This window comes from Paenibacillus sp. Y859, assembly GCF_056786405.1.
Window position 1 is genome coordinate 288,357 of sequence record NZ_JBXCIZ010000004.1, and the last position, 49,098, is coordinate 337,454.

General features: G+C 41.1%; 41 protein-coding genes (1 of these 41 cut by a window edge). 28 read left to right on the forward strand and 13 right to left on the reverse strand.

Annotated features, from left to right (window positions below; genetic code table 11):
* Positions 1–606 carry the 5' portion of a lipoate--protein ligase family protein gene (locus tag AC1TO8_RS12360; RefSeq protein ID WP_482055913.1) on the reverse strand. It extends 237 nt beyond the left edge of the window, so only the first 606 of its 843 coding nucleotides appear in the window; the start codon lies at positions 604–606; the stop codon falls past the left edge of the window.
* Positions 607–783: 177 nt separating this feature from the next.
* Between AC1TO8_RS12360 and AC1TO8_RS12365 the strand changes: the two genes are divergently transcribed.
* On the forward strand, positions 784–1,398 hold the full coding sequence (locus AC1TO8_RS12365) for a TVP38/TMEM64 family protein (RefSeq protein WP_482055914.1): 615 nt from the start codon (positions 784–786) through the stop codon (positions 1,396–1,398).
* Positions 1,399–1,467: 69 nt separating this feature from the next.
* Positions 1,468–2,469 carry a glycosyltransferase gene (locus AC1TO8_RS12370; RefSeq protein ID WP_482055915.1) on the forward strand — a complete coding sequence of 334 codons (1,002 nt, stop codon included), beginning with the start codon at positions 1,468–1,470 and terminating at the stop codon, positions 2,467–2,469.
* 44 nt (positions 2,470–2,513) lie between these two features.
* Here AC1TO8_RS12370 and AC1TO8_RS12375 read toward each other — a convergent pair whose 3' ends face one another.
* Complete coding sequence (locus AC1TO8_RS12375; protein ID WP_482055916.1) at positions 2,514–4,832, reverse strand: helix-turn-helix domain-containing protein; 2,319 nt, start codon at positions 4,830–4,832, stop codon at positions 2,514–2,516.
* Positions 4,833–4,995: 163 nt separating this feature from the next.
* Here AC1TO8_RS12375 and AC1TO8_RS12380 point away from each other — a divergent pair, with 163 nt between their 5' ends.
* From AC1TO8_RS12380 to AC1TO8_RS12410, 7 genes are all read left to right on the forward strand, one after another.
* The gene (locus AC1TO8_RS12380) at positions 4,996–6,525 is read left to right on the forward strand and encodes an extracellular solute-binding protein (RefSeq protein ID WP_482055917.1); all 1,530 of its coding nucleotides are present in this window, start codon (positions 4,996–4,998) and stop codon (positions 6,523–6,525) included.
* 365 nt (positions 6,526–6,890) lie between these two features.
* A complete protein-coding gene (locus tag AC1TO8_RS12385) occupies positions 6,891–8,447 on the forward strand; it encodes an extracellular solute-binding protein (RefSeq protein WP_482055918.1) in 1,557 nt (518 codons plus the stop codon).
* Between the two features lie 149 nt (positions 8,448–8,596).
* Positions 8,597–9,565, forward strand: a complete 969-nt coding sequence (locus tag AC1TO8_RS12390; RefSeq protein WP_482055919.1) for an ABC transporter permease — start codon at positions 8,597–8,599, stop codon at positions 9,563–9,565.
* 21 nt (positions 9,566–9,586) lie between these two features.
* Positions 9,587–10,462, forward strand: a complete 876-nt coding sequence (locus tag AC1TO8_RS12395) for a carbohydrate ABC transporter permease (protein WP_482055920.1) — start codon at positions 9,587–9,589, stop codon at positions 10,460–10,462.
* 47 nt (positions 10,463–10,509) lie between these two features.
* Positions 10,510–11,616: a glycoside hydrolase family 88/105 protein gene (locus tag AC1TO8_RS12400; protein ID WP_482055921.1), complete on the forward strand. Its 1,107-nt coding sequence runs from the start codon at positions 10,510–10,512 to the stop codon at positions 11,614–11,616.
* Between the two features lie 335 nt (positions 11,617–11,951).
* Positions 11,952–12,092: a hypothetical protein gene (locus tag AC1TO8_RS12405; protein ID WP_482055922.1), complete on the forward strand. Its 141-nt coding sequence runs from the start codon at positions 11,952–11,954 to the stop codon at positions 12,090–12,092.
* Positions 12,093–12,157: 65 nt separating this feature from the next.
* Positions 12,158–13,105: a 1,4-dihydroxy-2-naphthoate polyprenyltransferase gene (locus AC1TO8_RS12410; RefSeq protein WP_482055923.1), complete on the forward strand. Its 948-nt coding sequence runs from the start codon at positions 12,158–12,160 to the stop codon at positions 13,103–13,105.
* Between the two features lie 154 nt (positions 13,106–13,259).
* Here AC1TO8_RS12410 and ald read toward each other — a convergent pair whose 3' ends face one another.
* Positions 13,260–14,387, reverse strand: coding sequence for an alanine dehydrogenase (ald, locus tag AC1TO8_RS12415; protein WP_482055924.1), 1,128 nt, complete (start codon positions 14,385–14,387; stop codon positions 13,260–13,262).
* A 200-nt stretch (positions 14,388–14,587) separates the two neighbouring features.
* On the opposite strand from ald, the gene AC1TO8_RS12420 reads away from it, so the two are divergent.
* On the forward strand, positions 14,588–16,003 hold the full coding sequence (locus AC1TO8_RS12420) for a DNA-binding protein (RefSeq protein ID WP_482055925.1): 1,416 nt from the start codon (positions 14,588–14,590) through the stop codon (positions 16,001–16,003).
* Positions 16,004–16,285: 282 nt separating this feature from the next.
* Positions 16,286–16,528, forward strand: a complete 243-nt coding sequence (locus AC1TO8_RS12425; RefSeq protein WP_482055926.1) for a Spo0E family sporulation regulatory protein-aspartic acid phosphatase — start codon at positions 16,286–16,288, stop codon at positions 16,526–16,528.
* A gap of 70 nt (positions 16,529–16,598) precedes the next feature.
* Here AC1TO8_RS12425 and AC1TO8_RS12430 read toward each other — a convergent pair whose 3' ends face one another.
* Positions 16,599–16,730, reverse strand: coding sequence for a DUF4023 domain-containing protein (locus AC1TO8_RS12430; protein ID WP_482055927.1), 132 nt, complete (start codon positions 16,728–16,730; stop codon positions 16,599–16,601).
* A gap of 94 nt (positions 16,731–16,824) precedes the next feature.
* On the reverse strand, positions 16,825–17,718 hold the full coding sequence (locus AC1TO8_RS12435; protein WP_482055928.1) for a C40 family peptidase: 894 nt from the start codon (positions 17,716–17,718) through the stop codon (positions 16,825–16,827).
* Positions 17,719–17,936: 218 nt separating this feature from the next.
* Here AC1TO8_RS12435 and AC1TO8_RS12440 point away from each other — a divergent pair, with 218 nt between their 5' ends.
* The 9 genes from AC1TO8_RS12440 to AC1TO8_RS12480 all read left to right on the forward strand — a co-directional run bounded on the left by AC1TO8_RS12440 (position 17,937) and on the right by AC1TO8_RS12480 (position 27,815).
* Entirely contained in the window at positions 17,937–18,887 is a 951-nt protein-coding gene (locus tag AC1TO8_RS12440) for an ABC transporter permease (RefSeq protein WP_482055929.1), read from the forward strand.
* Positions 18,887–19,831: an iron chelate uptake ABC transporter family permease subunit gene (locus tag AC1TO8_RS12445; protein WP_482055930.1), complete on the forward strand. Its 945-nt coding sequence runs from the start codon at positions 18,887–18,889 to the stop codon at positions 19,829–19,831. The genes AC1TO8_RS12440 and AC1TO8_RS12445 overlap by 1 nt, the downstream gene beginning before the upstream one ends.
* On the forward strand, positions 19,828–20,586 hold the full coding sequence (locus AC1TO8_RS12450) for an iron ABC transporter ATP-binding protein (RefSeq protein ID WP_482055931.1): 759 nt from the start codon (positions 19,828–19,830) through the stop codon (positions 20,584–20,586). The genes AC1TO8_RS12445 and AC1TO8_RS12450 overlap by 4 nt, the downstream gene beginning before the upstream one ends.
* Positions 20,587–20,703: 117 nt before the next feature.
* The gene (locus tag AC1TO8_RS12455) at positions 20,704–21,708 is read left to right on the forward strand and encodes a siderophore ABC transporter substrate-binding protein (protein ID WP_482055932.1); all 1,005 of its coding nucleotides are present in this window, start codon (positions 20,704–20,706) and stop codon (positions 21,706–21,708) included.
* A gap of 323 nt (positions 21,709–22,031) precedes the next feature.
* Entirely contained in the window at positions 22,032–22,772 is a 741-nt protein-coding gene (locus AC1TO8_RS12460) for a YheC/YheD family protein (RefSeq protein ID WP_482055933.1), read from the forward strand.
* A gap of 180 nt (positions 22,773–22,952) precedes the next feature.
* Positions 22,953–24,581 (forward strand): glycoside hydrolase family 9 protein, encoded by a 1,629-nt coding sequence (locus AC1TO8_RS12465; RefSeq protein ID WP_482055934.1) that lies wholly within the window; start codon positions 22,953–22,955, stop codon positions 24,579–24,581.
* A gap of 242 nt (positions 24,582–24,823) precedes the next feature.
* Positions 24,824–25,567 (forward strand): ABC transporter ATP-binding protein, encoded by a 744-nt coding sequence (locus tag AC1TO8_RS12470; protein ID WP_482055967.1) that lies wholly within the window; start codon positions 24,824–24,826, stop codon positions 25,565–25,567.
* A gap of 3 nt (positions 25,568–25,570) precedes the next feature.
* Positions 25,571–27,232 carry a hypothetical protein gene (locus AC1TO8_RS12475; RefSeq protein WP_482055935.1) on the forward strand — a complete coding sequence of 554 codons (1,662 nt, stop codon included), beginning with the start codon at positions 25,571–25,573 and terminating at the stop codon, positions 27,230–27,232.
* A gap of 100 nt (positions 27,233–27,332) precedes the next feature.
* On the forward strand, positions 27,333–27,815 hold the full coding sequence (locus tag AC1TO8_RS12480) for a hypothetical protein (RefSeq protein ID WP_482055936.1): 483 nt from the start codon (positions 27,333–27,335) through the stop codon (positions 27,813–27,815).
* A gap of 75 nt (positions 27,816–27,890) precedes the next feature.
* On the opposite strand, the gene AC1TO8_RS12485 is transcribed toward AC1TO8_RS12480, so the two are convergent.
* Positions 27,891–29,588: a methyl-accepting chemotaxis protein gene (locus tag AC1TO8_RS12485; RefSeq protein ID WP_482055937.1), complete on the reverse strand. Its 1,698-nt coding sequence runs from the start codon at positions 29,586–29,588 to the stop codon at positions 27,891–27,893.
* A gap of 203 nt (positions 29,589–29,791) precedes the next feature.
* Between AC1TO8_RS12485 and AC1TO8_RS12490 the strand changes: the two genes are divergently transcribed.
* Genes AC1TO8_RS12490 through AC1TO8_RS12505 form a run of 4 tightly spaced genes read left to right on the forward strand, consistent with a single transcriptional unit; the run spans position 29,792 to position 35,811 of the window.
* Positions 29,792–31,192 carry a cytochrome ubiquinol oxidase subunit I gene (locus AC1TO8_RS12490; protein ID WP_482055938.1) on the forward strand — a complete coding sequence of 467 codons (1,401 nt, stop codon included), beginning with the start codon at positions 29,792–29,794 and terminating at the stop codon, positions 31,190–31,192.
* Positions 31,179–32,195, forward strand: a complete 1,017-nt coding sequence (cydB, locus tag AC1TO8_RS12495) for a cytochrome d ubiquinol oxidase subunit II (protein WP_482055968.1) — start codon at positions 31,179–31,181, stop codon at positions 32,193–32,195. The genes AC1TO8_RS12490 and cydB overlap by 14 nt, the downstream gene beginning before the upstream one ends.
* Positions 32,195–33,925: a thiol reductant ABC exporter subunit CydD gene (gene cydD, locus AC1TO8_RS12500; RefSeq protein ID WP_482055939.1), complete on the forward strand. Its 1,731-nt coding sequence runs from the start codon at positions 32,195–32,197 to the stop codon at positions 33,923–33,925. Before cydB ends, cydD begins: the two co-directional genes overlap by 1 nt.
* Positions 33,922–35,811, forward strand: coding sequence for an amino acid ABC transporter ATP-binding/permease protein (locus AC1TO8_RS12505; protein ID WP_482055940.1), 1,890 nt, complete (start codon positions 33,922–33,924; stop codon positions 35,809–35,811). Before cydD ends, AC1TO8_RS12505 begins: the two co-directional genes overlap by 4 nt.
* A gap of 109 nt (positions 35,812–35,920) precedes the next feature.
* On the opposite strand, the gene AC1TO8_RS12510 is transcribed toward AC1TO8_RS12505, so the two are convergent.
* Positions 35,921–36,079 (reverse strand): hypothetical protein, encoded by a 159-nt coding sequence (locus tag AC1TO8_RS12510; protein WP_482055941.1) that lies wholly within the window; start codon positions 36,077–36,079, stop codon positions 35,921–35,923.
* Between the two features lie 177 nt (positions 36,080–36,256).
* Entirely contained in the window at positions 36,257–37,648 is a 1,392-nt protein-coding gene (gene fumC, locus AC1TO8_RS12515; protein ID WP_482055942.1) for a class II fumarate hydratase, read from the reverse strand.
* A gap of 536 nt (positions 37,649–38,184) precedes the next feature.
* On the opposite strand from fumC, the gene AC1TO8_RS12520 reads away from it, so the two are divergent.
* Both AC1TO8_RS12520 and AC1TO8_RS12525 read left to right on the forward strand, forming a co-directional pair.
* Positions 38,185–39,117, forward strand: coding sequence for an alpha/beta hydrolase (locus tag AC1TO8_RS12520; RefSeq protein ID WP_482055943.1), 933 nt, complete (start codon positions 38,185–38,187; stop codon positions 39,115–39,117).
* A gap of 147 nt (positions 39,118–39,264) precedes the next feature.
* On the forward strand, positions 39,265–39,846 hold the full coding sequence (locus AC1TO8_RS12525) for a hypothetical protein (protein WP_482055944.1): 582 nt from the start codon (positions 39,265–39,267) through the stop codon (positions 39,844–39,846).
* Positions 39,847–39,908: 62 nt separating this feature from the next.
* On the opposite strand, the gene AC1TO8_RS12530 is transcribed toward AC1TO8_RS12525, so the two are convergent.
* Genes AC1TO8_RS12530 through AC1TO8_RS12540 form a run of 3 tightly spaced genes read right to left on the reverse strand, consistent with a single transcriptional unit; the run spans position 39,909 to position 44,021 of the window.
* Positions 39,909–41,762 (reverse strand): ABC transporter ATP-binding protein, encoded by a 1,854-nt coding sequence (locus tag AC1TO8_RS12530; RefSeq protein WP_482055945.1) that lies wholly within the window; start codon positions 41,760–41,762, stop codon positions 39,909–39,911.
* Complete coding sequence (locus AC1TO8_RS12535) at positions 41,755–43,491, reverse strand: ABC transporter ATP-binding protein (RefSeq protein ID WP_482055946.1); 1,737 nt, start codon at positions 43,489–43,491, stop codon at positions 41,755–41,757. Before AC1TO8_RS12535 ends, AC1TO8_RS12530 begins: the two co-directional genes overlap by 8 nt.
* Before the next feature lie 11 nt (positions 43,492–43,502).
* Positions 43,503–44,021 (reverse strand): hypothetical protein, encoded by a 519-nt coding sequence (locus tag AC1TO8_RS12540; protein ID WP_482055947.1) that lies wholly within the window; start codon positions 44,019–44,021, stop codon positions 43,503–43,505.
* A 218-nt stretch (positions 44,022–44,239) separates the two neighbouring features.
* Between AC1TO8_RS12540 and AC1TO8_RS12545 the strand changes: the two genes are divergently transcribed.
* Positions 44,240–45,298, forward strand: coding sequence for a LacI family DNA-binding transcriptional regulator (locus AC1TO8_RS12545; protein WP_482055948.1), 1,059 nt, complete (start codon positions 44,240–44,242; stop codon positions 45,296–45,298).
* Positions 45,299–45,596: 298 nt separating this feature from the next.
* On the opposite strand, the gene pdxR is transcribed toward AC1TO8_RS12545, so the two are convergent.
* A complete protein-coding gene (gene pdxR, locus AC1TO8_RS12550; RefSeq protein ID WP_482055949.1) occupies positions 45,597–47,027 on the reverse strand; it encodes a MocR-like pyridoxine biosynthesis transcription factor PdxR in 1,431 nt (476 codons plus the stop codon).
* Positions 47,028–47,144: 117 nt separating this feature from the next.
* On the opposite strand from pdxR, the gene AC1TO8_RS12555 reads away from it, so the two are divergent.
* A complete protein-coding gene (locus AC1TO8_RS12555; protein ID WP_482055950.1) occupies positions 47,145–48,122 on the forward strand; it encodes an Atu1372/SO_1960 family protein in 978 nt (325 codons plus the stop codon).
* 239 nt (positions 48,123–48,361) lie between these two features.
* Here AC1TO8_RS12555 and AC1TO8_RS12560 read toward each other — a convergent pair whose 3' ends face one another.
* Positions 48,362–48,829 (reverse strand): GNAT family N-acetyltransferase, encoded by a 468-nt coding sequence (locus tag AC1TO8_RS12560; protein ID WP_482055951.1) that lies wholly within the window; start codon positions 48,827–48,829, stop codon positions 48,362–48,364.
* Positions 48,830–49,098 lie beyond the last annotated feature (269 nt).

Consider the following 49,098-nt stretch of genomic DNA (forward strand, 5'->3'; position numbering starts at 1 on the left):
TGATTCCCCCGCGGCTCGATCATAGAATCCTCTTACGAGCTTGACTCGTTCCTGACCTGAGCCCTCAGCAATAACAAATGCCTGAATGATATAAGCATGAGCTTGCCTCCGTTGAGCAATACCGCAGAATTTGCGTCCACCAATACTTAGATCGTAATTACCTGGGCAATAGGCACCTTGTATTTCTCCCTTATCTACACGCAGACCTGTATTTGATAAGGCATCTTGGATAAGGTTATACATGAATTCAAAACCAAGATTGAAGTTGTTATGTCCATGATCTTGAGGCAATATCAGAGAAATGTTAACGACGCCAAGATCGAGCGGTACAGCGGCACCACCGGAATTTCTAATGGCAACCTGATAATTCTGAGAAGATATCCATTGGCGTCCATTCTCGGCATCGTCTAGACGACTGTCCCTCATCCCGATAATAAAAGACCTTGGCTGGCGCCATAGATGACAGATCGCAGGACCACCTTTCCCTGTATGTCTGCAGAGAAGTTCATCTAATGCAAATGGATAAAGTGGATCGCTCTCTGTTAATTCATTCATTCGGTCTAGTATGATCAGACGATCTAGAATGGGATAATTGATTTCACTCACAGTGATGATCTCCTTTTTAAGCTATAATGAAGTTGTTTGATTCTATCAGATGATCTTTATTTTATCATGAAGAAAGGCATCTGCCTTCAATTATATAGATAACAGAAGGATATGGTATGATGCGAAGATGGTATTGTCAGGGAATATGAGCTATAGATGCGAGATAGGTAGGTGTACATGTTGATAGCTGCAATAGATATTATGTCTATGTTGACAGAGGAGAATATAAAGGAGTCACTGGAGAGGTTCCGTGAATTTGGTCCAATACCGGGCATTCTTTTGACGTTTATGAAATCATTTATACCTCCATTACCTACATTGATCATCGTGGGTGTAAATGCTGCAATGTATGGCTTGTGGCTTGGATTTCTATATTCATGGATAGGGTTAGTGAGTGGTTGCTTGGTGACTTTCCTAGTCGTACGAAGGGTCTCGACACTTCCTTATTTCCAAAAGTGGTCACAGAAACCTAAAGTGGCTAAGAGTATGATCTGGATTCAGCGTAATGCCTTTAGTTATGTATTCTTATTAGGGATATTCCCAGTGGGGCCATTTGTAGTTGTTAATATAGTAGCAGGTATAGCGCGTATGCGCATATGGTCTTATCTGATAGCCGTTACTTTGGGTAAAGGTATTATGGTATTCTATGTTTCCTATATTGGACATGACTTGCAGAGTTTTGTTGAGCATCCTATTCAACTGGTGTATGTTCTGTTATTTATCGCTGCATCGCTAGTCATTATTAGGAAGATCGAAGGTTATTTCACAAGAACTTCAGTAGAGCTAAAGTGAGCAATAACGATATGTACCGTCTGTAATATTGGTCATACGAATACTAATGAGAGATAGGATGAACTATAGATGACAAAAGTCGGATTGGTCATGAGAAAGATACAATTTGCAGAGTCTCAAGGTCCTCGTGTGTTTGCAGATCGCTTGCAGCAAATTGGCAAGGAATTGGGTGTGGATATTGTATTTATATCCCCCGAGCGTCATGTTAGTGCTCACGACTGGATTCCGGGATATGAGCATGAGAAGGGTGATTTGGTCAATTATGATATTGTGCTCGATCAGATCCATGCACAACAAATTGATCATGTGATTTATACCGTCTCGGGATTTACATATTTGAAGATGTTCATTAAGAACAGCGTACTGTTTCCACATAGTTTCCCAGACCCGGCACTGACAGGTTATGAGATGATGAAGCCTTTTTATCAAATGGTAGATAAAGCTATCGTTCAGACCGAATTCTTGAAGCAAGAATTTGCCCGTCATTATGGGGTAACAGATGTGGATGTGATCCCGATTGGATTCAGCGAGAGCTTAGCTGAGCAGCACTTTGACCCATCACAAATCATCGATAATCGTATCTTATGGATTGGTAGGGATGAAGAGAATAGACGACCTGATCTAGTTCTGGAATATGCACGACAGAACCCAGACAAGGAGGTTATTATGGTGTTCGGTGGTGAACGTTATAAGGAAAGTATGAAGAAATATAACATTCCTTCTAACGTGAAGTTACAGTTCGCATTATCGCAAGCGGAAATATTTACCCTGATGAATTCATCGAAAGTATACTGGAGCTGCTCCAAGTTCGACACCTTTGCTATGCCTCTTACCGAAGCTTTGGCAATGGGGAAGATTATTGTTAAGCCTGAACACCCTTGCTATGGCCATATCAGCTCGACGCATGCCTTCTCCGGTAACGATAAGAACTGGTTCGAGCTAGTTAATATGGCTGCGGCTTCACCACAGAAGTTCTCGTTCGACAATCGAGCTTATGGCTTTGAGAAATTCTCCAGCCGAGTGATGAAAGAGGGATATCGGAACTTCTTCGATACATGGCTAAGTCAATAAGTTAATAAGCTAATAAATCATTAAGGGATTAGGGGATGGATCCCTTAATCCCTTTGCTTCTTATTGTCCCGGTATTGACCGGGAGTCATGTCTTCTTGCTTGCGGAAGGAACGGATGAAGTTCTGAGAATTGTTGTATCTTAACTTTGCGGCAATATCCTTAATAGGCATATCCGTCGTTGCCAACCATTTCTTCGCCATATTGAACCGATACATGGTGAGATATTCGCTGAATGAATAGTTGGTTTCTTTACGGAATACGCTGCTCAAGTAATTAGCATTATAATGTAGCCTTGAAGCACACTCTTCTAACGTTAGATCCGTATCATAATGATGCTGAACCAGATCGATAATTTTCTCAGATATGTTATGGTATTGTTCATCTTGTCGATCCATGAAGATTTTAATGATGGGATGAATAACCATGGTCCAGAACCAATCCTCAATCTCAGCTACGATATGAAGGTCAATCAATTCCTCAAATAATGAGCCATTGGCATGATAAATCTGATTTAGACTAATGCCTGATTCTTGCATCACAATCAGTAGATTGTTCAACAGGCGTGTTAGTGGAACTTGATATTCTTGTGGTGAAAGCTCCAAAGAGAAGATGTTTTTAAAAATAAGATGGAGAAGTTCCTTCGCTTTATCTGTCTCCGCCAGTTTGATCGCATCAATTAAGTCGTTCTCAGTATGTACAGGGTAAGTTAAATTCAAATAGTGGTTACCAGAGTTAACGTTCTCATATTGAATGATGATTCCTTTACCGAGTTTAATTCGATGCTTCAATGCTTCTAATCCTTCTTTGTAGGCAATGGCTATTCTATGGAATGAATGGAAGGGAAGACTTAATCCAATGCTCACCCTTAGATCTAGATAGCTATTGACCTCTTGTTGAAGACGTTCAGTCAATGCATAGAGAAAGTGATGGAAGGCCTCTGGATCATCCATAGTGCTCCCAATCAATGTGACGACCGTGTGATCCATAATGACAGGTGCGAGCCGCTGTGAGGTGGGAATCACTTCCTCGATCATGTTATGTGCGGCGAAGAGCAATAAATTTAGATCTCGTTTCTCATAACGGGAATCTTCACCGTAATCGATGGAAAGCGTCACAACAGCCATAGTCTTCCAATCTAGAAGCTGAGTATGGTAACCGAATTGCTCCAGCTCCTCTAATAACTCTCGTTGTTTAATATTTCCCTGGAATGCTCTGATTAAGAAAAAAGTACGGACATGCTGAATATGCTGTTGAACCTCTTTCTCTAATTGAGATTTAGACTGGAATAAGTGGTGGATCTGTTCACCAATCACTTGGAATTCATTCGTGTGTTTTGCTCGAACATCCGTTACACGTTGTCCCATTTGGTTAAGTAATCGTTCGATCGGCGAATACATGCGCCGAGAACCGAGCCAAGCCAGTAGAATAGAAAGAACTAACATGAGAGCACATATATATAAAGTTAGTGTACCAATCGTATTCGATTGTCTCGTCATACTCTCGATGGAAGTAACTGATAAATAAACCCATCCATTAAGTTCTGAATGAAGATATGAGATAGAATGGGCTTTATTATGAATTTTTGCAGTCAATTGCCCAGAAGGTTTCGTCTCGTCCGTCAATAAGGTGAGATTCTCGATTCCACTTTTGCTTAAGGATTGCCCAATCAAGGAACGGTCGGGATGAAGTAGGATGATATTATGCTCATTCGCAATAATAATGCTATCTGATTGACTTGTATCCGAAGTGATGAAATCTTGTAAATCGCAGGCAGGGATATTCGCGATCGCAAGCCCATATTTCTCAAGATCGGCTGTCGGCAATTTTTTAATAAGACTGATGCTATAGTTGCAATCTGTTACACGGGTATTCTCTTCGCTATAGAACCAGATCGATGGATTGATTATCCATGATGTGCTATTGGGGCTACCCATCAATCCAGTCAAGTTATCAACATATTTATACTCATTGAATCGGTATAGACCTGAATTTTTGATCATCCAATTTTGGCGTTTATTGATCAAGATGACATCCTCTAATTTCGTATCAAAGGATTGCATGTTGCGCATCTCATTCCTTAAATCATTATATAATGTGAAATCGTTTACATTTAGTTGTTTAGTTAGAGCATTTTTCAACATAGATGAGTTAACGACTTGATTCAAAGTATGGTTGACAGTCGTTAATTTATGCTCTACATTGGAATTAATTTGAGAGATAAGTTCCATTTTCCCTTTGTTTACATTTTTCTGTATTTCACTGGAGGAGGTGAAATAGGAGAATGAGCCGATAAATATGACAGGAAGAGTGCTCAATACAAAGGTGAACATTGTTAGTTTTCGCAAAAAGCTTAATGACTTCACACGATTCAACACCCATCATGAGGAAATAGATACATCTTAATTTTATAGAGTAGGCAGTGTTAGGACAATAATCATCTACCATGAAGATAATCATTATCTTAGAATTAGAGTTACTTTAGCTTATTATGACGAGATAATTTAGTTTCATCAAGGGAGGATAAGAATGGTTAATACATATCGGAGTAGAAGTACCGCCATTTCGTATCTAATATTTATGATTCTTTCGATTTTTCTAATTAGCGCATGTTCGAATGAAGGAGGGGGAGCCCGGACATCGGCTAAGAATGATGAGCGTCCGAGCATTTCTATTATGGCGCCACTTCATTTTCCCCATCCACCGACAGATGAGATTATTCAAGAGATTGAGAAGCTAACAGACACAAAGCTCGATATCGGTTGGGTACCAGAGGGCATATATACAGATAAAATGAATACCGCATTAACGACGAACTCCCTAAAAAAGGCCACTTTTGTGAAATTTACAGATTACACCCTAGTGAAGAATGAGATCAGATCTGAAGCCTTTTGGGAAATTGGTCCGTATTTGAAAGACTTTCCTAACCTAAAAGAGCTGAACTCAGTTTTTCTGGAGCAGGCTGCAGTAGATAACAAAATTTATGGATTATACACGGAACGTCCGTCATCAAGGCAAGGAATTATCATTAGAGAGGATTGGTTGGATAACCTTCACCTCAATAAGCCCCAGACGTTAGATGAGCTATATGAGGTTATGAAACAATTCACGTTTAATGATCCAGATCAGAATGGAAGTAATGATACGATTGGCTTGGTTGATCGCAATGATCTAGTATATGGTGTGTTCAAGACACTTAGTTCCTATTTCGGAACACCAAACAATTGGAAAATAGATAATAATCAATTTATTCCTGAATTTGAAACAGTAGAATATATGAATACAATGAATTTTATGAAGAAATTATACGATGAAAAAATTCTGAATCAGGATTTCGTCTTTACGAGCAAGGAAGTTCAGCGGGATCTACTTATTCGAGGGAAAGCGGGCGTATATATTGGAAGTATGACCGATGTTCAAAGACTATCCAATGAGGTCAAGGCTATAAACCCAGAGGCTAGATTAGGTTTGATTAATCGGATTGAAGGACCAAGTGGATATAAAGTATGGTCTATTCCCAATTATAATGGACTGTATGTCTTTTCTAAAAAGGCGATAAAAACGGAAGTTGAATTGAGAACAATTCTTGGATTTTTCGATCGAACGATGGATAGTGATGTTGTTAATCTGATGATGTATGGTTTCGAGGGGAAACACTATAGTATGAAGGATGACTTAGTTATTCTCCCAGAGGAAACTTCGCAGCTGAGAGTGAAGGAAGTTAATCCTTTGTATACGATGATCATTGCCGGGCTTAGTAATCCTAACATTATGGAGGTCGGTGAGAAAGAATTGATGACAGCTCTTGCAGATGAGTTGAGTGAAGATAATGAACACTTTTTAGTTAATGACCCAACGCTTCAGTTGAGCTCCCAAACGTATGATGAGAGAAATATTGAGCTGACTACGATCATTACGGATGCTACGTATAATTATATCCTTGGCAATTTAACAGTGGATGGATTCCAACAAGAGGTTGAGAGATGGAAGCGTAATGGTGGGAACCTTATAATGCAACAATATTATGAGGATAAAGAACGAACGGAAGCGTTGAAATAGTGATGAACAATGCTTCGCGCATGAAGGCAGTGAAGGTGCGGCTAGAGTAGATGTAAAAGTACACTTAAAAATGGCGATAACGCTGAAAAGTGGAATTTCCAGTAATTTAGATGCAGTTTTGCAATTAAAGTTGGCTAAAGAGGAAAAGGGCTGAATTTAGATGTACATATGCAACTATATACCTAGCGAAGATAGGTATATATAACTGAGGTGGGATGAATGATTATCATGATAATCATTTGAACAGATGAGTGTGGGAATGCCTATTTATGACCCTTTATGAGTAAATGATTGTTTTCGTAATCAGATAAGACCTGTAGTGTGGGACTTGTAAACATTACAAGTTAAATGGAGGTCAAGAGGGTATGAAGAAAAAATCATTTTCCATGTTGCTTACTGCGCTGTTCATGTTCAGTGCCGTATTATCTGCTTGTTCAGGTGGAAACAACGGTGGAACAAATGCTCCAACTGCATCTAACAATGAGGGGACCACCACAGCGGTGGTAGAGAAAGAGCCAGAACCAGAGAAACCGACAGAGATTAAGATCATGCTCCCATTGAACACCTCAGAGGCACCACCAGACACGATAAAGAATGAACTTGAGAAATTAACGAACACGAAACTGACATATCAATTCTTCCCAGCAGACACGTATGAAGAGAAATTGAACTCGTCATTTGCCACCGGATCCTTACCACAAGTAACCTATCTGAAGAATCAGACGACATTCATTCAGATGAAAGAAGCAATCAAAGACGGACAATTCTGGGAAATAGGTCCTTATTTAAGCGAATTCCCGAACTTGAACAAATTAAAACCTGAAATACTTAATAACACCAAGGTGGATGATAAGTTATACACACTGTATATCGGTAGACCGCTTGCGCGTCAAGGAATTATCTATCGTAAAGACTGGGCAGATAAACTTGGACTCAGTGCACCGGCCAATGTAGATGAGTTGTTCGAAATGGCGAAGGCGTTCACAGAGCAAGATCCAGATGGTAATGGTCAGAAGGATACGACGGGTATTGTTGATCGGAATGAATTGATCTATGGTGCTTTCAAAACAGTATCAGCATGGTTCGGAACACCAAACACATGGGGTGAGATAGACGGTCAACTAGCACCGGAATTTACGTTCTCTCAGTATATCGACACGATGGACTTCTTCAAGAAGATACGTGAATCCGGTTACATGAATCAGGATTTCGCGGCGACTAGTAAAACAGATGCTGTGAATATGTTCAAAAGTGGTAAAGCGGGTCTCTATATCGGAGGATCCATGCAAGATATTGATTCACTTAACAAGGATTTAGTTAAGAACTTCCCAGATGCTGTTCTGGATACGCATAGTATGGTTGCAGGTCCGGACGGAAACTTTGCTCAATGGATGATTCCAGGTTATAACAACGTGGTCTTGTTTCCGAAAGATGCAGTGAAGGATGAGGCAGAGCTCAAAAAGATACTAGCGTTCTTTGACAAAATGATGACTCCTGAAGTTTCTAATATGATGTTCTGGGGAATTGAAGGCGTACACTATACTGTTGAGGATGGTAAAGCTAAACCAGCAGATGATAAAGAACTGATCGAACGTGAAGTGAAAGGCTTCAAAGATAGCGTCATCGGTGAATCAGAAACAAATGGTATGTATGAAAGCTTGAACCTTCTTCCGGGTAGAATTCATGCAGAAGAATTAGTACTTGCGAATGTTAAGGTGGGTGTGCCAGATCCAACAGCTGCTCTAGATTCAGCTACCTTTACGGAAAAAGGAGTTGAACTTCAGCAGATTATTACGGATGCAACATACAAGTATATGTATGGACAGCTTGACAAGGCTGGTTTTGAAAAAGAGGTTGAGAGCTGGAAGAGCCGTGGCGGGGCACAAATTATTGAAGAGTATAACGCTGTATATAAGAAATAGTAATCTAGCTTGAATGGATGACTGTAAGGTAGAACAGAAGAGGCTGTTGATGGATTTCAACAGCCTCGTTCATTATTGAAAAGTCAACATTTGGACTACCACTAATAGATAAATCATGATTGGATTATGATGGAGAAAGGAAGAGTATCATGCAGGAAGTGGCCGTTCAACCTAGCAATGCTACTGAACCGCAACGTGTGAGTGGTAAGAGCAGTAGTGAGCTCAAAAAGCGTCTGTGGAGAAATAAATGGCTCTATGTCATGGTTACACCAGGAATACTGTATTTTATTATCTTTAAATATTTTCCGATGTACGGATTAATTATTTCATTTCAGGATTACAAACCCTATAAAGGAATTATGGGTAGTGATTGGGTGGGGATGAAGCATTTCAATCGGTTATTTACAGAGCCAGATTTCTTTAATATTTTGATGAATACCCTTATTTTATTCGGATTGAACATTCTTATATATTTTCCGATACCTATTATACTTGCTCTCATGTTGAATGAACTTAGAGGTACCTTTTTCAAAAGATTCTTTCAGACACTCGTCTATTTGCCCCATTTCATGTCATGGGTTATCGTCGTCTCGATCTCGTTCGTTATGGTAACGATGGATGGAGGAATTATCAACGAACTACTTGTTTTTTTTGGATTTGAAAAGGTAAACTTTCTACTTAATCCAGGCTGGTTCAGGCCAATGTATATCATTCAGGTGATCTGGAGAGAAGCAGGTTGGGGGACGATCATTTATCTAGCCTCTATTGCGGCAATAGACCCTGGGCTCTATGAAGCAGCGCGTATGGATGGTGCCGGTCGGATGAGACAAATTTGGCATATTACGCTACCTTCCATTAGAGGTGTCATTATCACATTGTTTATTTTGAAAATTGGTTCCGTACTCGATCTTGGATTTGAACATGTGTATCTACTGCTTAATTCCATGAACCGAGAAGTTGCTGAAATTATAGATACGTATGTATATACCGCTGGTTTGAGACAAGGCCAGTTCAGTTATAGTACTGCTATCGGATTTTTCAAATCGATTATTGGGTTGATTATGGTCATGTCGGTCAATAAAATATCCAAAAAAATGGGAGAAGAAGGCGTCTATTGATATGTCGTGGGAGGAATTGAAATGGTAGAAGATAGATCATTCAGCGGCAAACTCTTTGCTGCGATAAACTTTACGTTGCTAGCCATTATTGCTTTAGTTACGGTGCTTCCATTCATGCACGTTGTAGCAGGCTCCTTCACAACAAGTGCGGAGATGGCGGCCAATAAATTTGTTCTCATTCCAAAAGTATGGAGTCTAGAAGCTTACAAGTTTATTTTCTCTACGAATACGATCTTTAAAGCGATGGGAGTTTCAATTGGGGTTACGGCCATAGGTACACTGTTTAGTATGTTTGTGACTGCTCTTATGGCTTATGGTCTTTCCAGAAGGGATTTGGATGGGCGTACAGTCATTAACTTCCTGGTTGTGTTCACGATGCTGTTCCATGGTGGGATGATCCCAACATTTCTAGTCGTGAAGGAATTGGGGCTCATCGATTCCTATGCAGCACTTATTCTACCGTCAGCGATCAGTGCATTTAATATGATTATTCTCAAAAACTTTTTTCGTAATATTCCTGAGGGGTTAGAGGAATCAGCTAAAATTGATGGGTGTAGCGACTTCGGCATATTTTTCAGAATAGTATTACCTTTATCTTTGCCAGCGATTGCAACCATCTCTTTGTTCTATGCTGTAACCTATTGGAATACGTACATGACGGCGATTCTATATTTGGATGATAGTGCTAAATGGCCTATACAGGTACTATTAAGACAAATTGTTGTTCTTGCTAGCGGTATGGATTATAGCTCGACATTGGACGCATCAGTTCCACCACCAGATCAAACGATTAAAATGGCTGTTATTGTTGTAGCAACGCTACCTATTCTGATGGTGTATCCGTTCTTGCAGAAGCACTTTGCTAAAGGAGCTATGTTGGGATCGATGAAAGGCTAAGAAAGAGAGCTAAGATAGGGATATATCCATTAGAGAGGAAGTTTGAAATGACTAGTAGTATACCGAGAACGCCGATTGAATGGGCGAAGAAGGCTTGCGATTCTTTAATGAATACTTACGAAGCTAGGGAGCTTCCTCCTACGCATCGATGGCATTACCATCAAGGGGTATTTCTATGTGGAATGGAACTCTTGTGGGAATCCGTTCAAGAAGATCGCTATATTGATTATATTCAACAATACGTGGACGATCTCGTGGATGAATACGGAAACTTATATTTCGCTCGAGACGAGCTCGATGCTGTTCAGGCAGGGCTTCTGCTCTTTCAACTTCATGAGCGGACAGGTAACCCCAAATATCGCATTGCGGCTACGAAGCTGAGAAGCTTGTTGAATACCCTTAACTTAACGGCGGAGGGTGGCTTCTGGCACAAGGATAAGTATCCTAACCAAATGTGGTTGGATGGGCTTTATATGGCTGGGGTATTCTCTTTGAAGTATGCGAATGTATATGGAGAAGTGGGCCTGCGCGAGACCGTATTGCATCAGGAGCGGTTGATGCGTAAACATATGAAGGATGACGCAACAGGCTTGCTGTATCATGCATGGGATGAAAGTCGTCGTATGCCTTGGGCTAACCCCGAAACAGGTTGCTCCCCTGAATTCTGGGGTAGATCATTGGGGTGGTATGGTCTCGCATTATCACAATTTCTAGATCATTTGCCTGAGAGTGATCCGGGATACACAGAGCTATCATTGGAATTGGGGGAATTCGTAGAAGCGATAGTTCGTTATCAAGATCAGGACAGTGGATTGTGGTATCAAGTTGTTGATAAAGGTCATCTTGCTGATAATTGGCTAGAGACCTCCGGTAGTTGCCTATTCGTATACACGATTGCTAAGGCTGTGAAGCATGGCATTGTAGGTAAGGAATACTTGGAAGCAGCTAAGAAAGGTTATGAAGGATTAATTCAAGTATTGGAGTGGGACGAGAATGGCGGAATCATTCTGCCCGATATTTGTATTGGTACTTCGGCAGGAGATTATGAGAACTATGTGACTCGTCCTACAAGTAAGAATGATCTACATGGTGTGGGCGCGTTCGTTATGGCGTGCGTAGAGATGCAATCCTTGATCGTAAGTGATACGGTTTAGCTTTAGTACTGGAAGGCTGACCTTTTGAACTCGCACACATAAGAAACGGTAGTGCTGTCCCGGGAAGAGGATGGCGCTGCCGTTTATTTTTTGCTTTCTAAAAAGTATAAGTTATTGGAAGACTTCCTGGATGGCTGAAGGTAATGGAGGTAGTGAAGGTGAGAACAGAATAGATGCATGTAGTACATTTAAATAGCTGAAAAAGTAGGAAAGGAGAGAATTAGCTGTAAAAATACAGTTAATAATGGCGATAACGCTGAAAAGTAGAGTTTCCAGTCATTTAGATGTACTCCGTGCAACTAAAGTTAGCTTCAGAGGGATTTAGTTGAATTTAGATGTACTTATTGCAGCTAGAAGTGAATGGTGGGGCGGCAGTGGATTATAGGTATGTTGTCGCTGTTGTAGTTATTGTTGCTTATACCTGCTATTCTGCTGTCGTCAACGATATATATAGCTGTCTAAAGTTTAAAGAATAATATATCATGTTTTTAGAGATGATGGAGGGTCAAGACCATCAGAAATTAACTAAAGGATGATAGATATGACAGTGAAGAGTTTTCTGAGTCTAGTCGAAATTAGGACGAAGCTCGCAAGTATGATCCCTTTTTTCCTAGGGAGTGTCTATGTAGTGTTCCGATTCGAAGAATTTCAAATAGCGAATTTCATATTAATGTTCGTATCATTGCTCACATTCGATATGTTTACAACAGCGATGAATAATTATTATGATTTTAAAAAAGCACAAAAAAAAGAAGGCTACGGTTACCAAGAGCATAATGCGATTGTGAAGTTTGGGTTGAAAGAGTTAACAGTAGTAGCAATGATTATTACCCTCTTTATAACGGCTGTGGGTACGGGGATGTGGTTAGTGTTTAATACGGGGGTCGTTGTTTTCCTTGTAGGAGGCTTGTCATTCTGCGTGGGGATATTATATTCGTTCGGCCCGATTCCTATTTCTAGAATGCCACTAGGAGAGTTATTCTCTGGATTGTTTATGGGATTTGTTATTATTTTTGTGTCCATATTTATTCATGTGGGAGATCAGTTGATATTGTTGACTTTCGACCAACAATTTATGGACGTTCATATTAATATACTAGAATTGTTATTGATTTTCCTTATTTCAATACCAGCTATCCTGGGCATCTCCAATATTATGCTAGCTAACAACATATGTGACATGGATGAGGATGTTGAGAATAAAAGATACACCCTTCCGGTGTACATCGGCAAAGACTATGCTTTAATTCTGTTTCGTTGGATCTACTATGCTTCCTTCTTAGATCTGATCGTGTTGCTCTTCTTGAAGGTGAATCCAGTTATCGTTCTCCTTATTCTCCTCACATTGATACCTGTAAAGAAGAACATAGCCACATTTATGAAGAAACAAACGAAACAGCATACTTTCGGATTGGCTGTTCAGAATTTTCTTATTACGAATATGGCGCGTATTCTTGTCTTCAGTGTGGCAGTTGTGATGGCGCTGTAACCCGTTCTTTTCATAATAAATAGGAAGTATATCATTCTGTAGAAATATGAGGTCACTAGTATTACTTGATACTCTAATTCTTATATTTCGGCTATGCCGTCCTTAAAAAGGACGGCATAGCCGTTTCTGCTTGGTGATAGGGAGCAATAGCAACTTAGATATTTCCGCGGGTAAATGCCTTGTCAGCAGGAACATATTCATAGCCTAAATCCCGAGCGACAGCTTGATGAGTGATGCAGCCATTAATGACATTAGCACCACTTGCAATGGAAGAATGATGAATGCAGAGTTCCCGAATATCTTGATTTGCAAGTAGCAATGCGAACGGCATCGTGGCATTTGTTAGCGCAATCGTGGATGTTTGAGGTACAGCACCGGGCATGTTAGCAACAGCATAATGAATCACACCATGTTTGACATAGGTTGGATTGTCATGAGTGGTTATATGATCAATCGTCTCCACAATTCCACCTTGATCAATGGCAACATCTACAATAACGGATCCTGTAGCCATCGATTTCACCATTTGTTCAGTCACTAACTTAGGTGCCTTCGCACCAGGAATAAGAACGGCCCCAATGAGTAGATCCGCATCTGCTACAGACTTAGCAATGTTAGATGAGTTGGATACTAATGTCGTAATTTGGTTTCCAAATATGTCATCCAACTGCCGTAATCTCCCTACACTTAGGTCCAGTAGGGTCACATCTGCACCTAGTCCAATAGCAATCTTGGCTGCATTCGTTCCGACGATACCTCCACCAATAATCATTACTTTTCCCCGTCTGACCCCAGGAACACCAGATAATAGAATACCTTTACCTCCCCGATGTCTTTCCAGAAGTTGTGCACCAATCTGAATAGCCATGCGTCCAGCTACTTCACTCATAGGAGTTAGTAAGGGAAGACTACCATCTGCAGTAACAGTCTCATAGGCGATAGCAGTTGCCCCGGAGCTTATCAAAGCTTGGGCAAGTGCAGGCTCATTAGCTAGGTGAAGATATGTGAAAAGAAGAAGGTCCTTGCGGAGATAGCCGTACTCATCTGAGACAGGCTCTTTAACTTTCATAATTAGATCAGATTGATCCCACAGATCTTTAGCTTCTTCTACGATGATAGCGCCAGCAGCGGCGTATTCATGATCAGGGAAGCCACTCTCCACGCCAGCAGATCGCTCTACATATACGGTATGTCCATGCTGCAGGAATTCTGTTACGCCTGCGGGTGTAAGGGCTACTCGATTTTCATTTTTCTTAATTTCTTTGGGGATTCCAATTCTCACAACAGATCACCTCTTAGGTTTTATCATTATAGTGTACAAGGAAATGAAAGTTTAATCACCCCTAGAAATGATAGAAACGATTGATGAAAATTTTTAATTGACCAGCTATCAATATATTCGTATAATTGTAATTATATAGTAGATGATACTAAAATAGTGTCGGCGGTTAGAATGATCCTTTTTGTGATAGGGGTGATGGAATGAGTTCTGCAACTACGATTCGAGCGGAGATTATTAATTATCTGGAAGGTAATGGACATACATATAGTAGTTTTGGGCAGAGTTCAGGGATCAATAAGGGTGTGATTAGCGCCATTCTTAATAATAATCCGCCTAAGCCTATTTCCGTGCGGCAGATCGATTTAATTACAAAAGGGCTTGGTTATGCTGAAGGAGAGCTATATGACTTGTATGTGGAAGAATGCTTCTTCAATGAGAAGCCGAATGGTAGAAGGATTAGTGCATTTCTCATTCGCTGTGCAGAGCTAGGTAAAGAGGACTGCATTGCGGAGGTATTATCTAGGTTGATGGAGAACCTGATCTATGTAACGTTGATATTCTCCATAGCTGAGAAATTATATATGAGTGGGATGGAGAAGGAATCCATTATATTCTACCAATGCGTAGCTGAGCATGAGAAGTATCAGCATTCTGAGAGATTAGCGATTAGCCAGTATCGCATATTTAGAGCTTCACTCGGGCTTGATTCGGAACATAATATGGAGGCCACGCTTCAGTTTGTTTCATATCGCAAGAGACTACCGGAGAATTATCACTTGGATGCATTGTATCAGCTAATGAACATCTACTACACGATGGGAAAGTATGAGAGAGTAGAGCAGTATGCAGATGAATTGATTATTCTCTCTAACATTGTATTAGAAAACGAGAAGCATAGAAGGTTAGGTAGGAGATCTTATGAGCCGTTAGTGACCGAGAAGCCATTATTCGTCTATTACGCTTATGGTTATTTAATGAAGGGATCAGCGTTAGAATCACTAGAACGCTACGAAGAAGCGATGAAGTATGTTGCTGTATATGCGGATTTAAGCTGGATAGAAGGACTAGATCAAGAAGGTCTCTTAATAGTAGAGCAATACCGTATGTGGGCAATAGCTAACACGTATTCATTAGAGATTCTTATGGGAAATGTGGATATTCTTCCTGGTTACACCCAGATTCTGAAAGATAATCCGAAGGAGATACTTACCGGTCTTCTAACCATTATGAGATCGGCGAACCGACATGGCTTTTCCGTAGATGACATTCTAGAGTTGTTTAGTGATGTTTTTCAAGAATACCAGAAAGATCCCTTCTCCAATATTAATAATGGATACTCGGATGTCATTAACAGGGTAAGTTTTGCGAATCTATGTTTTGAGATTGCCAAATACCAATTTAGTAATAAGAGATACAGAGAAGGAATGCGAAATACTTTACAAAGTCTAACAATTAATGCTAAAATAAATAAAAAAGGCGAAATTATAGATTCTATGTCATTATTTGAGCGGTATAGAAGTTTCGCTTCTGTAGAAGAACTAGGAGAGTATGATCAGATTATAAAAGGAGGATACAATTATGAAGGAAATAGTAGCTTCGTTAATTCTAGTTATTAGCTTAAGCAGCTTCATTCTGATTGGACAACCTATTGATTCTAATATTGTGAAACCATTAGCACATGGTATTGGCTCTTAATAATCGATACTATTTACAATTTAGTGATTTCTTAAATCCCTTTGGGAAGTCTTCCAAAGGGATTTTTTGATGCGCCAGCATGAATATTTTATATGACCTGTTTAACTTACATCAATAAGGGTAAATAGAAATAATAGTAATAACAATAAATCAATAATTTGGTAACCTATAGTAATCTATTAGAAAGATAGGAGGGGAGTATAATGGACATAAGAACCGTTTATAGATTAATAGAATGTAGGCGGACAGAATTAAATACATTAGCTAATGTCTACGGCATTGGAGATCAGCGAGTACTTGAGAAGTCGGTCCGACTTGATCGTATTCTGAATGTATACATTCGGAAGAAGGGATCCCAAGAGAGGATAAGACAGCAGTTTAATATAATGCAGAATAGAAAGATAGACACAAGCACTGGGCATGCACAAGAAGGGATCTGTCATTAATCTCGATTTGGTCATTGTATAACGGCATCGTCTCCATATACTCACAGAAACGAAACCGTCTTTGGCATGTCTATTTGGTCTTACTATGCTGTTTGTTAGGTAATTTATTACTAGGGGCTCCTTTTCCCTGATGCTCCTTATTGCGCTCATCCTTGGCTTGCGTATCATGTAACTTCTTCACAAACTCATGCGTGTTATCCATCTGCTCCACCCTCCTTAGTTGTACTCCGCGTAGTATTTCCTAGAACAGCCTATTTTATGATGATTGAGTGATTACAGCTAGTAGTATTTTCGGATCAAAGGACACTACGCATGTACAGGATCACTGTACTCCAATAACCGGAGTCGACGTTACTTATTTGTACACCCGGCTCTCCCCAAGTATGAATGAACTTTCCATCTCCAATATAGATTCCTACATGGCCAGGAATGGCGTTGCTCTCGAATCGGTCGGGAACGGTGAAGAATATTAAATCCCCCGCCTTCAGGTTATTTCGGCTGACGTTAACCCCTTCTTTACCTTGAGTTCTGGCAAGTCTAGGCAAATCGATACTAAATTTTTTGAATACGTGTTGGGTATAGGAGGAGCAATCAAAGGTCTTCGATTGTGCATATGGCTCAGCTCCAAATTCATAAGGGACACCTAAGAACTTTTTGGCAAAAGATATCAATTCGTTCGTATTGATGGATGTGCTGGCCATCCGTATAGATTTCTCTTGGATTTGACCCGTTGGGGGTGCCTGAGTATCATGGAGCGGTGAGATCTCCACCCTATGTTGTAGTTGATTCCAATTCACTGGCGTGAGGAGTAAACGTGAGACGGAATCAAGAGTCATATAGGGCTGTCCCTTCCAACGAATGGGAGCTTCTTGTAACAGCGTGGAAGATCCCAAGGAAAGAGCTTGCTTCTGTCCCGGATAAACCTCATACATAGGATCGGTGTAGCCTATTTGAACCAAATTCTCAGAATCCTTCATACGAAGTCCGAGTGACTGCACAACGGACTGTAATGGCACCCAGGTCGTTCCTAAAGTATCAATGTATAGATCCTGATCTGTGAAATGAGTGGGTTTATCCGCAACTTGGGTATGATCTTTCTTCGGATTATTACAGGAGATACATGTGCTTAAGGTGATACAGGTTATTAATAGCATAAGTAGGTGACGGATTACTTTAGTTTGTTGCATCATCGAGGTACACTCCAATACGAATATAGTTTAGTTGAGATCGCTTTATGTATAATGTGTAATGTAGATTCATTTTATGAGGCTCAAATATAATATCATTTTCTGTTTGACAATCCCCAGTAAAGCAGTATAATTAAAAATAACATTATCAATGATAATGAATATCATTATCGCCAAAAGACATTAACCCCTTGTAATGAAGGGAAGAGTAAGGAACTGATATGAAGAAAAGATATTTGGTCATAGCACTAGTTGTTTTTTCATTTATTTCGATATTTATCGGAGTGAAAGACATCTCTCCATTGGATATCTTTCACTTAACAGATCAACAATATCAAACGCTAATTGTGAGTCGTATTCCACGTCTAGTCAGCATTATTATAGCTGGAATGAGTATGAGCATCGTGGGATTAATTATGCAACAGTTAACACGTAATAAATTCGTATCGCCAACGACGGCGGGAACGATGGATTCAGCGAGATTCGGAATCCTTGTTGCGATGATGGTATTTCCCAATGTTACATCGTTGGAGAAGATGTTCGTCGCATTCATTTTTGCACTTATAGGTACCTTTATCTTTATGAGAATTTTAGACAAGGTGAAATATAAGGATGCCATTTTCATTCCGCTGGTAGGGATTATGTTCGGGAATGTCGTCGGTTCAATCACAACATTCTTTGCCTATAAGAACGATCTCATTCAGAATATGGCTTCATGGCTGCAAGGAGACTTTTCAGTCATCTTGAAAGGACGATATGAGATGCTATATATTAGCATTCCGCTCGTTATTATCGCGTACATATTTGCGAATCGGTTCACTATTGCTGGTATGGGTGAAGAATTCGCTAAGAACTTAGGCTTGAACTATAAGCAAGTCGTAAATATTGGGCTGGTCATTGTAGCAGCGGTGTCCTCTATCGTGATTTTAACGGTCGGAATGATTCCCTTCCTAGGACTCGTTGTTCCGAATATTGTGACGATCTATCAGGGGGATAATCTCAAGAAGAGCCTCTCACATACCGCATTATTAGGAGCTGTATTTCTACTGTTCTGTGACATTCTAGGACGACTTATTATATATCCTTATGAAATTTCAATTGGTCTCACTGTGGGCGTGTTAGGAAGCGGGATATTTATCTACTTACTTATTAGAAGAAAGGCATATGCATAATGAAGGTTAAGCTTAGTATCTTATTCGTTATCGTGTTAGCACTTATTGCTTTATTTCTTTTGTATGATGTGGGTGGTCACTGGGATTATGTTCTTCCAAGGAGAAGTAAGAAGGTTCTAGCTATGATTCTTACAGGGAGCGCCATTGCATTCTCTACGATTGTGTTCCAGACCATTACGAACAATCGTATATTGACACCTAGTATTCTAGGATTAGATTCACTATATATGTTGTTTCAGACCTTTATTATTTATGCTTTTGGATCTACACATTTAACATCGATGGATCGAAATGTTAATTTCTTGATTTCTGTTGCGTTAATGATTGGATTCTCAGGTGTATTTTACAAAATTCTTTTTCGCAAAGAAGGTCAGAGCAATATCTACTTTTTGTTATTAATCGGGATGATCTTAGGGACGTTCTTTGGTAGCGTATCTTCATTTATGGAGGTTCTTATTGACCCTAATGAGTTCTTGATGTTGCAGGATAAGATGTTCGCAAGCTTCAACAATGTGAATACGGACTTGTTAATCATATCGATTATTGGGATTGCTGGAGTGAGTGTTTACTTTTTGAGATTCGTTAAGTACCTTGATGTCATCTCATTAGGAAGAGATCAGGCTGTCAATCTAGGTGTGAATTACGATTATGTTGTCAAAAGATTACTCGTGGTCGTAGCCATCTTGATGTCTATTGCAACAGCCTTAGTCGGGCCAATTACTTTTCTAGGACTTTTGGTTGCCAATGTAGCTCATCAATTCCTCAAAACATATAAACATAAATATTTAATCTTTGGCTCCATTCTAATTAGTATCATTGCATTAATCGGAGGACAGTTCATTGTAGAGAAGGTATTTACATTCTCCACCACACTAAGTGTCATTATTAACTTTGTTGGAGGGGCGTACTTTATATATCTTCTGCTAAAGGAGAATAAGTCGTGATAGAGGTAAGAAATGTATCTAAGAAATATGATGGTAATCCTGTTGTTGATGAAGTTTCAGTTCAGATTCCCAAGGGGGCTATTACTTCCTTTATCGGGCCAAACGGTGCAGGGAAAAGTACGCTGCTATCGATGATCAGTCGGCTCATTACGATGGATCAAGGGAATGTGATGATTGATGGACAGGATATTAGCAAAATTAAGAGTAGTGATCTAGCTAAGCAAATTTCCATTCTGAAACAGTCAAATCACATTAATATTCGCTTGACCATTAAGGAGCTCGTGAGCTTCGGGAGATTCCCTTATTCTAAAGGGAAGTTGACCGCCGAAGATTGGAAGTATGTGAATGAGGCAATCGAGTATATGGATCTGGGGGATATTCAAGATAAATACTTAGATCAATTGAGTGGTGGGCAGAACCAACGGGCTTATATTGCCATGGTCATTGCACAGAATACGGATTATATTCTGCTTGATGAACCGTTGAATAATTTAGATATGAAGCATTCTGTGCAGATTATGAAGGTGTTAAGACGAATGGTCGTAGAACTGGGTAAAACGGTCATTATCGTCATTCATGATATTAACTTCGCCTCCGTCTATTCCGATTATATCGTTGCCCTTAAGAATGGACGAATCATTAAAGAGGGTGCTACAGCTGACATTATCGATTCAGGCGTCCTTAAAGATGTGTATGGAATGGATATCCATATTGAGAACATCATGTGTAATAAGATATGTGTTTATTTTGCTTAATGATTGACCCGTAACCTTAGGAAATTATGATGTGACATACCATATGTATAGGCGCCAGTATGGTATTAGCGTCAATGATTTTAATAGCATCACCAAAAAAGTCTAGGAGTGATTGGATTGAAGAAAAGTGTACTCATGATCATAATGACTGTCATGTTAGCTGTACTAGTGGCTGCATGCGGCAACAATACGAACAAAGAAGCAAGTAACGGAAACGCTGGAACTGCAACGAACACAACAAACGCAGCAGCACCTACAGAGCCCGTCGAGAGCAAAGAATTAACGATTACGCATCAATTGGGTACAACACCAGTAAAGACGAATCCTGAGAAAGTAGTTGTGTTTGACTTCGGTATTCTAGATTCGCTAGATAAGCTGGGTGTTGAAGTGACGGGTGTACCGCAAGCGAACATACCTCCATACCTTGCGAAATACGAAGATGCTAAATATGCTAACGTTGGTAGCTTGAAAGAGCCTGATTTCGAAAAAATTAATGCACTTGGTCCTGATCTTATCATCATCTCGGGAAGACAAAGTGAAGCTTACGATGAGTTATCAAAGATTGCTCCAACGATTTTCTTAGGAGTAGACAATACGAAATTAGTAGAGTCTTTCAAAGAAAATATGAATACACTAGGCCAAATCTTTGATAAACAAGCTCAAATTGATGAGGAAGTAGCTCAGATTGAGGCATCAATTAAAAACATTCATGACAAAGCAACGGCAAATGGCAAGAATGGACTTATCGTGCTTGCTAACGAAGGTAAACTGAGTGCCTATGGTGCCGGTTCAAGATTTGGAATTATTCATGATGTGCTAGGATTTGCACCTGTAGACGCTACTGTTAAAGTATCTACACATGGAGATAAAATTGCTCCTGAGTTTATTGCGGAGAAGAATCCAGACTATCTATTTGTTGTAGATCGTAGCAGTGTAGTAGCTGCTGATGGTGCAGAGTCAGTATCTGCTAAGGATACCATTGAGAATGAATTGGTAAAGAATACGAACGCGTTCAAAGAAGGACATATCGTCTATCTAGATCCGAACTACTGGTACCTATCTGGTGGTGGGCTTGTATCTATGGCAGAGATGATCAACGAAATCGGTGCAGCGATCCAATAAGGAACGCGAATACCGTTCTCCATCCCGTGTAATCTTCTCTAAGAAGAAGACGTTATTATCGTTAATAGCTTATTTCGCAAAAACTGCCGAGATCATGATCTCGGCAGTTTTTGCTATCATATGACCTCTTATACCAAGGACGCAGATCCTCTTCCTACGATAACTAAGTGAACAGAAGTATGCTTACCATGTCGATTAAGCTTCTTGGAATACTTCGTGATCAAAAGATGACTTTTAGAGTAACGCTAGTAAAAACGACCTATGCAAATGAGTGAGCGGGTGAATAGGATGTACAGAAGAAATCGAACAGGAAGGGGAAGCGAATGGGAACAATAACAAGTAAATGGACGAAGACCAATGCGCTACTGGGAAACAGAGAGATTAAGCGTTATATTCCCCAGACTCGTAGATTAACGAGGGAAAGTTTATCGAACATGCTCGCTACGTATGGGATGGTGTACATTAAGCCAGAACAGGGTATGCATGGAAATGGAGTTATTCGTGCTGAGATGCTTAGGGAGGGAATAGGCTCATTTCAATATCAGTTGGGCACCCGTTCGAATAACTTCAAGGATTATGATACCTTCTATCAATCTTTGCGGAAGATCACGAAGAAGAAGAGCTATTTAGTACAGATGGGTATCCATCTATTGAAGTATCAGAAGCGTAGATTTGACATTCGAGTCATGGTTCAGTTAAGTCCAAAAGGGATGTGGGAGACGACGGGCATCATTGGTAGAGTAGCGCATCCTGGAAAAATAGTAACGAACTATCATAGTGGTGGTAAACTAGTAGCTATTGAGAAGCTGTTAGCACCTTATTTAACAGTGAATGAGCAGAAATCTCAAATTGAAAAAATGAGTGTGTTAGGCGTTATGATTGCTAAAAAGCTGAGACAAAGGCAACCTAATATTCATCAAATTGGTGTGGATGTGGGGCTTGATCTGTCTATGAAGCCATGGATTATAGAGGTGAACACGAGCCCTAATCCATATATATTTAACAAGCTTACAGATAAATCAATGTATCGAAAAGTAATGAAGTATAGACGTCTGAGTCGCTAGTTCAGCCTAGATTCATGTACACCTATCTTGCTCGCGTACAATCAAGAGGGTATATCTAGCCAACTGTAATGGCTTTGGTATATCCTCTTGATTTGATGACTTTCTAAATGATATACAATTGTTGGTATTTAAGATATATTAGACGTGTCATTTGGAAATAGGGAAGAGGAGGAAGAATGAATGAGTAACAGTGGAATCCGCAGCATTACGGTTAATCAGATTGGCTATGTGACAAATAGTGAGAAGATAGCTTTATTCAAAGGACGTGGAGGGACTTACCGGGTTGTAAATGATCACACGAAGGAGGTCGTCTTTCAGGGTGAGACCGAAGGTCAAATGAAGGATGAGGCTAGTGGAGTCACCGTTTATTCTGGAAATTTCTCAGATATAGTAAAGACTGGGCAGTACCATATTGAACAGGAGGGAAGAGAACCATCAGCATCCTTCTTGATTTCGGATCGCCCATATCATCAGCTTCATAAGGGCCTCTTGAAAGCGTTCTATTACTATCGTTGTGGTGTAGATTTAGTAGAGGAATTTGCAGGACCTTGGAAGCATAAAGCTTGTCATTTAACGAAGGTTAAAGTCTATGGTCAACCGGATATCTTGCTACATAGTAATGGTGGTTGGCATGATGCTGGTGATTATGGGAAGTATGCAGGGCCAGGTGCTAAAGCAGTTGCTGATTTGCTACTGGCTTACGAGTTATATCCCAATGCATTTAGCGAGCCTGTTCCACTCCCGGAAAGTGATAACGAAACGCCGGATGTACTACATGAGTGTCGTGTTGAATTGGAATGGTTATTCACAATGCAAGACACTACAACAGGTGGCGTATTCCATAAGCTGACGACATTACAGTTTCCTTCTTTAGATGTCATGCCTGAGGATGATACGGCTGAGTTGTATTTCTCGCCAATCTCGGCAACTGCGACAGGTTGCTTCGCCGCAGTGATGGCTATGGCTTCTCGTATTTATATGCCATTTGATTCAGAGTTTGCTGTATCTTGCATGAAAGCGGCAATGGCCGCTTGGAAATGGCTGGGGCAGAACCCAGACGTACCTGGCTTCAAGAATCCATCGGAGATTACGACTGGTGAATACGGTGATGAGCAGGACCTAGACGAGCGTTTTTGGGCTGCTGCAGAATTGTTCCGCTCAACGGGTGACGAGTCCTACCATCGTGTATTTCAGTCATTATCCAAGAAATCTTTCTCTAAGACCAGTCTGGGTTGGGCCGACATGGGTGGCTATGGTACGATTGCATACTTATTGCAAGGAGAGGAGCAAGTAACGGACCCATTGTACAATGAGTTGAAGAAGGATTGGCTACAAGAAGCAGAACGCCTTGTCCATCAGAGCGAACAGGATGGTTATAACATATCACTACGAACTGAAGATTATATATGGGGAAGCAACATGCTAGTCATGAACAATGCTATGCACCTACTCATTGCCTATCATATACATGAGAATCCTAAGTTTGAGTCATGTGCATTGGATCATCTTCATTATCTCATGGGCCGTAACGTGCTAGATACAAGCTATGTCACAGGATTTGGAGATCGATCTGTTATGAATCCCCACCACCGACCATCTGTAGGGGATGATGTGGTTAATCCAGTACCTGGCATGGTTATTGGAGGTCCGGATCGAGGGCTTCACGATGATTATGTGAGAGAACATTTACTGGGCATGCCTGCCGCGCAGTGTTATGCAGATCATGAGGATAGCTACTCTACTAATGAAGTGACGATCTATTGGAATTCTCCAGCATTATTCTTGGTTTCTCACTTTAACTGTAAATGAAGGACTGAAATAAATAAATGAAGCAAGAAATGAGTATGTCATCCTATAAGTAAGGACGGCATACTTATTCTTGCGAGAAATGTATAAATGAAGTATCGGGTAATGCAAATATTTTATTTATAATAAAAGGATATTTATAGCATGTATAGAAATGTTATACTATACAAGTATATTTACTTAGAGAGGAGTGATTGTAATTGGAGCAATTAGGTGAACCCATCATCTCCGTTCGTAATCTAACGATGAGCTATGGAAACAAGATGATTCTACGCTATATCAACTTAGATGTATTTAAAGGACAGATTATAGGATATATTGGACCCAACGGCGCAGGAAAGAGTACAACGGTGAAGATATTGTTAGGACTCATAGAAGGATATATGGGAGAAGTGAAGATCTTTGGTAAAGATATATCAGATGGAAATGTTGAGTATAAGAGAAAGATCGGATATGTACCCGAAGTCGCTGATATTTATGATAGCCTCACAGCACAAGAGTATCTAACGTTTATCGGACAACTATATGGATTGGAATATAATAAAGCAGATCATAAAGCACAACAGTTGATGACCAATTTCGAGTTGAAATCGATGTACCGTACGCGCATCTCCTCCTTCTCCAAAGGGATGAAGCAGAAGGTGCTGTTGATTTCAAGCATGATACATAATCCTGATATTTTGTTCTTGGACGAGCCACTCAGCGGACTAGATGCCAATAGCGTCATGGTTGTGAAGGAGATATTAGCTTGTTTAGCCGCTCAAGGGAAGACGATATTCTATTCCTCACACATCATGGATGTGGTGGAGAAGATCAGCAATCGAATTATTCTACTAGATGACGGAAAGATTATAGCAGATGGAAGCTTTCACGAGCTGCAGGAACAATCCAAGGAAGGATCACTGGAGCAAATATTCAATCAACTTACTGGATTTCACGACCATAAGGATGTCGCAGAACGAATGGTCTCCATTGTACAAGAGGTATAAACTATGGAAGATTTCAAATCGTTGAAGGTATTAGATCGGTTTCGTGTGATTTTCGAGAAAATGGGTATTCATTATATGATTATGAGAAGAATACTTCAAATCAAATTGACGATGGATGGCAGAAGAGTACCTACTATTAGTGGAAATGTAGCATCCCTTCAGGATGAGGAAGAAGGGAAGAATAAGTTTTTGAGATCCTTGTGGTTGTACCTCTTATTGGGTGTAGTAGCCTTAGCACCCTTGGTAATGATGGGGGACAACTTTATATTTCAAATGAGTATCGTATTTGGGGCGCTGATGTTTATGGTGCTGACCTCCCTGATATCTGACTTCTCATCGGTTCTCTTAGATATTCGTGATATCAATATACTGGACTCGAAACCAGTGAATGCAAGGACCATTCATGCTGCTAAGATTATGCATGTGTGTATATATCTATTCTTCGTTACAAGTTCTCTTGCTGTTGCTCCACTTATTGGCGGTACCATCCGGCATGGAGTTGTCTTTCTAATTCTCTTCCTCATCGCGCTGGTATTCATAGATATATTTATTGTGGTATTAACGGCACTATTGTACCTTGTTGTGCTTCAGTTTTTTGACGGAGAAAAGTTGAAGGATATGATTAACTATGTGCAAATTGGTTTAACTCTAACCATGGCCATTGGATATCAATTCATTTCACGATTATTTCATATTGTAGATTTTAATTATGTGTTTGATGGAAAGTGGTGGCAGTATTTTATTGTACCTGTATGGTTCGCTGCACCATTTGAACTGTTTATTCATAGTGATCATAGCAAGACTATTCTGATCTTTTCTCTTATGGCCGTGCTGGTGCCAATAGTAGCTGTCTACATATATGTTAGGTATATGCCTACATTTGAGAGGAATTTACAGAAACTCATGAACAATAGCGGGACGAAGAAAGGGGGAACTCGCACCAGAGGGGCGGGAATATCAAGATGGTTGTGTTCGATTCATGAAGAAAGAATATTCTTCCGATTTACCACAGACATGATAAGAAATGACCGGAATTTCAAGTTGAAAATATACCCATCTTTGGGTCTTTCTCTAGTACTTCCATTTATATTTCTATTTAATTTTGTACAGTTTCAGGAATGGGATAATATATCTTCTAGTAAAAGTTATTTGCTGATGTATGCCGCGGCTTTATTTATTCCAACGGTTATCATAATGATGAAATTCTCAGAAAGCTATAAGGGAGCCTGGATATATAGGATGATGCCTATCCCAAATCTATCTCCTATATTTAAAGGAAGTCTTAAAGCCATCTTAGTGAAGTTGTTCTTACCGTTATTTATATTAATAAGCATCCTGTTTATAGTGATATTTGGACTAAGAATACTACCTGACTTGGTGGTATTTCTATTGAGTATATGTATTTACACTGTCATTTCGTTTCTTATATTAAGAAAGGCACTACCCTTCTCGGAACCTTATCGGGTTGCGAGAGGATCAGAAACCATGAGATTGTTTCTACTGATGGCTATTCTTGCTATTCTTGCAGGTGCTCATCTCTTGAGTACCTTAGTGAGTTATGGCGTATATATGTATATGATCCTCCTAATAATGTTGAATTTTCTTAGCTGGAGTCGAGCTTTTAGAACCACTTGGGATAACGTAACTAGACCGTCACTAGATTAAGTGAGGAAGAAACAGGGGTAAATCCCTCCTTCCACCTTTTGATTATATTTGAAAGAAGTAGTACATTTAGATAGATACTAGTTAGGAGGTTCGGGATATAATGTATTACGAAGACAGCGAGAATTTGACTATCATGACATACACACTTAACAGTGGCATTAAAGGGACTGTTCCTTTATCGAATAAACAGATTCAAGAATGGATGGAAAGTTACAGATCAAATACGAAATTTATTACAGCGATTGGCAAAGAGTTCTTTGGCCTTAATCCAGATCTAGTTGCAGACTTTAAGGTGCAGAATCGATTCTCCAACTACGTGGAGATAATTAGACCTATATCGATAGGTGATCAAGAGAAGAATGATGAACTCTCGCAAGCCTATGAAGAGAATCTTGTATTCTTCAAGGTGGACTGCAAATGTGGGACGACATATACAACCTATTCGCAATACTATACGACGAAGTGGTTTTGCTCGAAGTGTAAAGAGATTGTATTTATGGATAAGAAGAAAGGTAAGGTTCCCACAGACAAAGGTGAGGCCTGGTATATGACGAATAAGTATTTTGTAGATCGGGAATCATAGAAATACATTGCGACAATACACAAGGAACAGCTACGACGAAAGATCCGGTAGCTGCTCCTTTTTTTTTGAAGTTAATTAATGTACTTTGAATCGTTCAATAAGACGATGAAGCTTCTCGGACATTTCTGCAAGGAGAGTAGCGGAAGCATCGACCTCCTCCATGGATGCAAGCTGTTGCTCTGAGGCAGCAGACACACTTTGCGTTCCATCATACGTCTGATTGGCTAGTTCAACGATAACTTGTGCTGTTTCAACAAGTAGATTAGCATTGTTGGACAGTTGATGGATGGCTGAGGAGACGTGTTTATTCTGCTCCGTAATATTGTCGGCTGAGCATTCAATTTGTTCGAGGGAAGCTTCAAGCTCAGAGATACGTGTCATTTCTTGTGTTACTTGCATAGCTGTATCTAACATGCCTTGACTAGCAGTTTCTATTAGTATTAAGGTCGCTGTTACGACTTCGGAAATTTCTTTAGCTGATTGGGATGAGCTCTCAGACAATTTCCTTACTGAACTAGCTACTACGGAGAATCCTTGGCCATGCACGCCGGCACGGGCAGCCTCGATCGCTGCATTTAAAGCTAGTAGGTTAGTTTCTGCTGCTATTCCTGTCATAACATCAAGCATATGTCTTATTTCCTGCGAATGATCCTTTAAGTTCTGAATCGTAGATGATAATTCCTGTATGCTTTGATTTATATTTGTCATTTGATCAACAGTTTCATGTATTGATAGCTTCCCCGCCCGGGCTTGATGTAAATTATCAGCAGCGGATACGAGCGCTTGTTCAGTGCTTAACGAGATATTTGAAATAAAGGTTGATATTTCTGCGATCTTCTCAGAGCTTACTTCTAAGTTCAGTAGCTGCTTCTCTGCGCCATCAGCCATTTCGCCAATGATCAAGACGGTTTGTCGTCCGGCTTCTTCCGTCTGCTTAGAGCTTGCAGATAATTGTTGGGAAGAGGCTGCAACTTGAATTGAAGTATCGTTGACCTCTTGAATGAGTTCTTGTAGATTGCGAGTCATCATATTGAAATCTGCGGAGAGCTGTCCGATTTCATCTGTGCTTTTAAACATCAATGGTTTCACAGTCAGATCACCTTTAGTAATTTGGTGCACATGCGCTGATAGAAGAGCTATTGGACGGATCATTCTCTGAATGATCAGATAAATAACTAGTGCAGCGGCAAGAAATAAAGAAGCACCTACAATGAAAGGATATAAGAGCGTGTTAATCGTGCGTTGTTGAATGAGCGAAGCGTCAACATTGATGGCGAGAAGAGCGATGATTTCTTGAGTAGAGTCATTGTCTTTATAAATGGGCCCGTATCCTGTCTTTAGGTGGATATCATCATATGTGTATACGCTGGAATAGCTGGAATGCTTCATATTAATAATCATTTCACGAGCATCTTGATCTAAGTAGAAGGAGTCGCCTGCTTGATATCCTCTGCTTTTCAGACTGGTATCAGCAGCTAGAATGGTGCCATCCAAAGATAGGACGAAAGCTTCTTTAAACAAGGGCTTCTTATGTATAATCCAATCAATGTTAGTCTCCACTGTGTGACGTGAAGTAGTATCTCCTTGAACGAGTGCTATAATATCTTGTGGATCAACTAACCCTGAAGTGATGTCTGCACATCCAACCGTTTCGATTCCGAGTGCTTCATCAATCTGGCGATAGGTTATATTATAAGCAAAGCTGCTGACCGATACACCTACTGCAAAGAGTAGGGCGATCAACATTAATGTAATCTTCGTAGCTAATCTCACGTTGTAGCCTCCAGTATCTAATGTGTATAAGTTGTTAGTATAAAATTGCAAATAAAATAAGATTAACAGATCAATTTTTAATATTGTGTGACAAACTTCACAATGTGGATAACTTTTTCCTTTAAGTGTGATAAATATCACATGCTCTTGGAGGAGGGTCTGACAAAATATAAAGATATAAAAAGGGAAGAGGGATAATAATTATGGATCCGGTCATGCTCGCACGCATCCAATTTGCGTCAACAACGCTGTTTCACTTTATTTTTGTACCATTGTCCATAGGATTGGCATTACTGATCGCCATTATGGAGACAATGTATGTTATCGAAGGAAAAGAAGAGTACAAAAAGATGGCCAAATTCTGGGGTCATTTGTTTCTTATAAACTTTGCTGTAGGTATCGTAACAGGAATACTACAAGAATTTCAGTTTGGGATGAATTGGTCGGATTATTCTAGATTTGTAGGAGATGTATTTGGAGCACCGCTAGCAATCGAAGCATTACTGGCTTTTTTCCTAGAGTCCACATTTCTTGGGATATGGATTTTTGGGTGGGACCGCTTGTCTAAGAAGCTTCACTTAGCGTGTATTTGGTTAGTATCTTTTGGTACTATGATGTCCGCTGTTTGGATTCTAATCGCGAATTCCTTTATGCAGAGACCTGTTGGATTTGAGATTAATAATGGTCGAGCCGAGATGAATGACTTCTTTGCTCTGATTACGAACGGACAGGCATTAGTGGAAATTCCACATACCATTCTAGCCGCATTCATGACAGGGGCCTTCTTCGTTACAGGTGTCAGCGCCTATAAAATGTTGAAACGTCAAGATTTTCAATTTTTCAAGAAGTCTTTCATTATTGCTATTATCGTAGGAATGGTCTCATCGATTGGTGTCGCGCTTGTAGGACATAGTCAAGCCCAATACCTAGTAGAGACGCAACCGATGAAGATGGCGGCTTCGGAAGGACTATGGGATACAAGTTCTGACCCGGCTCCTTGGACGGTCTTTGCGACAATAGATCCGGAGAAGAAAGAGAATGGTATGGTTATACAAATTCCATATTTACTCAGCTTCTTGTCTTATAGTAAGTTCTCTGGTGAAGTGGTTGGGATGAACCAGCTACAAGCAGAGTATGAAGAGAAATATGGTCCGGGGGACTATATTCCACCTGTACGCACGACGTTCTGGAGCTTCCGGATCATGGTAGCAAGTGGATCTGTACTCATACTTCTAAGTATGTATGGTGTCTATTTGGTAGCTCGTAAGAAGCTAGAACAGACTAACAAATGGTTTATGCGTATTATGATATGGTCGATTTCATTACCTTTTATCGCGAACTCAGCAGGTTGGATTATGACGGAGATGGGTCGCCAACCGTGGACTGTATTTGGATTATTCAAGACGGAAGATAGTATTTCTCCTAACGTATCGGCTGGGCAAATTCTATTCTCATTAATTACGTTCTCACTTGCTTATACTGTATTAGCTGTGATCTTAGTATATCTGTTCATTCGTGTGATTAAGAAGGGACCGAATGATTCGGGTACCCCTGAGGAAGAATCTCACGACCCATTTGATAAGGAGGTTAATCATGTCTCTTAATGAGTTGTGGTTCTTGTTGATTGCCGTATTATTCGTTGGCTTTTTCTTCTTGGAAGGTTTCGACTTTGGTGTGGGCATGTCAACAGCGGTTCTAGCGAAGAATGATTCGGAGCGTCGTGTATTGATTAATTCAATTGGCCCTTTCTGGGATGCAAATGAAGTGTGGCTGATTACAGCGGGGGGAGCGATGTTCGCTGCCTTTCCACATTGGTATGCTACATTATTTAGTGGATTCTATACTGCGCTCGTATTTGTGTTATTAGCTTTGATTGGTCGTGGTGTAGCTTTCGAATTTAGAGGTAAGGTAGCTTCTGAAACGTGGAAAAAAACATGGGATGTCATTATTTTCTTCGGTAGCTTACTTCCACCGTTGTTGTTCGGAGTTGTATTCGCTTGTCTTATACAGGGCGTTCCTATCGGTGAAGATATGAATATGAATGCAGGATTCTCCGATATTGTGAATGGCTATACGTTACTTGGCGGGATCACGGTAGTTGTTCTTTGTCTAGTACATGGCCTTATGTTTACTACTTTAAGAGTGTTAGGTGATTTACAGGACCGAGCACGTGTGATGGCTAAGAAGTTATTGATTCCACTCGCAGTATTATTAGTCGGGTTCTCTGTGATGACATATTTTGTGACAGATATATTTGAAGTTCGTGGTGGTATTCTAAGCGTAACTGCGATTATTGGAGTAATCGCGTACTTCCTAGCCGGTTATTTCATGTCTCGTAAAAGGGATGGTTGGGCTTTTGGTATGACGGGCGCAGTAATCATCATATCATTCGCATCTATATTTATTGGGTTGTTCCCAAGAGTGATGGTCAGTTCGATTAGTGATGCCTTTAGTTTGACAATTACCAACGCTGCTTCAGGACAATATTCATTAAAGGTCATGTCCATCGTTGCGCTTACCTTGCTTCCGTTTGTACTCGGGTATCAAGTGTGGAGTTACTATATTTTTAATAAACGAGTAAATGCGAAAGATCATATGGAATACTGATGGGTCGAAATTTATTAGCATTTAAAGGTATCAAACCCATCCTGGTAGCGGTGGCACTGCTGACCTTAGTGCAAAGCATGTCTATACTATGGATGGCAAGAGCGTTGTCGGAAGTCGTCTCTGCCTTATTTGCTGGGGATGCGCTACAAGATCAGACTAATGGAATAGCTATATTTCTGGTTTCATTTATGGCTCGACATGTCGTGAATTTCCTGCAACAAAAAATAACGTACCGATATGCCGAGCGTACCGGTACGTTATTGCGCAAACAATTAATGGACAAGCTATTTCAGCTTGGGCCGCGGTTTGCCAAGACGGAAGGAACAGGGAAGCTTGTAACGCTTGTATTGGACGGAACATCCAAATTCAGACTCTATTTGGAACTGATTATTCCGCGTACCGTCGCGACGGCGGTGATCCCAGCGGTAATCTTTGTTTATGTATTCACACAGGATATTCAGTCTGCGATTATACTCTTAGTTACGATGCCGATACTCATCGTGTTTATGATTCTTATCGGTCTTTCTTCACGTAAACAAGTGGATAATCAGATGGATTCCTACCGTAATTTAGCCAATCACTTCGTGGATTCATTGCGTGGATTGGAGACGCTGAAATACTTAGGGCGAAGTAAATCACATATCAGTACAATTGGCGCAGTCAGTGATAAGTACAGAAAAGCTACGATGCGAACTTTGCGAGTCGCCTTTCTATCTTCATTCGCTTTAGACTTCTTTACGATGTTATCCGTAGCATCCGTAGCCGTGGGTCTAGGTCTTCGTTTGATTAATGGAGATATGATGCTTGTAACAGCGTTGACGATCCTTATTCTAGCCCCAGAATACTTCCTGCCAGTCCGAATGGTAGGATCAGATTACCATGCAACCTTGAATGGGAAAGAGGCGGGAGAAGCGATCCAAGCTATAATCGATATGCCAATAGAAAAGTTAGATGTAACGTTACCCGTTGGATTCTCTTATGCTTGGAATGTTGACAGTCAATTGACGCTATCTCATGTTCAGGTGCAGCACGAAGCAGAGGGTCCTCATTCCTTGCACGATGTAACCCTGCATATTCAAGGAATGAAGAAGATAGGGATTATTGGTGAGAGTGGAGCTGGTAAATCAACGTTAATTGATGTTCTAAGTGGATTTCTACGACCGTCATCAGGCAACATCATGCTGAATGGGCAACAATTTCCTGCCCTAACAGATGTGGCGTGGCAGAATCAGATGACGTATATCCCTCAGAATCCATACTTGTTCAGCAGTAGTCTTGCAGATAATGTGAAATTCTACACGCCAGAGGCAAGTCAATCTCAAGTGGAGCAAGCGGTTATGAACGCAGGTCTATCTGATCTTGTGAATGACTTAAACGATGGGTACGACGAGATTATTGGTGGTGGAGGTCGTGCTTTGAGTGGTGGTCAAGCACAACGAGTGGCGCTTGCGCGTGCGTTTCTTAGCGATCGGCCAGTCATTCTACTAGACGAACCAACGGCACATTTAGATATCGAGACTGAATATGAGCTGAAGGAGACGATGCGTTCTCTTTTCGAAGGAAAGCTGGTGTTTCTTGCTACGCACCGTCTACACTGGATGCCGGATATGGATCAGATTATCGTTATGGATCAAGGTAAGGTAGCTGAGATCGGTACACATGAGGAGTTACTAGCCTGTAAGGGTGTGTATTATGAATTAATTAGAACCCAGTTGGAGGGTGTACTATGAGACGCGAACAATGGCTGAGACCTTATATTACTTCTTACTTCTGGCGATTTATAATTATTGTAGCTTTGGGTGCCTTGACGGTATTCACAGCTAGTAGTTTGATGTTCTCATCAGGTTATCTCATCTCTAAATCTGCATTACGCCCAGAGAATATTTTGATGGTGTATGTGCAGATCGTCATTGTGAGAACCTTTGGAACAAGTAGATCAGTCGTTCATTATGTAGAGCGACTCGTTGGGCATGATACGATTCTCAGAATTTTATCGAAAATGCGTGTACAGTTATATCGTATTCTAGAACCACAAGCGCTATTTATTTCATCACGCTTCCGAGCGGGGGATATTCTCGGTGTTCTTGCAGAGGATATTGAGAAGCTACAAGATGTGTACCTGCGTACTATTTTTCCAAGCGTAGTAGCTTTGGTCTTATATACGATATCGATTACGGCCTTAGGGCAATTTGATGTACAATTCGCACTGTTCATGGCACTGTATCTGCTCATTCTCATCCTCGTGCTGCCTTGGATCTCCCTGTGGCTTACGAAGAAGAAGAACAAACAGTCGCAGCAGAAGCGTGGCCGGTTGTATCAGACGTTGACGGATGCTGTACTGGGTATGAGTGACTGGGTGATCAGTGGTAGACCGGCTCAATTCGTCAATCTGTATGAGAATGATGAATTAGAAGTAGCGAATATTGATCGTAAGTTGAGCACTTGGGCAAGATGGAGAAATTTGATCGGGCAAGCTACGGTGGGGATCGTTGTCGTAGGTGTATTGTACTGGGCAGGACAGCAATATGCAGATGGTATGATCGCTTCGACGATGATAGCTGCCTTTGTACTTGTAGTATTTCCGTTAATGGATGCATTTCTGCCGATCTCTGAAGCTGTTGAGAAAATCCCGCGTTATCAAGGTTCATTTGCCCGATTGGCCGAGATTACGGATGCGGGTGAAAAGGTTGAGGGAAGAGGCAAACGGGACTCTGCTGGTGCTGGTAAGTCTAGTGAGTCTGGGAAATCCGGTAAGTCCGGTGAGTCCGGTAACTCTGGTGAGTCTGGCGAGTTGGGGAAATCCGGAGAGACTGCTAAGTCCTCCCAGGTGGAAATGGTTAGTGAAGAGGTTGTGGATGAGGCAAAGAATGACGCGCATATTATGATTGATCATGCGTCCTATCGTTATGATGCAGAAGGCGCATGGTCTTTCCATGACATTACGCTAGATATTCCGCAAGGAAAGAAAGTAGCTATTATAGGACGGAGTGGCGCAGGGAAGTCAACCTTGTTGAAGCTGGTCCTCGGAGCTATCGTACCTGAACAGGGTACTGCAACAATCCATGGGACTAATTCTAGTCAATTTGGTGAACATATTCCTAGTCTTATCGCGGTATTGAACCAGAGCCCTCATCTATTCGATACTTCCGTGACGAATAATATTCGCTTAGGGAAATTGGATGCAACTGATGAGGAAATAAGTGAAGTGGCCAAGAAAGTCAGAATGGATCAACTCATTGAATCCCTTCCTAAGGGGTACAAGACGGCTATGCATGAGACAGGCCAACGATTCTCTGGTGGCGAACGGCAACGGATCGCGTTAGCTCGTGTTCTTCTACAAGATACGCCTGTTGTCATTCTAGATGAACCGACAGTGGGTCTTGATCCTCGAACAGAGAATGAACTGCTCTCTACGATTTTTGAGACGCTTGCAGGTAAATCGCTTATATGGGTAACTCATCATTTAGTAGGTGCTGAGCATATGGATGAGATCATCTTTATGGAACATGGGAAGGTTGAAATGAGAGGTTCCCATGTTGAACTCATGGAGAAATATCCGCGGTATCGTAATCTGTATCATCTAGATCGTCCTGAGAGTTTTCTTGAAGCACTGTGATCGATTTAATGTTCATTCCACCTAATTCAATGAATTTTTCTATAAAATAACAAGAAGGACGCCGTAAGGCGTCCTTCTTGACATAGTAGTATAAGTTTGTGGGAGACCATTAGATGTACTCCACCTTTTCGTTAATCAACAGATGCAGAAGTACATCTAAATCCGACCAATTTCCTCTAACCCTAATTTTAGCTGCACAGAGTACATCTAGATTAATCAAATTCCCTCTTTTCATCGTTATCGTCACTTTTAACTGTAGGTTATGCATCTATTTCCCGCTTCCGCACCTTTCCTGCTATTTTAAGTGTAGTTTTTGCAGCTATTCCGCTGGGACTACAGGATTTCAACGTTTGTGGGAATTCAATCGGGGCGCAACTCAATATAATAATGCCCCGTCCATGTAGTTTTCATAGGCTACGTGGACGGGGTACTGATGTTAAATCAATTAGTCTTCTTTCGGATGAATCATTTGCTCTGGTCTTACAACTTCGTCAAATTGTTCTTCTGTTAGCAGATTGCTACGCAAAGCAGCTTCTTTCAGTGTGAGACCCTCTTTATGCGCCAGCTTAGCTACAGCGGCTGCATTCTCATATCCGATATGTGGATTAAGAGCGGTAACGAGCATAAGGGATTGATTGAGATTACGCTCAATGATAGCAAGGTTCGGTTCAATTCCAACGGCACAATGATCGTTGAATGATCTAATGGCATCTGCTAACAGTCCTACGGATTGAAGAAAGTTATAGATGATAACAGGCTTGAACACATTCAGTTCGAAGTTACCTTGGCTTGCGGCGAATCCGATCGCTGCATCGTTACCCATGACTTGGCATACGACCATCGTTAATGCTTCACTTTGTGTTGGATTCACTTTACCTGGCATAATTGAGCTTCCGGGTTCATTTGCTGGAATAATCAATTCCCCGATTCCACACCGTGGCCCACTGGCTAACCATCTTACATCGTTAGCAATTTTCATAAGATCAGCGGCAAGCGCTTTCAGTGCGCCGTGAACATAGACGAGTTCATCATGGCTCGTAAGGGAATGAAATTTGTTACTTGCTGAAGTGAAGGTTTTACCTGTTATGCTACTGATCTCCTCAGCGACCATGTCACCAAATTTAGGATGGGCATTAATTCCGGTTCCAACCGCTGTTCCACCAATGGCAAGTTCACGAACATACTCAACACTACTTTGAATCATTGTCCCCGTCTTCTCAAGCATACGATGCCAGCCGCTAACTTCTTGCCCTAAGGTAATGGGTGTAGCGTCTTGCAGATGGGTTCTTCCAATCTTGATGATATCTTGAAATTGTTCGGTTTTGAGACGTAACGTTTCTTTAAGTTGTGCTATAGAAGGCAATAATTGATCTTCTATTGCGACCAACGCAGCCATATGCATCGCGGTTGGGAATGTATCATTTGAACTTTGTGATTTGTTCACATCATCGTTAGGGTGAATGCGCACGGTACTATCTTTAAGAGCTAGAAGTTGGTTCGCACGGTTTGCAATGACCTCGTTGACATTCATATTGGACTGGGTACCGCTGCCTGTCTGCCAGACAACGAGCGGAAAGTGTTCATCGAGTTTACCTTCGATAATCTCGTTAGCGGCGGCAACGATTGCATCCACTTTGATTGAGTTCATTTTACCAAGCTTACCATTAGCTAATGCTGCACTTTTCTTTAGAATAGCGAATGCTCGGATAAGATCCATAGGCATTTTCTCTATGCCAATTTGAAAGTTCTCGAAGCTTCGTTGGGTCTGTGCAGCCCATAACTTGTCCGTAGGTACCTTTATTTCCCCAATAGTATCCTTCTCGATTCTGTATTCCATCTGTACGTCATCCTCCTCTAACATAATCATTCCTACATAGGCAATATATCATAATTTGGGGGTGAAATGGAAAAGCCATTTCTTTGAGAATGGAGAAATGGCTGAATGGACAATATAATTAAGAAGACTAATACTTGAAATCGATCGGATTATGTATTAGAGTGGCGAAGTTACGTTCATGAAGAACACCTCTCTCCTAAGAGAGACAGATGAGAATAGCAGTTGCAGAAAGGGCCCTTATTTTGAATGAAAAGCAATAATGAGGGGAATAGTTGCACAAACGACACTTAAAACAGAGGAAATCATGATAATGGGTGAGTTTGCAGTAATTAGATACCCTTTGTGCAATTAAACTTAGTGATAGGGGAATATGACCGGATTTAAGTGTACTTTAGGCACCTATTGGTGGGGACGGAAGGTGACTATATGTATACGAAGGCCGCCGCCGATCATTTTCTTAATCTATATTGCTATTGGGGTAGATAACGTAGTATTTTAGAAGTAAGCCATAATGGATGAGGAGAGGGAAGATATAAATGAAGACTGCAATGTTTGTGATGATGGCTGTCGTTATCGTACTGATGCTGGTTCTTTTAGCAGCAAGCCTTTACTTATATAAAATAAGCATTTTTCGTAGCAAAAAGGACTTCCTAAATATAGACCCTAACTTGATTAAAACAACCCACCCTTGGGAAACGTCAACAGACTGGTTGCAAGAACAACCAATGGAGACGATTAAAATTCAATCAGATGATGGGTTGCAGCTGACGGGCTATTATGTTCCTGCGCAAACGGATAGCGATAAGGTTGTTATTCTGGCACACGGATATTCAGGGCAAGGTAGAGACATGTCGAACTTCGCGAAGATGTATCAGGAACTGGGATATCATGTGCTAATGCCAGACGATAGGGGACATGGTCAGAGCGAGGGGAACTACATCGGGTTCGGATGGCATGATCGCAAGGATTACCTGAAATGGATTGATTATGTTATCAAAAGCGAGGGAGAAAATTCGCAAATTATTCTTCATGGGATCTCCATGGGCGGATCTACCGTGCTGATGGCCAGTGGGGAACCTTTGCCAGAACAGGTGAAATGTATCGTTTCTGACTGCGCCTATACTTCGGTGAAAGATATTCTAACGTATCAATTAAAAACAATGTATAAGCTACCTGCATTCCCTCTGATTCCGTTGACGAGTCTAGTATGTAGATTGAAGGCAGGGTATTTCTTCGGGGAGGCATCTGCCTTAGATCAAGTAAGTCGAACGAAACTTCCGATCCTCTTCATTCATGGTGACGAAGATAAATTCGTTCCCTATGACATGGTACACCGATTGTACGCGGCCGCAGGCAGTGAGAAGGAATTGCTATCGGTCCCTAATGCGCAGCACGGCAATGCCTATTTTGCAGACAAAGAAGGGTATGGTAACAAGTTAACGTCATTTGTGAGTCGGTATGTGTTCTGAACAAAAGAGTGTTCGTAATTCATGATGGATATCATGAGATACGAACACTCTTTTATTACGTTTACTAATATGTGAGCATCAATATATGAAATTCAGGAATTGAGCAATGGGATGTGCATTAATATACGTAAAGGGAGGTGGTAACGAATGAACAATAAGAAGCTAATTGGAATAATAATGGGATTGGGTATTGCAATTATTGGATATACATATGCAGATCGTACTATCGAGCAAGCTGAAAGTGTAATAGCTAATCATCAAATATTTTACAGTTATAATGAACTCGCTGAACAAGCCGACTTCATTGTAGAAATCACAGCATTAGATAAATCTTCAAATTTTTTAAAGGGTAATGCGGACTTGCAAATAGGTCATACGGTGTCTAAGGTTAAAGTGGAACAAGTTTTTGGTAATTCAAGTGATAAAGAAGTTGGAAGTATTATTGATGTCTTGGAGCCAACATATACTATAAATAACAAAGGGATTGTTCCCGGTGTTACTAGGTATAATTATGGTAAATATACTCCTATGAAAGCTGGATTAGATTATGTTTTGTTTCTAGCTTGGGATGATACTCAGAATGCTTATTGGATTATGTCTTTAGAACAAGGGAAGTTTAACATTGATAAAAAAGATACGAAGGAATTATTAGCAGCCGGTAGTATGTCACAATATGAAGCATTGAAAGAAGATGTGATGAACACACTATATGAGGGGAATAGGAAATAGCCCAGGCATTCTCTGCCGGGGCTTATTGTTGTTAACTTACGTTATGGTCTCGATCCTCTATTTCACACAACTCTCCGAAATTGACTTGTATACAGCGCGAAATAGAACCCTTCCGCAGCGAGGAGTTGCTCATGGTTGCCGCGTTCAATAATTTGACCACCATTCATGACCAATATCTGATCGGCATCCTGGATCGTGCTTAGACGATGGGCAATCACGAAGCTAGTTCTGCCCTTCATCAAATTCTTCATGGCTTCTTGAATATGCATCTCTGTTCGGGTATCCACGCTACTAGTCGCTTCATCGAGAATGAGTACGGCTGGATTAGCTAGAATGGCTCTAGCAATTGTAAGGAGTTGCCGCTGTCCATGACTTAGATTGCTTCCTTCGGCTTGTAAGATCATATCGTAACCTTGAGGAAGCCGTGATATAAAACCATCTGCGTTTGCCAGTTTAGCTGCTACTTGAATTTCTTCATCCGAAGCATCTAATCGCCCGAAGCGGATGTTATCACGAATGCTGCCAGAGAATACATACGCATCCTGCAGGACCATACCCAGATTCGTACGAAGATAGTTCTTGTCAATCCGGCGAATGTCGATCCCGTCAATGCTGATGCTACCTTCATCAATGTCATAGAACCGAGTTAACAAGTTGACGATGGTCGTTTTCCCCGCACCTGTGGGTCCGACGAGAGCAATCTTCTGACCAGGGTGAGCTACAAAAGATACCTGCTGTAGAATAGGTGAATCTTGTCTATAACTGAAAGATACGTTATCAAATGTTACTTCACCGTGCATATCATTGGAGACGATGATGCCTTCATCTTCTGTATACTCCGATTCTAATTCCAATATTTCGAATACACGCTCAGCCCCAGCTACAGCCGATTGAATCAGATTATATTGATTGGCAAGTTCCGTAATTGGGCGTCCGAACTGTTTGGAATAGTTGAGGAAACTGACGATCACGCCTACGGTTGTTAGATCTTTGAATACCATCCAACCACCAACAGCGGCGATAAGTGCGAAGTTAAGGTTGTTGACACCGTTCATGACTGGGCCGACAAGACCCGAGACGATCTGTGCTTTGGTACCCATCGTATTTAACTGCTGATTGATATCTTTGAATCGCTTGATCTCGGTAGCTTCGCGGCGATATAGTTTCACTACCTTCTGGCCTTGGATGGTCTCTTCAATGAATCCGTTCAGTTCTCCAAGATGCTTCTGCTGACCTTTGAAATATCTTCGTGTCAGGGTGGAGATCTTGCGGGTTGCGAATAGAACAAGCGGAATAGTGATTAAGCTAACTAAGGTTAATGAAAGATTCAGGCTTAGCATAATGACAAGTGAACCCGAGAGGGTAATAATACTAGTCAGTAATTGGATGACGCTCTGATTAAGTGAATTAGAGACATTCTCGATATCGTTCGTAGTTCGGCTCATCAGTTCCCCAGTGTTATTGGTGTCGAAGAACTTTAGAGGTAACTGTTGGTATTTTTCAAAAATATCATGTCTAAGCTCAAGCACAGTTCGTTGGGATACACCACTCATGACATAGGCCTGCACCCACGATATGATGCTTCCAAGGATATAGATCGCTACCATCATCATACATAGCCACAACAGACCGTTATGGTCTTTAGGTATGATGTATTCATCGATTGCTTTACCGATGAGGTAAGGACCGATAAGGGAGATGACTGCGCTTAAAAAGGTGGAAATATAGACGATGATAAGCCCTGTACGTTGGAGTTGTAAATAGGTCCATAGTTTCTTGATCGTGGCGCCTGTATTCTTGGGACGTACTTTAGGGATAGCTCCCAATCCACCAGGACCTCTTCCGGGCATCCCCATCATGCCGCCTCCCATTGGCTTAAAGGACGGATTAGAGTTTCCGTTAGTTGACTTAGACATGTACGTCATCCTCCTTCCATTGAGATCGATAAATATCCTGATAGATCGAGCTGTTCCGAAGAAGCTCATCATGGGTACCTTCAGCTGCAATTGTACCGTTATCATCAAGGATAAGAATGTGATCCGCATCGATGACGGAAGAGATCCGCTGAGCTATAATAATAGTAGTCGTATCTTTCATAAGCTCTCTGAGCGCTTGCTGTATTCGGGATTCGGTTCCTAAGTCTACGGCGCTGGTGCTGTCGTCCAGAATTAATATAGCGGGACGAACAAGTAATGCCCTCGCGATAGAGATACGTTGTTTCTGCCCGCCGGATAGATTGACTCCTTTTTGGCCGAGAACGGTATCGTATCCATCTGGCATTTGCTGAATGAAGCCATGTGCTTCAGCTGCTTGGGCTGCAAGCTCAATCTCTTCTTGACTCGCCTCAGCGTTACCGAAGCTAATGTTATCGCGGATCGTACCAGTGAACAGAATGGACTGCTGCAAAACCAGCCCAACCTGAACTCTCAGATGATCTAATGGGATATCTTTAACATCTGTACCGTCAATAAGCACACTTCCGCTAGTCGTATCGTATAAGCGGGGGATAAGACTGATCAGTGATGACTTGCCCGAGCCAGTAGCACCAAGAATGGCTAGAGTCTGACCTGCTTCTGCTTGGAATGATATATTTTTAAGTATGAGCTCCTCCTGTGCCGTGTCATAGGCAAAGGATACATTCTTGAATTGAATATGTCCGGAGTGAATAATGGCTTGTTTCGTATGGTTGTGATTTGTAACCTCGCTAACAGTTTCAAGCACCTCATTAATGCGCTCAGAAGATACTTTCGCACGAGATACGAAGGGCAGTAGATTACTAATCATAAGCATAGAGAACAACAATTGGGTAACATAGTTGATAAAGGCGATTAAATCTCCTGTTGATAGAGAACCACCTCGGGTAAGTCCTCCGCCATACCACAATACCGCAACCACACTGGCATTTAGAATAAGCGTCATGATGGGCATGTTCAAAGCCATCAATCGTGCGGCTTTAATAGCGATATGAGTATAATCCTCATTAGCTTTACCGAAACGTTTACGTTCGTGGTTCGCTCTGACGAAAGCCTTCACAACCCGAATCCCTGATAAATTCTCCTGAAGGACGCTATTCACACCATCGAGTTTAGACTGGACTTTAGTAAACAAAGGAAAGGACTTCCGGATGAGAAAGACCAATAAAATGAACAATAGCGGCGTGACTACCGCTAGAATGAGTGTTAGTCTTGGACTGATGGATACCGCCATGATGAAGCTTCCAACAAACAGGAGCGGTGAACGGATGAAGCCACGCATAATCATTTGAACAAAAGTCTGCATCTGCATAACATCATTTGTTAAGCGGGTAATGAGTGAACCTGTTTTTATTTGATCAAGATTGCGGAAGGAGAAAGTTTGCACTTTCTCGAATAAGCTGTTCCGTAGATCTCTGCCGAAGTTTTGTGAAGCAATACTAGAGAAGACCGAGCAACCAGCCCCTGCAAGGATACCAATGAGTGCGATTCCAAGCATCATGAGTCCCGTCCGCTGGATATGAGCAAGGTCGCCTTTCATGATGCCATCATTGACTATGCTCGCCATCATCATAGGTTGTAATAGATCCATCCACACCTCAAGCACCATGCATAGAGGAGCCAATATACTGGATAACCAGTAAGGCTTTAAATAAGATATAAATTTCCGCATAGAGATCTACCTCACGATTTCGTAGAATCATCAGATTCAATTTCGCGAAGCTCAAATAAATGAGTGAACTGTTGAATCATTTCATCGACTGCTTTTAATTCTCCACTAATGACTTGCTCAATGGATTTGAATTCTGGCTGTTGAAGTTGATTCACCAAGGTGTCACGCTTTACTTGTAATTGTCTTAGAAAAATAATAATGCGACCTCGGCGAAAGGTCTTTGCACTTTGAATGTTCTTGTCATCTCGGTCTACAGGACGTGGAGCTAACCAATCTTCTGTATGCGCATGATGTGAACTCCGGTGATTTCGTTCGGAATGAACATTTTGATCTGCCTGTTGAACTCTTTGACCTCCACGATGATCACGATCACTCGGGCGACCAGGAGCTCGCCTGCGATCGCTTGAACCTCGACCTCCGTGTACCTCTGCTCGATCCAGATTGTTGATTTCTCTTCGTTTACTATGGTGTGAAGGGGAATGTAGTCCACTATCTGAACTTATCCCTTGTAAGGTTGAACGACGTCGCATGCTAATTCATCCTTTCATTTTGCGTTAGTTGTATACGATCGTATACGAAATTGCTATGTATACAAATGTATATTTATAAATAAAAATTGTCAATACAATATGGGAAATGAATGCTACTATATGATCTACATTCTATATTTGTTATAATAAAATTAATAATTAACAATAACAAAAGTAGATGAGTGCCAGTAGTTATTGATTAGAGGTGGGATACAACGGTGGCTAAGAAAATAACAATGCAACAAATTGCCGACCATTTGGGTGTGTCTAAATTTGTTGTTTCTAAAGCGTTATCTGGTAAAAGTGGAGTCAATGAGGCGACGAAAGAGCGAGTTATTGAGGCGGCGTCCCAGTTAGGATATTTCTCTCAGAAGAATGCCTACGTGAAGAAGCCTGATCGAAAGTTAGCGTACTCTAATAGTAAACAATCGGTTATTGTGCTCATGCCCAATATTCGATCACAAACACGAGAGTCACTCTATTGGGGCAAGATTATGGAAGGAATCTCTTTGCGATTGGAAGAAGAAGGGCTTGGAATGGTCATCATTTCAGAGCAGAGCGTGGACAGTGTCCTTGATATATTGAATCCGAACGCCATATTAGGTTTGATCGGCGTGGGGCAGATCTCTACGCCCCTTTTGCTAGAGCTCCATCGAATTGGACTTCCTATTGTTCTAGTAGATCATGAAGATCCATTGATTCCTACGGACACTATATTTGTAAATAATGTGGATGCTATGACTCGGTTAACGAATCATTTAATGGGAACGGGTCATCAGCAGTTGCAGTTCATTGGTAATCTGCGCTTCTCGAGAAGCTTCAGGGACAGATTTATTGGTTTCCGCTCCGCGATGGAGGAGCAAGGGCTGAAACTGCAAGGTGGAGGTGAAGCAATGGAGAACCTAAAAGGACTTGAAGGTGGGGAAATTGCCGATGAAATACGATCTTGGTTGCTTAATCAGAAGAAGTCTGGAACGATGCCGTCGGTTCTAGTGTGCGCGAACGATTATATAGCCCAGACGACCATGAATACCTTGATCGAACTAGGGTTGAATGTTCCAGGAGATATATCTGTTACTGGATTTGATAATATTGAGATCGGTTACAGTGAACTTCCCGCTTTGACTACCGTCCATGTCCCGAAGGAGGCTATGGGTCGCCGTGCCGTAGAGAAGCTACTTGAACGATTAGTAAAACGAGACGAGCCTATGGAGAAGATTATGCTAGCTGGGGATGTAGTTTTTCGCGACTCGACCGCTGCAGTTAAAGTGAAATAGTTGCACAAAGGGCACTTATTTTAATGGGAAAGGCATGGGAGGGGGAAATAGTTGCACACAGGACATCTAAAATGGGGATAACAGCGAGAATATGTGATTTTCTAGAATTTAGATGCACTTATGCAACTGAAACCGGTGTTAGCGAAATTCGGCCCAATTTAGATGTATCTTGTACAACTGTTGGTGATTGGTGATGGTACTCTCCCTTCCAGTTCATATTCCACCCGCCCATCGCAATAACTTAATCACCACGGACATGGTTAGGAGTTTGTCCTATCTTGTAAATCTAATGTTATGGTTATGCTAACACAGGTAACCATGCCTTTTTCAATTGTTGAATGCCCCGTTCCATATCCTTCAGATCAATCCCACCGAATCCCATATAGATCTTAGGCTGAGATTTGCTTAGAACAATCCCCACATGTTGTAAACCGTATACATGAACCCCTTTGGATAAGGCTAGTTCTATTAATTGGGTTGCACTGCAGTTGGTGTTCACAGTTACTTCAATGTGAAGTCCAGCGCTATCCCCGTTGATACGAATATGATCTGAGAAATATTGTTGGAGTAATTGCGTTAGTTTTTCATGCTTTCTACGATAAACATGACGAATTCGCCGAATATGACGGAACCAGTGACCACGCTCTATGAATAGACTCATGGCTAATTGGTCAATGCGTGATGGGCAAGATAGAATATGTTCCATGGTCTGAAGTCTCTTCATCAGATGATGGGGGAGAACCATGTAGTTCATGCGTAACGCAGGTGTGAATGCTTTTGAGAATGTACCTATGTAGATGACGACACCCTCGTGATCAAGTCCTTGAAGTGAGGGAATGGTTTTACCGGTATAACGAAATTCTCCATCGTAATCGTCCTCAATAATATAAGTATGATGGTTGTTTGCCCATTGAAGCATTTGCTGTCTTATAGGATAGGACAAGGGATTACCTGTAGGACGATGCGAGGGCGTAACGTATATGGCATCGATATTCTGATCTTCTAATTCAGTTATCGAAAGTTGATGGTCATGAAGTGGGAAAGGAACGATGTGACAACCATGTTGTGAGAAAAGATCTCCGACCTGAGCAATTCCATCCTGTTCGAAAGCAACAGTAATGGGCTGTCCTAAGAGTCGAGTGAGGATATGGATACTATAGGAGATACTCGAACCTATCACAATTTGATTGGGTGAGCATGATACGCCACGTGAATTTTTCAAATACTGTGTGAGTTGTAATCGTAAAGCATATTCCCCCTGAAGGTCTCCATATTGATGAATGCTACCTCCGTTTAGGGAAAGAGACTCAGTCAAGACGGACCTCCAAGCTTGAAGTGGAAATGAATTGCCGTCCACAGCTAAGAGATTGAAGTCAATCACCCCGTCATTCTTGGAATGTGGTGCATCAAGGTTTCTATGTAAGCGATGATCTAGGTTGGTGTTCTCATTCTCGGTAACGTCGCGGATCGTCATGGGTTGGGTTGATTGAGGATTAACCACGTAGAGACCTGAACGAGGTTTACTAATGACATAGCCCTCTTCTAGCAACAGGTGATAGGCTGTTTCGATCGTTGTTTTGCTAAGAGAGGATTGTTGGCGAAGAGAACGGATAGAAGGCAACTTCGTACCATCTTTGATGTCATCATTTTGAATAAGTCTACGAATATGTCTATATAACTGCATATATAAAGGGCCTTGCTCATCTTTGGAAAGCATAATATCAAACATAGCAACCTCCATCTGACCCCTAATAATATCGTTTAACTGATTCTTTTTGAGAGGTCAAATTTATTATAGACTAGGCATTAGGAATATAACAACCGATCCGTAGAAAGAAGGAATCCTATGTCTAAGATCGTTCAGATCGTTATTGATCAGATGAATGCGCAGCTTGAAAGAATTGAAGGCCATGTGAATCGTTTATCGGAAGAAGATGTGTGGTCGAGAATAGGGCCAGATATGAATAGTGTTGCCAATTTATGCATTCATTTAGCAGGAAGTGAGTATCAGCATTTTGTAAGTGGAATGGGAAATAAGCCTTTTATAAGAGAAAGGTCGCAGGAGTTTGATAGAATAGGCGGGTACTCTAAAAAGAAATTAATGGAACAACTTCACGCCGTTCGTAGGGAATCCATTCAGGTGTTGAATGGGCTGACAGATGAAGATTTACAAAGACAAGTAAAGATTTATTTCGATCCTGAAGATTGGAAGCGAATGAAGGGGATAGATGCTGAATATTCGGAGCCGTGTGTCAGCAGATCCATTCAAAGCCATTTAGTGTACATAGCAGAACATGTTGGATATCATACAGGGCAGATCGTATTGATGACGAAGTTATTGTTGAAAGAATCCGTTGAGGCAAGGTTAGACGAGTTAGAGATTGTACTGCCAAGCGGAAGTGAGCCAGCAGCAAACTATATGAACTACAGCATCGTGAACGGCTTACTATTTGTGTCCGGGAAAGGGCCAGCTGGTCATCCTAAGGGGAAATTGGGGTGTGACTTTTCAACAGAAGAGGGATATCAGTTCGCCCGGCAGGCAGGAATAGAAGTGCTCGCAGTACTGAAACAGGCATTGGGTAGCTTAAATAAGGTGAAGCGGGTCATTAAAGTTCAAGGTTTTGTAAATGCCGGTTCACAATTTGACGAGCATCATGTCGTTCTGAATGGTTTCTCTGATCTGATGCAGGAAGTGTTTGGTGAGAAGGGGGTTCACGCTCGGTCAGTCATGGGTGCCAGTTCGCTAAGAGGCAATCTCCCCCTCGTGGTGGATTCTATCTTTGAGGTTGATTCTCCAGTGTTCCTATCGTCATCCACCCACTAGATCAAATACGGTCCCTTTCCCGTTCTTGAAAATAAGGATAGTCTCATACTCTTGCACACTATTCAGATTAAAAATGGTTAGATTCCCTAATCGCTTATCATTGTAATCATGTGTTCCTGACGTTCAAGCAGCTTAAGTGACCGAAGGGAACGGGGCGTTAGACTTAGCTGGTTGAGTGTATCGCATGAATCTACTGCTCAGAAAATCCCCTTGGCGATCAAGGGGCGAACGCCCCACGATTATAATGTTAATACTGCGCGAACTTCACCACACGCCAATTTTTCACCTGTTTCCATAAAACCAAGAGAGTCATAAATCCTCTTCGCAACCATATTCTCGGGTTTATATGTAAGTTCAATAACTTTAGCTTCCCCGCGTGGAAAAGTCCTCGCATATTCAATCGCTTTTACCACCATCTCTTTACCATACCCCTTACCCTGGTAATGCTTATCGATCATCATCTTAAATATGCCGTAACTACTGTAATCAAAGTTTCCATCCCCGTCATCATAGTACATTGAAATGAAGCCTACCATGCTATTTTCTTTATAGACTGCAAATGTAATAATTACCTGACCCTCATCGGAGGCAATATATGCTTCGGCAAGAGCATGTTGATTTGAGGAGATAAATCTTTGTTGTTCATTAGCCACACGTAGCTCAATGCATTCAATAAAATTATCCCAAGTTATTTTTCTGAATTCCATTAAGACGACCTCCTTTTGAATTTGTATATTTTCTTGCTATGGATGCCTATAACGTTCAGGTATTCACGAACTTGCGCAGCAAGTTGTCACTGAATCTACTACTTCTGCCAAAAGCATCAGGGTGACCAAGGCGGATCCGCTGCGTGAATACTGTGTTATCGGATGGCCCTGTCTTCTTCGATATCACTCACGAAATTCACTATGTAGTTTACCGCATCCTCGAAATCTCTCGCAATATAGTCCACTTCTGTATTTGACCATTTATGTCT

Excerpts from the sequence above, each read along its gene's own strand:
- AC1TO8_RS12365 (WP_482055914.1), top strand. The coding sequence starts at position 784 with ATGTTGATAGCTGCAATAGATATTATGTCTATGTTGACAGAGGAGAAT.
- AC1TO8_RS12370 (WP_482055915.1), top strand. The coding sequence starts at position 1,468 with ATGACAAAAGTCGGATTGGTCATGAGAAAGATACAATTTGCAGAGTCT.
- AC1TO8_RS12380 (WP_482055917.1), top strand. The coding sequence starts at position 4,996 with ATGGTTAATACATATCGGAGTAGAAGTACCGCCATTTCGTATCTAATA.
- AC1TO8_RS12385 (WP_482055918.1), top strand. The coding sequence starts at position 6,891 with ATGAAGAAAAAATCATTTTCCATGTTGCTTACTGCGCTGTTCATGTTC.
- AC1TO8_RS12390 (WP_482055919.1), top strand. The coding sequence starts at position 8,597 with ATGCAGGAAGTGGCCGTTCAACCTAGCAATGCTACTGAACCGCAACGT.
- AC1TO8_RS12395 (WP_482055920.1), top strand. The coding sequence starts at position 9,587 with ATGGTAGAAGATAGATCATTCAGCGGCAAACTCTTTGCTGCGATAAAC.
- AC1TO8_RS12400 (WP_482055921.1), top strand. The coding sequence starts at position 10,510 with ATGACTAGTAGTATACCGAGAACGCCGATTGAATGGGCGAAGAAGGCT.
- AC1TO8_RS12405 (WP_482055922.1), top strand. The coding sequence starts at position 11,952 with ATGTACTTATTGCAGCTAGAAGTGAATGGTGGGGCGGCAGTGGATTAT.
- AC1TO8_RS12410 (WP_482055923.1), top strand. The coding sequence starts at position 12,158 with ATGACAGTGAAGAGTTTTCTGAGTCTAGTCGAAATTAGGACGAAGCTC.
- AC1TO8_RS12420 (WP_482055925.1), top strand. The coding sequence starts at position 14,588 with ATGAGTTCTGCAACTACGATTCGAGCGGAGATTATTAATTATCTGGAA.
- AC1TO8_RS12425 (WP_482055926.1), top strand. The coding sequence starts at position 16,286 with ATGGACATAAGAACCGTTTATAGATTAATAGAATGTAGGCGGACAGAA.
- AC1TO8_RS12430 (WP_482055927.1), bottom strand. The coding sequence starts at position 16,730 with ATGGATAACACGCATGAGTTTGTGAAGAAGTTACATGATACGCAAGCC.
- AC1TO8_RS12435 (WP_482055928.1), bottom strand. The coding sequence starts at position 17,718 with ATGATGCAACAAACTAAAGTAATCCGTCACCTACTTATGCTATTAATA.
- AC1TO8_RS12440 (WP_482055929.1), top strand. The coding sequence starts at position 17,937 with ATGAAGAAAAGATATTTGGTCATAGCACTAGTTGTTTTTTCATTTATT.
- AC1TO8_RS12445 (WP_482055930.1), top strand. The coding sequence starts at position 18,887 with ATGAAGGTTAAGCTTAGTATCTTATTCGTTATCGTGTTAGCACTTATT.
- AC1TO8_RS12460 (WP_482055933.1), top strand. The coding sequence starts at position 22,032 with ATGGGAACAATAACAAGTAAATGGACGAAGACCAATGCGCTACTGGGA.
- AC1TO8_RS12465 (WP_482055934.1), top strand. The coding sequence starts at position 22,953 with ATGAGTAACAGTGGAATCCGCAGCATTACGGTTAATCAGATTGGCTAT.
- AC1TO8_RS12470 (WP_482055967.1), top strand. The coding sequence starts at position 24,824 with ATGAGCTATGGAAACAAGATGATTCTACGCTATATCAACTTAGATGTA.
- AC1TO8_RS12475 (WP_482055935.1), top strand. The coding sequence starts at position 25,571 with ATGGAAGATTTCAAATCGTTGAAGGTATTAGATCGGTTTCGTGTGATT.
- AC1TO8_RS12480 (WP_482055936.1), top strand. The coding sequence starts at position 27,333 with ATGTATTACGAAGACAGCGAGAATTTGACTATCATGACATACACACTT.
- AC1TO8_RS12490 (WP_482055938.1), top strand. The coding sequence starts at position 29,792 with ATGGATCCGGTCATGCTCGCACGCATCCAATTTGCGTCAACAACGCTG.
- cydD (WP_482055939.1), top strand. The coding sequence starts at position 32,195 with ATGGGTCGAAATTTATTAGCATTTAAAGGTATCAAACCCATCCTGGTA.
- AC1TO8_RS12505 (WP_482055940.1), top strand. The coding sequence starts at position 33,922 with ATGAGACGCGAACAATGGCTGAGACCTTATATTACTTCTTACTTCTGG.
- AC1TO8_RS12510 (WP_482055941.1), bottom strand. The coding sequence starts at position 36,079 with ATGCATAACCTACAGTTAAAAGTGACGATAACGATGAAAAGAGGGAAT.
- fumC (WP_482055942.1), bottom strand. The coding sequence starts at position 37,648 with ATGGAATACAGAATCGAGAAGGATACTATTGGGGAAATAAAGGTACCT.
- AC1TO8_RS12520 (WP_482055943.1), top strand. The coding sequence starts at position 38,185 with ATGAAGACTGCAATGTTTGTGATGATGGCTGTCGTTATCGTACTGATG.
- AC1TO8_RS12525 (WP_482055944.1), top strand. The coding sequence starts at position 39,265 with ATGAACAATAAGAAGCTAATTGGAATAATAATGGGATTGGGTATTGCA.
- AC1TO8_RS12530 (WP_482055945.1), bottom strand. The coding sequence starts at position 41,762 with ATGTCTAAGTCAACTAACGGAAACTCTAATCCGTCCTTTAAGCCAATG.
- AC1TO8_RS12535 (WP_482055946.1), bottom strand. The coding sequence starts at position 43,491 with ATGCGGAAATTTATATCTTATTTAAAGCCTTACTGGTTATCCAGTATA.
- AC1TO8_RS12540 (WP_482055947.1), bottom strand. The coding sequence starts at position 44,021 with ATGCGACGTCGTTCAACCTTACAAGGGATAAGTTCAGATAGTGGACTA.
- pdxR (WP_482055949.1), bottom strand. The coding sequence starts at position 47,027 with ATGTTTGATATTATGCTTTCCAAAGATGAGCAAGGCCCTTTATATATG.
- AC1TO8_RS12555 (WP_482055950.1), top strand. The coding sequence starts at position 47,145 with ATGTCTAAGATCGTTCAGATCGTTATTGATCAGATGAATGCGCAGCTT.
- AC1TO8_RS12560 (WP_482055951.1), bottom strand. The coding sequence starts at position 48,829 with ATGGAATTCAGAAAAATAACTTGGGATAATTTTATTGAATGCATTGAG.